This window comes from Nonomuraea sp. NPDC049504 (assembly GCF_040676845.1).
GTDB classification, from domain to species: domain Bacteria; phylum Actinomycetota; class Actinomycetes; order Streptosporangiales; family Streptosporangiaceae; genus Nonomuraea; species Nonomuraea salmonea.
In genome coordinates this window covers 278,517-335,309 of the sequence record NZ_JBFAPT010000007.1, presented here as the reverse complement: position 1 = coordinate 335,309, position 56,793 = coordinate 278,517, and the positions used below count along the sequence as shown (strand labels likewise).

Below are 56,793 nucleotides of genomic sequence, written 5' to 3'. Positions count from 1 at the left end.
CCAGGGCATGCGCCGCACCAGAGCGCCTCCCCCACATGCCCAGGCAACCCGGGCGAAACCCTGTGAACGACCGTGCGGAAGGCGAAGCCACGCAGCAGCGGTCCAGGACCCGCCACATGTCCGGGGCCCGATCCAGCGCTTTGACGCAAGCTTGACCCGAGATTCTCGACCGCATCTCGTTATCGCACGTCAAAGCGGCTTTCCGGGGCCCCGCGTCGCGAAGCACGCTCTCCTGCTTCCAACCGGCACACTCCCCCGCTCTCCGGTGTTTCCGCAGGTCATCCATGGTTCCGGAGCGTGATCCGAAAATAGTGCGATCTTTGCCGTGCCCGATGTCTGATCATTTCCTGCCCGGTTCCTGTCCGGGCTCTTTGGCGACATGGCCACATCCCAACCAATCACGCCTCTTCGGGAGCGTCGCCATGTCCCACCGTTCGGTCCAGCTCTCCACGGACATCTCCACCAACCCGACCATGAACGGCCCAGCCGCCCACCACGCCGTCCTCGGACGGGCACGCACGACCCGCCCCGCCCCGGCCGCGCTGCCCGGCATCGGCCTCGACGAGTGCCCGAGACCGAGCGGGTCGCTGCCGCTGGATATGGCCGAGCACGCCTTCGGCCTGCTCATGCACGGCCCAACCCCGCTATCGGTCGATGGCGAGCGGCTCGGACACGGGCTTCCGGCCCGGACGATCCCGCTCAACGAACTGAAAGAGGTGCTGCTGCACCCCTCTTGCTCCCGTACCACCCGGGACCACGTGTGGCGGCACCTCATCAACCAGGCACGCACACTCCGCAAGGCGTGGATGGTCGCCGCCGTTGCCCTGGCGATCCCAATGCTGCGCCGCCTCGTCACAGCCCTCGCCGACAAGACCCCGGCTGAGCAGCTCGACCGTGAAGACCTGGAAGCCGAGGTACTGATGGCCTATCTGGAAGCCCTCTACGAAGTGAACCTGGCCTGGTCACACCCGCTGCTGCGGCTCTCGCGGCTGACCCACCTCGCCGTTCTGCGCGCCCACGCCGCCGGCCAGCCCAGCCTGCTGGCCGACCCTGACCTCACCGACCGGGCCGACAGCGGTATGCAGACGCTGGCCTACCCGGCCGGTCACCCTGATCAGCTTCTCGATCAGGCCGTCGCTCAAGGGATCATCACCGAGGCGGAGGCGGAGCTGATCGTCTACACCCGGCTGGAGGGCATCCCGCTCAGCGCCTACTGCCGCCGCCGCGGCCTGCTCTACTGCACGGCCATCAAGCGCCGACAGCGCGCCGAAACCGCCCTCCACCAGGCACTCCAACGCGGCGACCTGTAGCGATCGCAACCGGCGCCAGCCGGGAGCGGCCAGCAAAGGGTTCACAAAATCCGCTGGCCCTCATGTCCTAACTCGGCCTTTCACCCAGGTCTTTTACCCGGTGAAGGCAGCGCGGAGGGCGCCCGGGCCCGGCAGCGAGACCTGTACCTGGTCACCGGTCCCTGTCACCCGGCCCAGCCCACCAGCTCCGCTCGCTGAAGGAGGACGCCCACCTGGTCCCGCGACCGGGCCCGGCGCCTCCGCGCCGCCCTCACCACCCGCCGTCATCCGACCCGCACCCGCCGCTCTCTCTGGGAGGCAGCACATGACATCCCGCCAGCGCCGCACCACCGCATCGGCCCAAGCCCACAGCGTCAAGATCGCGCTCATCGCCGTGACCATCCTCGGCGGCATCGTCCTGGGCACCCTGCTCGAATACGCCCTCGCCCACGCCGTCACCGCCGCAGGCTCCGTGCCCGCCCCCATCACTGCTCCCGTCACGGGTGAGGTTCTGGCCGCCCCGGCCTCGCTGAATGCGGTGATCGACAACCTGCGCAACGTCATCGTCGGCCTGCTGGTCGCCCTGGCCACCCTGTTCCTGACCGTCGGCGGGGTCCGCTACATCCTGGCGGGCGGCGACCCCGGCGAGGTCGAGGCGGCCAAGAAGACCTTGCGCTACGCCGCGCTCGGCTACGGCATCGCGGTCCTGGCGCCGCTGCTGGTCAGCGTCCTCAAGGGCATCGTGGGTTCCTGACCGTGACCCGCCACCCGCCACGTCGCCGACCCACGGCGAACACACTCCCGGCCCTCCAGCGCCGGCTGGCGCAGCTCCTCGCCATCATCGCCGTCACGCTCACCGTCACCGCCACCCACGCCGCCGCCGAACCGGACCCGCCGTCAACACCCTCGCCAACGTCGAACCCGCAGCCCACGCCGCCCGCCATACCCGCACCGGCATTGACTCCGTCCACGCCGACGGGGCCGATGCTCACACCACCACCGCACCCGCACCCGAGCACCGGACCCATCACTCCGGCACCGGAGCAGCTACCCGCCACCGAGCCGACACCGCGGCTAGACGGCGGGGTTGAGGAGTGTGGGTGGCTGGACTTCGGCTGCAAGATCAATCGGGCGTTGAACGGTTGGTTCGGCTCGATCGTCACCGAGGCGATCCAGCCCGCCTTCCAGACCATGGGCACGCTGCTGTTGTCCGCGCCGCCGCCGGACATGGTCCAGCGGGTGCAGGAGCTGTCCGCGCACGTGCGGGTGGTGGCCAACGCACTGCTGGCGCTGTTTGTCCTGGTCGGCGGAGTCATCGTGATGGCGTACGGGAGCGTGCAGACCTCCACCACCGCCGCCGAGGTCGCAGCCCGCGTGCTGGTCGCCGCCATCACGCTCAACTTCTCGCTCACTCTCTGCCAGCACGCCATCGAGCTGGCCAACGGCCTGGTCGCCGCGCTGCTCGGCGAGGGCGTCGACGTGGGCCGGGCGGGCGACCTGATCGCCAACAAGCTGGCCAACCCGGTCGGACAGCTGGCGGCGCCGCAGATGTTCTTCATCTGGATGGTCGCGATCGCGGTGGTGATGGGCCTCATCCTGGCCTTCATCGCGGTCGTGCGGATCGCGCTGCTGCTGTTCCTGATGATCGCGGCGCCGCTGGCGCTGCTGTGCCATGCCCTGCCGCAGACCGAGCACATCGCCCGGTTGTGGTGGCGCGCCTTCACCGGTGTCCTGGTCATGCAGGTGCTGCAGGCGCTGGTGCTGATTCTGGCGTTCAAGGTGTACTTCACCGACGCCACCGACGCCTTCACCACCGGCCCTGACCAGCCGGTCCTTGCGGCGGTGAAGCCGATCGTCATGCGGGCAATCGACACCCTGGTGCTGATCGGTCTGCTGTTCATCCTGATCAAGATCCCCGGTTGGGTGGCCCGCTCCGTCTGGCAGCCCGCCCAGCCCCAGCTGCTGACCCGCCTGGTCAAGGCGCTGGTCGTCTACAAGACCCTCAGCGTCGCCAGAACCGCGCTGTCCAGGAACGGCCGGGCCGCCCGCACCACTGCCAAGGCCAAGACCTCGCACCGACCCGGCCGCCCACCCGGCACCACCACAGCCAGTGGACGGCGCGGCCCTCGAGGGCCCCGGCCGCGTGGCGGACCACCGGGCGCACAGCCGACGGGCTCACCCACCACTGCAGGAGGAACATCGCTGGTGAACACATCCAACCAGACCGGACTACGCAGCCACCAGCAGCTTCAATTGCCGCTCAACCTCCCGCCCACGACGACGGGCTCAGGCGCGCGGCGGACAGGCTCGTCCCCCGCGCGGGGACGCCAGCTCGCCTTGCCGTTTCCGGTCACCCGCGTGCCCCGCCCGCCCACGCTGCCCGCTGCATCCGCGCCGAGCGGCCCGTGGATCCGGCCGAAACCGCCCTGGACTCAGCCGATGCTGCCCGGCATGCCCACCCGGCCGCCTCGGCCCCGGCAACTGCTGCTCCACCTTGATCCGCCGCCCCGCCGCACGCGCCGAAGGGACGGCCAGTGAACGAACCCGAACCGTTGATCACGAACATTCCCGCCGACCTCAACCGCCCCGACAAGATCGCCTACGGGCTGACCTTCCGCCAGATCCTCATCGTCGCCCTGACCGGCGGCATCGCCGCCGCCATCTACTACCTGTTCCACCAGGTGCTGCCCATCGTCATCCTCGCCGCCATCGTCCTTCCCTTGATGGCGCTCGGCCTGGCCATCGCGCTCGGCCGCCGTGACGGGCTCACCCTGGACCGCTTCGCCCTGGCCGCCCTGCTCCACACCCGCGCCCGCAAACGACTGGTGGCCGCACCCGAAGGGGTTCTCGGACCGCCTCGGTGGTGCCGGTTGCGCGGCAAGCTGCCCGCGCCGCTACGCCTGCCGGTGCGGGCGATCCGCACCGACGGCGCGCTCGAGCTCGCCGACGGCGGCGTGGCCGTCCTCGTCGAGACCAGCACCCTGTCCTTCCACCTTCGCACCACCGGCGAGCAGACAGCCCTGGTAGGGGCGTTCGGCCGGTGGCTGAACTCCCTCGAAGCGCCCGTGCAGATCCTCGCCCGCGCCCGCCCCGCCGACCTGTCCAACCTGGTCGAAACCGTCGAGCAGCAAGCGCAGGATCTGCCGCACCCCGCGCTGGCCAACGCCGCCCGCGAGCACGCCGGCTTTCTGGCCGAGCTGAACAGCTCCAGCGAGCTGCTGTCCCGGCAGGTGCTCGTCGTGCTGCGTGACCACCCGGTCGGCAACCAGGGACGCCGCTCGGTACGCCGGGACGCCTGCGCCGCCGTCGTCCTGCGGCACGCCGCCGAAGCCGAGCGCAACCTGGCCGCGCTCGGTGTCGCCGCCCGGGTGCTCGACGCCGATGCGGCCAGCCAAGCGCTGGCCGAATGCCTCGACCCCGGTGGCCGGCACCCCGCCGGTCAGGCCCTGCCCGACGAGCTGATCACCTCAACCACGGGGAGCACGCCGTGAAGCTACACCGCCGCCGCGACCACCAGCCCAGCGCCCTCGCCCATCCGGGGTCGGCGTACGTCGGCGTCAGAACCCTGACCTTGCCCAGCGCCGCCTGCGCGTCGTTCGCCATCACCGGCTACCCGCGCGAGGTCGGCGCGGGATGGCTGGAACCCTTGCTGACCTACCCCGGCCACCTGGATGTGTCCCTGCACATCGAACCGATCCCGCAGCAGGTCGCCGCGATGCGGCTGCGCCGCCAGCTTGCCCGCCTGGAATCGACCAGCCGCTCCAACGCCGCCCACGGCCGCCTGCAAGATTTCACCGCCGAAGCCGCCGCCGACGACGCCACCCACCTGGCCGACAGTCTCGCCCGAGGCCACGGCCGACTGTTCAAGGTCGGCCTCTACCTCACCGTCACCGCTCCTTCGGAGCCGGAACTGGCCGCCGAGGTGGAGCGGGTCCGGGCGCTGGCCTCGTCGCTGCTGCTGGATGCGCAACCGGCAACGTTTCGCGCCTTGCAGGGCTGGACGACGACACTGCCCTTGGGCGTCGACTCCCTCAACGCCACGCGAACGTTCGACACCACCGCGCTGGCCGCGGCCTTCCCCTTCACCTCACCCGACCTCCCCACGGACACCGGTGGCAGCGGAGTGTTGTACGGGCTGAGCGCCACCAGCACCGGCGTTGTCGTGTGGGACCGGTTCGCCCAGGACAACCACAACTCCGTCGTCCTCGCACGATCCGGCGCGGGCAAGAGCTTCTTCACCAAACTCGAAGTCCTGCGCCTGCTCTACCAAGGCGTCGAGGTCGCCGTCGTCGACCCCGAAGACGAATACGCCCGCCTCGCCCACGCGGTCGGCGGCACCCACTTGCGGCTCGGCGCCGCCGGAGTGCGGTGGAACCCCTTCGACCTGCCCGCTGGCCACGGCCCCCGCGATGACGTTCTGTCCCGGCGGTCGATGTTCCTGCAGACCCTTATCGCCACCATGCTCGGCGGCACCCAGCTCACCGCTCAGACGCGGGCAATGCTGGACTCGGCCATCCTCGCCACGTACGCGGCGGCCGGGATCACCCGCGATCCCACCACATGGAGCAGGCCCGCACCGCTTCTCGCCGATCTGGTCACCGCGCTTACCAGAAAGGATGCCGGAGGGCAGGCGGGCGCAGAGCTGGCCGCGCAGCTCGCCCCGTACGTCACCGGCTCCTACCGCGAGCTGTTCGATGGCCCCACCACCACCCACCCGGCCGGGCATCTGACCGTTTTCTGCCTTCGGGACCTGCCCGAGGAGATGAAAGCCGTCGGCACTCTGCTGGCACTGGATGCGATCTGGCGGCGGGTGGCCAACCCCCGCGACCGCAAGAAGCGCCTCGTGGTCGTGGACGAAGCCTGGCTGCTGATGAAGGAACCCGAAGGCGCCCGCTTCCTGTTCCGGATGGCCAAGGCGGCCAGGAAACACTGGGCCGGTCTCGCCGTCGTCACCCAGGACGCCGCCGACCTGCTCGGCTCCGAGCTCGGCCAGGCGATCGTGGCCAACGCCGCCAGCCAGATCCTGCTCCGCCAAGCCCCACAAGCCATCAACGCCATCGGGGACGCCTTCGACCTGACCGACGGCGAACGCCAGTTCCTGCTCACCGCCGAACGCGGCGAAGCACTCCTGGTCGCCGGCCCCGCGAGCCGAGCCGCCCTGACCATTGTCGCTTCACCCGCTGAGACTGCGCTGGTCACGACCGATCCGAAGGTCCTCGCCGAACTCGGCCCGCACGGTCAGCACGATCAACCCGGACCGCTCCAGGCGCACGACGGGCAGCCATTCGGCCCGGCCGATGACAGCACGATCGCCTCCCCCAGCCAGATCGACGATGAGGAGGGCGACCCGCTATGACCACCAGCCCGACGCCGAGCCCGAACGGGCCGTGCCTGCTGTGCGGCATCGACGACCGCGACGTGCAGACCGCCCTCGACTTCCTGGCCGAATTGCCTGCCCGCCTGCCCGAACTCGCCCTCGCCTATGGCCCGCGTCTCGCCGTGGCCCTCGCCATCATCTGGTCCGTAGCCGCCGCCGTACGCTACCTGCTCGGCTGGCTCCAGCACGCCGACATGACCCCTGAAGCCCGCCTGATCGAAATCTCCAGCCCCCCACGCAGTGACCCCGAAGGCGCCGTGGTGTTGTGGCGGCAGCTCATCGGCCTGCTCCGCCCGGCATGGATGCGCACCTTGGCCGGCCAGCCGCATCTGGTGTGGGAGTACTGCGGCAGCGACGCAGGCGTCCGGATTCGCCTGTGGGTGCCCGGCACCATCCCGCCAGGCATCGTGGAGAAGGCCATCCACGCCGCCTGGCCGGGAGCCACCACCACGACCAGCCCCGCCACCTCGCCCCTCCCTGCGGAGGCGGAGGTCGCGGGCGGTCGGCTGGTGCTGGCCGCGCCCGAGCATCTCCCGCTCAAGACCGACCACGATCACGACCCCGTCCGATCGCTGCTGGAGGCCATGGGCGGACTGCGCGAGGGCGAGCACGCCGTGGTCCAGGTGCTGGCCCGTCCGACGACGGGCAGGCGGCTGCGGCACGCCTACCGAGCAGCCGCTCACCTGCGCGGAGGAGGAAGCCGCCGCCTGCTCGGCCGCTTCTTCGACGAGGTTCTCCCGCTGCCCGATGCCCGCGACCACCACCGTCCCAGCGACCTGGCCCGCGACTTTCCCGAACGCGCCGAACAAGTTCGCGCCATCCTGGCCAAGGCGGGCCAGCCGCGCTACACCGTGGCTGTCCGCTACGCCGTCACCACCAGCCGCGAACCCGTCTCCGGCACGTCCGCAGCAGTCCGCCCGGAGCCTGCTGCTCTGGTACGTGGCTGGCTGCGCGGCCATGCGCACACCCTGGCCGGCGTCTTCGCCCTGTACACCGGAAGCCACCAGTACCTGCGCCGAGCCCGCCTCTGGCACGCCCGCCGGGTGGTCAGCTCGCGGCGCCTGGACTCCGGCTATCTGCTGTCGGTGGCCGAGCTGGCCGCGCTCGCCCACCTGCCGTGGGACATCGACGCGCCCGGCATCACCCGCGCCGGAGCCCGCCCGGTAGCGCCGTCACCGGCCGTACCCCGCACCACGGCGGGCGGAACCGCCCGCATCCTGGGCGACGCCGACAGCGGCCCACCGCGCCCCGTAGCGCTATCCGTGGCCGACGGACGCCACCACACGCACGTCCTGGGCGGCACCGGTGTCGGCAAATCCACCCTGCTCGCCAACATGGTCCTGGCTGATGCGGCAGCAGGCCGAGGTGCCCTGGTCATCGATCCGAAGGGTGATCTGGTCACCGACATCCTCAACCGGCTCCCGCAGCGAGCGGTCGGCAAGACTGTGGTGTTCGACCCGCAAGACCCCGCGCCGCCGCCGTCGATCAACATCCTCGCCGGGCATGATCCGGCCTTCGCGGTCGACTCCGTCGTCACCATCTTTCACCGCTGTTTCTCCTCCGCCTGGGGGCCGCGGGTGGATGATCTGCTCCGCTCCACGTGCCTGACCTTGACCAGCGTCCTGGGCCGCAAGGCAACCCTGGCCGACGTGCCCCGGCTGCTGACCGATGCGGCGTTCCGTGCCCGGACCACGGCCGAGCTGCGCGATGAGCTGCTGGCCGGGTTCTGGGACTCCTACGAAGCCCTCACCCCAGCCGGACAAGCCACCGTCATCGGGCCGGTGATGAACAAGCTCCGCTCCGTCCTGCTCCGCCCGTTCGTCCGGCAGGCACTGGCCAGCCCGGACACCACCGTGCCCATCGGGCCGCTCCTCGACCGAGGCGGCCTGGTTCTCGCCCGGCTCCCGAAAGGCATCCTGGGCGACGACGCCGCCCGGCTGTTCGGCTCCATCCTGCTCGCCCACACCTGGCAAGCCGCCACCCGCCGCTCCATCCTGGCCGAGCCGGACAGGCCGGATGCCTCGCTCGTGATCGATGAGTGCCACAACTTCCTGAACCTGCCCGGCCACATCAATGACGTGCTCGCCGAGGCACGCGGCTACCGCCTCTCCCTCGTACTGGCCCACCAGCACCTCGACCAGCTCCCCGCCGACCTGCGCGAAGCACTCTCAGCCGACGCCCGCAACAAGATCTACTTCAACGCCTCCCCCAAAGACGCCAACGACCTCAAGCACCACACCGCCCCGCTGATCAGCCCGCACGACCTCACCCACCTCGGCGCCTACCAAGCCGCCGCCCGCCTCATCATCAACGGCCAGCAGACCTCCGCCTTCACCCTGCGCACCCGGCCCCTGCCTGCCCTGGTCGAGGGCCGCGCAGAAGCGGTCCGCCAGGCATCTCGCCAGCGGTTCACGGGAACGGTGGTTGCCCGGCGAGCAGGCCAGGCACCCGAATCAACCGCAGGCAGAGCGTCCGGCCATGCCCCTCGCGAGGGTGACCCCGGCGCGCCCTCAGCCTCCAACCGCTCCTGACCCGCCCCATGTCCTGCCGTATCCACGTCACGGAGGTTCGCCATGTCCGATAAGCCCTGCGGTTGCTCGTGCACCTGCCAGCCGGCCCAGCAGCCCACCACCCGCCGAGCGGCAGCTCGCAAGCTGCCCCGGTTCACGATCCAGCCCATCCCGGCAGCCCAGCCCAGGCTCGATCACACCGCGTTGATGACACTCGCCGCCAGGTTGACTGAGCGCGACTACCAGATCCTCGATCACCTGCACCGCCACCGCGTCCTGACCACCCACCAGCTGCAGCGCATGTTCTTCACCATCGCCCAAGCCACCCGCGCCCGCATGACCATCCTGTTCCAGCTCAACGCCGTCACCCGCTTTCGCCCCTGGGCCGGATACGGCGCAGGCTCGGCCCCCATCCACTGGGCCCTCGGCAAGGCCGGAGCCGCCGCCCTGGCCGCCCGCTACGGCATCACTCTCAAAGAACTCGGCTACAACCCCGACATCCCCGTCGCCGTCTCCTCACGCCTGACCCACCAGGTCGGTGTCAACGACTACTTCTCCCACCTGCACAGCCTCACCCGCCGCACCCCGCACGCCGCCCTGCGAGCCTGGTTGTCAGAAAGGCAGTGCGCCGAAAAATGGGGCGAACTGGCCCGCCCTGACGCCTACGGCTGCTGGTCGGAGAACGGCCACCAGATCGACTTCTTCCTCGAACACGACACCGGCACCGAAACCCTCAAACGGGTCGCCGACAAGCTCCACGACTACCGCGACCTCGTCCACGCCACCGGCATCACCACCCCGGTCCTGTTCTGGCTGCCCAGCCCCACCCGCGAGACCAACCTGCGCAAACTCCTCACCAGCAGCGACCTCCCGATCGCCACCGCCGTGCACACCACCCACGGCGACGGACCCGCCGGACCCGTCTGGCTGCCCATCCCCGCCGAACCGGGGCAGGCACGCCTGCGGCTGGCCGACCTCGACAACGGCTGGCCTCATCTCACCCTTGGGCGAAGCACCGAGCAACCGGCCAGCGCCGATGACGACGATGGCGAGTTCCTCGACCGTATCTTCCAGGACGAGACCGAGAGCAGGTGAAGGCCGCCGCCGCCGGCGCCGCCCTCCTGCTGCTCCTCATCGGCGCGTTCATCACGGCCGCCACCAGCATCCTCACCGGCTCCGGGACACCCGGAGGCCTGGCCTGCGCGATCACACCCGCGACGACCAGCAGCCCAACGAGCAGCACGGCGGGCGGGCCGGTCGCGGCCGGTGCATCGACCGGCGTGGCCTCCACGCTGGCCTTGGACGTCGAGCAGCAGGCCCACGCCGCCCTCATCGTCCAGGTCGCCATGGAGCGCGGCCTACCCGCGCGGGCGGTCGTCATCGCGGTCGCCACCGCTCTGCAGGAGTCGCAGCTGCGTAACCTGCGCTACGGCCACCTCGACAGCCTGGGCCTGTTCCAGCAGCGCCCCTCGCAGGGCTGGGGACCCACGGAGCATGTTCTCGATCCCCGGTATGCCACCAGTACCTTCTACGATCGCCTGGTCAAGGTGCCCCGCTGGGAGCAACTCCCGCTCACCCGAGCGGCCCAAGCTGTCCAGCGCTCCGGCCATCCCGACGCATATGCCCGGTGGGAGCCGCTCGCCCAGCACACCGTCGATACCTTGACCGGGGCCTGCGTCCCGCTCGTCCCGGGCGAGCAGGTCGCCGCCATCCTCACGTATGCGCACGCCCAACTCGGAAAACGGTACATATGGGGAGCCGAAGGCCCTAACGCGTTCGACTGCTCCGGGCTGACCATGCGCGCTTACCAAGCCGCCGGCATCACTATCCCTCGCGTCGCCGCCGATCAATGGAGACACGGACCACCCATCCCAGCCGGGCAAGAGCAACCCGGTGACCTCGCCTTCTTCAACATGCACGCGGACGGCCCCGGGCACGTCGGCATCGTCATCGGAGGCGGCCAGATGATCCACGCCCCCAACCGCCGAACCGTGGTAAAGATCGACAGCTATCAACGACGGGGCTTGATCGGGTTCAGCCGCCCCACCGCCCACGCCGTCACCGGCCAACCCGATCCCCGCTAACCCGCTGCAACGCCACTACGGCACCGCTCAGCACCGACCCTGAGGAACATCCTGCGGCCGCCGTACGGCCCCCACGGGCCTGGGGGACAACCCCACCACATCCCCGGCCGCAGCCACGACTGATCACGCGAATGACAGCCTAACCACGACCGTCACAGCGCCCGCCAGAACGCCACCAGCATGGCACCTATCCGGCGGGTGAGCTGCTCGTTTCTTCCTGAAACCCGCAGTCACGCAGAGGCATGTATCCGATACTGTCCGGGAAGATCTCCGTAGGTTCGCAGGTCAAGGAGGCACCTCGTGTGCGCGATGCGGTTTGCCCCGTCCCAGCTTGTGGTCAGCCTCTCCTGCGACCTCAACAACCCGATCAAGATCCGCGCCAAGCACAAGGTCGCCGGCATGCTCCTGCTCGACCGCGACCACGCCAACCGCCTCGAGCGCGGCTGGAACGTCCCCGGCGCCTACATCTTGCTCGACCGCCCAGATGCGCAGGGTCGGTGGGGAGCTTACGTCGGCAAGGCCACCAACCCGGGCCTGCGCCATCGCGTGCTGCAGCAGCTCAAGGACCGCGCGCACTGGTATCGGGCGCTGCTCATCCGCTACGAGTCCAACGAGGACGAGACGCTCAACAGCAGCGAGGCCGGGTGGCTGGAAGGACGGCTCTACGACCATCTCGCCAAGGCCGGACAAGTCGACCTGCACAACCGCAACCGGCCCCAAGACCCCACCCTGTCAGACGACGATGAGACCAGCCTCATCGACTACCTGCTGCCCATCGAATCCGTACTCCGGCTTATCGGGCACACCCTCCACTCCCGCCCAGCGGGCGCACCCGACGGCGGGGCGCCTCTCGTCAGAGAGATCAGGCCCAGGCCCTCGGTGAGTAAGCCCCCCTCCCGCCTCAGCCCGGTTGGATCGGCCCCCGACGCCAGCCCGCCGTTGGGCCCGCCAAAGGATGTCAAGAAGATCATCGCGCAGATCAAGGCGGGCACCTTCGTCTATCAGGGACCGCTCAGCCGCTAACGTCATGAGACTCGGTGGTGGAGGAGGTGTGCCCCGGCCAGCGCACTTGACTTGCGCTGGACGGGGCGCACCCCCTACGCCACCGGATCAGGCGCTACCGAACATATCCTCGTCCGCCGTGTCCCCCTCCCTTTCTCCCTCCGCCTCGTCCTCGTCGTCCTGCTCTTTGTCATCGAAGATCCGGCAGGCGAGTTCCTCCTCTTCCGTAAGGACCACGGCGAACAGCTCCTCAACCTCAAGGGCCAGAGCTTTGCACAGGCGGTGCCAGCCGTCGATGATCAGCATGCCGCCGTTCGGGACCGTGGCTATGATCAACGGCTCGGACAGGTCCACCTGGGTCGCGTGCTCGGCGTCGATGGCGATCAGCTGAATCATGGCCGCCCACCGCTCAGGGACGATCCATCCATCCGGGGCCCGGCCTTGAGTGAGCTTCTTGGCCTTGGTGATGTCCCAGCGCCAGCCGAGCATCTGGAAGACCTCCACACCCGTGCTATCCGACCGGTCCGATCTGGACGTGGCGTCGCCGGTGCGGTGGGGGTTGGGGTAGGGATGGGTCATGCCGTGGCCCCCTGCCCGGAAGAAGCATCGGAGGTCTGCTGGCGGGAGCAGGCCGGCGCGAGTGCCTCGGCTTGGATGAGGAAGGCGCGAGCGGCGTTCCGCCGGATGAGCGCCAGGCTGCGCTCGAGGTGATCGAGGGCGGCGGCGCGCTCACTGTCCGCCCCGGGGGCCGGTGCGTCCGTCGCGGGTTCGGGTGGGGTGGGGTCGGTGGCGTAGGGGGCGATCCAGGAGATGAACCGGGCGATGGCCTGGGCCGGGCGCAAGCCGCCGCTGTCGGCGTACTCGATGTGCCGGACCACCAGCAGCCACCACGTGCACACGGTGTGCGCGTGCAGGGTGTCGTAGATCTGCTCGGCGCTCAGCCGCTCGCCCCGACCCAGCCGCCGCAAGGTGTCCTCGGTGTGATGCTGGCGGGCGCTACGGGCCTGCTCGATGATCGCCTCCAGCGCAGCCGGAGCCGCTGGGGGCGGTGTGCCGGTGGCGGGGGGCTGCTGAGCGTCGTTCATGACGGTGCTGTCCTTTCCTGCGGGGTTCGCGTCAGCGCCGGGATGCGCTCGCGCGGTCGGTTGCTCGGTCACGGCGCCACCACCGTCGGCGCGGGCGGGGTGGGGCTGACCGGTCGAGGGTGATCGTGTTCTGCGGGCGTGGCGGAGGGGGCCGCCGGATGGGCTGCCTGGTGGATGAGGTGCTGGGTGAGCAGGTGGCCGCTGTCGCTAAGGAAGTCGCGGGCGGCCATGCGGGCGGCGTGGGCGAGGGCGTGATCGAACAACGTGCCCGGCCGGGCGGCCGGAGGTTCGGCGGTGAGGTAGTGGCGCGCCCAGGACCGCACTCGTCGCAGCGCGTGATCGGCGGCCAGTCGCTTGCTGGTGATCTCCTCCTCCACCAGGTCCCACCAGGCGCGTGCTGCCTGGGCGTGGACGGTGACGAACAGCTGCTCGCCGGTCAGCCGTTGGCCGTTCTGCAAGGCGAAGATCGCCTTGGCTGCCGTTGTGTAGCAGGCGTGGCGGGTGGCGGTGATCTTCTCGGTGGTCAGCTGATCGCACGAGGGCCACGCTTGTTCGTGATGGCCGGTGGTGGTGTCCCGCGCGGCGGTGATGCTGTCCGGGGGACGGGGTGGCGGCAGGGTGCCGGGCTGGCAGGGGTCATTCATCGGGTGTCGTCCTTTCGCTGAGTTGCAGGGATGGGTGAGGGGTGGGGTCATGGGGTGGCCGCCCGGCTTGCGGCTCGACGCCGCGCCCGCCGGGAGCGGCGTCACGGACGGCGGCCCTCGGCCGGGGCCTGTCCGGTCGCGGGCGTGATCCCTTCGGCCGGGCGGGTGTCGTGATCGGAGAGGAGAGCCAGCGCGTCGGCGAGTTTCTCGGTCGCATCCAGAAAGGCGCGCGCGCCGCCCCTGCGGGCCTCGGCCATCGCCAGGACGAACAGGCCGCCGTTGGACACCGGGCGGGCGTTGATCAGCAGGTCCTGGGCGCGTTGCCGCACGGTGAGCAGGGCGGTCGCGCCGTCGATCGGTTCCTCGCGGCCGTGGGTGAGGTCGGTGACCTGCTGCCACCACGACATCCGCTGGTAGGCGTAGGCGATCCGGGCCAGGTCCTTGTCGTGCAAGGTGCCCTCGTCGTCGAGGGTGGCGATTCGGTTGAGCGCCTGGCTCAGTTCCCAGCGGGCGGCGTTGGCGTAGTGAACGGCCAGGTCTTCGAGTCGTCCCATGACGGTCTCCTTCAGAGTCGGTTGATGATGTACGCGGGTGCGGGGTATCGGCCGGTCGGGCGCCCCGGCCCCGTCCGCGGGTGCCTCCGGAAGGCGGCGCGATGGCCCAGGTGGTCGTCGGTCCGGTTTCCGGTAGCGGGGTCGAGCACGTCGCATCGCGGCGTGGTGTCCGGTACGGCCCTGTGCCGGGCCGTACCGGATGCCGAGGGCTGTCGGTCGGGCTGCGGGTCAGGCGGTGGCCAGGAGGCGGAACGCGCGGGTCTTGATCTTGGCGTGGTCGTGGTCGTCGAGCAGGGCCCGCTCCGCCCGCACGGCCGCCACGTCACGGCTGCCGAACACCGGGCTGCGGTGGTCCAGCCGCTCGGTCACCGCGTTGTACGCGGCCCAGCGGGTGTTGCGGATCGGCTCTTGCGTGGGCGCGTGGGCGAACAGGTGCTCCAGCTGGCGCAGGGTCAGCTCGCGGTTCTTGCGGGCAAGATCCTTGGCGCCCGGCGGGATCGGGTACAGGACATTGGTGAACTGGCGGAACTCTGAGAAGTCCATCGGGGTCGCGAGGAGCTTTTCGGCTTCGGCGGCGAACGCCTGGCCGTGCCGCCAGGTCAGCTTCAGCGCGTCCCGGGCCTCGGCGATGCGCCCGGCCATCCGGCCGGTGTGCCGGACGGTGAACTTCGAAGCGTGATTGGCCAGCGCCGCCCGTTCGGTGTTCGCACAGACGACCCGGACCGGGGTCGCCACGGTGACGAACGACCCCCACCCGTCATGCCGGGAGAACGCCGCCAGGTACAGGTCGATCTGATCGAACCCGCCGACCATGAGCGGCTCGGGCAGCCGCATGGTGACGAAGATGCGCCGCCCGTTGTTCAGCGACCCGCCGGTGTCGAACACCGCCCCGGACTCGTCCACCAGGGTCTGCAGGAACGCGGTCACCTCCTCGTTCTGCAGCACCTCGTACTCCTTGCCGACGCGGCCGAGCCGTTCCGGCGATCCGGTGACCGGGTTGGTGCGCACCACCAGGAAGTCCTCGTCGGTGGTGACCGGCTGTCCGGTGACGGGGTCGGTCACCTGGCCGACCGGTACTTTGCGCACGTTCCATCCGGCGAGCTGGGCGTTGGCCAGTAGTTCGTCGGCGGTCATCGGGCCGGGCGCGGTGTAGCCGAGCCCGTGCCAGCCGGGCTTACCGGCGGCGGCGAACCCGGCCGAACCGTTGGCGAAGATCTCGATTTCGTGAGCCATGACAGGGCCTTTCTGATGTGTGGGCAGGCGAAACAGACGCGATGACGAACAGGTGTGGGGCTGGCCCCTCAGCGTCGGGGCCGGTGGAGCGGGGATCGATGGAGGTGGCCGGGGCGGGTCGGACGGTGCTGCCGCCCGGCGTGAGTCAGGGGTGCGCCGTGGGTTGCGGGGGTCGATAGGACAACCGGCCGGGCTACGGGGTCCGGGGCGGGCCGGTATGGGAGGACCCGCCCTGGCCCCTGTTCAGCCGGTGTAGGTGTCCTCCGCGCTGGGCTCGGACGGGGCGCCGGTGGGGGCGTCGGTGGGGGTGAGGGCGAACCGGCGGGGCCGCTCACAGGTCAACACCGCCAGGCCGAGGTTGACCAGCCGGTCCAACGCGTTGGCCACCGCACCGGACGAGGCGTCCAGCACCTTGCCGATCTCGTACGGGGTGAAGTCCTTGCCCGAGAACTCGAGCAGGTGGGCGTGCACCCGATCCCGCAACGCCCCCGGCCGCACCCCACCGGGGGCGCTGCCACTGGTGCCCCGACGGACGGCGGTCCCACCTCGGGCCGGGGCGGCGTCGGTGCCGGTCAGCACCGCGCGCGCGTTACGGTGCGCCGTAGCGACCTTCGCCATCGCCATCTCCAGGTACCCCAACGCCATCACGGCGTTCCCGTCGCCCTGTGCCGAGATCACCCCGCCGAACAATTCGATCAGTTCCGTCAGGTCCGCCCGCGCCCGCACCCATGCCGGATCATCGGCCACCGGCTCCGACACCACCTCGGACATGTCGGCGTCGGGAACCGAGCCGTCTCCGCCGCCCAGCTGGTCCGAACCGTGACCAGCCGGGTCGTCGACGCTCAGACCGTCCGGCTGGCCACCCGGCGCCTCGGCCAGGCCCGCCTCGCCGGTCGGCTCGTCCGCCATGGCGGGATCGGCCGACACGATGGCGGAGGGGACCGCCTCCTCATCCGAGGCGAGTACCACGTCGGCGTTCGGGGTTTCGGCCTCCGGCGCGGTGATCGCGGCGGGCGCGCCATCCGACGGCTCCAGGGCCGGGGCCAACGCGTCGGCGGCGCCGGTCGGCACGGAGGTGTCAGCGGTGATCGGGAACCACCGGTCAGCGGCGCGGCCCCGCGTCTGACCGTCGCTCACGCCCGGCTCACGGCGGGCGCGTCCCTCGGTCTCGAGCTGGTTGAGGATCTTGCCCGCGACCATCCGGCTCAGCCCGGCCGCCGCCCCGATCACCGTGGCCGACGAACCCGGCTCGGCGTTCAGCGCCGCCCACACCGCCGCCACGCGCCCGTCCGCGTCCAGGGCGTTGCCGGTGTCCGGGGCGGCGGCGTCGGGGCCGTCAGGGGCCGCCAGGGGCGCGGCGTCGGCGGGAATGACGGCGGCGATTTCCGCGTCAGCGGGGGCGGTGTCGGTAGCGGTCATTTCCGCGATGTGAATAGCCATTTGTGACGCCCTTTCCGGTCGCTACACCGGCCCTATCCGGCCGGTGTTTTTTCGTTTGCGTCACGACCATCCCTCGCACATAACGCGGACAGCAAGTCGACCGGCCAACAAATTTAGTCACCCCAACGGCTGGAGAGGCTAACCTAACAAACCAACCGGCGACCTGGCGAAACACCTCACAGGAAACTCACGGGATTGGCTTGACATCCGGCGCGCGTCCAGCTCTTCACCTATTTCACCGGACGACGGCGAACGGTACCCGATTACCCGAATACCGCGCGAATCAATCTGCGAGGTTAATACGCATCCCGGTTGACAAACATATGCGGGTCGAGCGTCCATTGAATTAGGCGGTAAACACCGCCGACACGGCACCGGAATAAACGCCGGGGACATCGAAAGGCACACCACATGACACACCGCATGACACTCGCCACCACGGCCGCCCGCCGCCGCATGGTCAGCCCCGCGCACGCCCGCGCGCTAGCCAACTACGGCCCCGGATGGGCGATCATGTGGGACGAGAGCCACGCGCAACCCGTCATCGTCCGCGCCGAACGCGGCGACGACGGCCGCCTCCTCGAGATCTGCGCCTACGAGGACATGTTCACCCTCGGAGGCGATTGCGACCCCGGCGAAGACGCCTCCACCTGCCCGGCATGCACGCCCGGCGCACCGCCCGACTTCTACATGATCGCCGCCCACATGACCGACATCCTCGGCGACTACTACCACGACCGCGCCGACATCGCCGCGTACATGCCCCTCGCGCTGCCCTACACCCGCGCCCTCGTTGAATACGGCTACCAACGCCGCTTTCAGGGCAACCGCCATTACGGCAACGGTCAGCATGACACCTTCCACCAGCTCTACCGCTCACCGGACCACCACCTCGTCCAGCTGATCATCACGCTGTCCCCCGCCGACGCCCCCACCGAGGCCGCCACCACCGCGCCACCGCTTACCATCGAATGGACCTACCTCGGCCACACCGGCCCCGACGGCACCTACCCCGTCACCGACGTCCCCGCTGACACCCCGCCCGCCGACGTGGCCGAACTGATCGCCGCCCACATCGCCCTCCATCCCCCCACCGCCACCGCGCCGGACAGCGCGAACACGCCTGAGATAACCGGCACGCCCGCCACCACGTAACCCCACCCCCACGGCCCCGGCACCGCCCCCATGGCGGCACCGGGGCCGCACGCGTCCCCCCGGCCGCTCAGCCAACCGTCAGCGACCGCGTGTCCGGCCGCTCCATCCCTACGCCGCCAACCCGACACCCGCCCCGACGGGTCCCCGGCCACGCATCGCACCCGTCACCCGCTCCACACCAAGCCGGCTCACGGCCAGCCGCGAGCCGGGCGACGGGCCGGCAAGTCCAGAAAGACCCAAGGGATACAAAGCGGGCGAGCAGGACCCCAGCACGGCCAGCCCCTCAACGCACGCGCACACATATTCAAAGGACTCGTCCTTAGACGAGTCGGGCCGTCCAGCGCACTGTCCGAAACCGGGAAGACCTGCGAAAACAACCCCCGCACGGGGTAGCGGCCTTAATCGCGAGAGGGAACGCCACCCCCATTTCCGGCGTGGAAATCTGCCCCCATCTGCCACACCGCCGCTGCCGCCCATGTCCTCAAAGCACACCCGGGGAACCGAGGTTGACACGGCCGTCTCCCCCGGCCCCGGGGGCGGGTTCGCCTCGCCCCCGACGCGAGGCGACCCACCCAGGTCGCGCGTCCAGCACCGCTCCCCACCGGACGGGCGGACCGGTATCAACACCCACCTGCACCCCAGGTGTCAAGCCGGTACACCCGGCCCATCACACGCGGGCACCTCACCGTTCAGGCGGCAACAGCAGCGGCCAGCACCGCTGCAACCGGCTTCGACCGGACCCGACGGTGGCCACGCCCACGCCCTGACTCGTCCCGGCCAGCCGGGCGAGCCTGTTTCCGGACATACGCCGCTGAACACCAACGGTCCCGGCGCTTGCCCCACGGCCACCACGACCACCCGCGTGGCCGCCACCCCCTTCGCGCCCCGTCAGCAGCAGCAACCGCCCACGTGCCCGTCCCCGACCGCTCAGCGGCCAACACCCCCGGCAGCGGCGCAACCACCGCCACGGTGCCGCTCAACCCCATACCGGCACCCCCACCCAACCCGCCACCACCGCCACCCGTCGTACACGCCGAACCGGATCGCGGTGGCCCGCTCACCCCCGCCCCATCCACACCAAACCCCGCCACCATCGGTAGCACCAGGCCAGGCCCTGACACCCCGCCCTCGGTCAGGCCCGGCACAGCCGATCCGGACCCCAGCAACAGCCCGGTCACGTTCAGCCCCGTCGCGTTCGGCCCTGCTGGGAGAGATAGCAGGGCCTGACGGAGTTCCTGCGGCCCAGCCGCACCAATCACCACCTGCTTGCCGCGCATCGCGATCCACCGGCACCGCACCACCAGGAAAGCCCAGCCCGGCCAATCCTCACGCAGCCCGGCCAACGCCTGCCGTGCCCACGGCTCCTGACCAAACGCCGACACCTGGCCCGCCACCCGCCCCGATACGTCTCCCGCAAGCGCCCGGAAGAGCCCGGGCCAACCGCCCTCCTCCCGATCCGAGCCCGGTGCGTTGCCCGGCCCACCGGCCGATACCAGCGGACCACCCACCCGGCCACCCAGTTCCTCGCCGGAGGCTCCTTCACAGCCCAGCGGCGACAAGCCGCTGCGAGCCACGACGCGTCCCGCTTCTTCGGTGACCGTCCTGCAGGCCACCGGCCTTGCCTCGAACCCACCGTCCCGCTCCGACTCTCCCGCACCAGCACCGACCACAGCACCCACTTCTATCGCCGTGGTCACCGCATTCACCTCCTCGGGAAGGGCTAGCTCAACCCACACCGCATGCCCGGTACTCGCATCACCCGCCACCCCGAATCGGACCGCCAGCTCAGCCACCCCGGTCAGCCCCCGCCCATGCTCGGCCAGCCCCAGCACCGAACCCGGCGTCCGAGAAAAGTCCGGAACCGAACCCCCGCCCAAGTCATAGACCACGATCCGGGCCACGCCCACGCCGCGCAGGACCTCCACCACAAAGAACCCCCGTGCCTGCCCCGAACAGGAGTGACCCGAAAGCGAGTGCTGCAGCGCGTTTGCGACCAGCTCGGCCGTCACCCACTCCGCGTCCTGCCTCCGGCCGGTGTCCTCCAGCAGCCGGCCCACCATGCGGCGCGCGGGCGCCGACTGATCGTCCCGTCCCGGGAACGCCTGCCGCCAGGCCATCCCGCCCCACACCGGCCGGGAGCGGAAGGTCGACATCACCAGCCCCGGCGCCAGATCCGGGAACTCCTCCCCACCCGGCTGCCCGTGCGTCCGCGGCGCGAGGAGCTGGCTCGGCTCGTCCGAGAGGTGCTGCGTACGGTTGTCCATGCTGGCGGGTCCCTTCGGGTCACGTCCCCGGCACGTCCGGGAGCGACCTGCACGATCACTCACCTCGCCGCCCGAATCACACCCCCAACCCGCAACCCCACATTCCCCCGCCCCGACCTGCGGTCATGCCCCGAACCACCCACCGACGGCCCTCATGTCCGTCCGATCGACCACCCCACACGGAGACTGGAGCCCCTCCCGAGAGTCCGTCTACCGTCCCTGAACCATGCGCCGCCTGCGCGCCGCAGGAAAGGGGACTCAACGCATGTCCGGAAGCGGATACCAGACGCTGCTCGACTGCCGCCGTCGCAGCCGCTACCTGCGCCAGCACGGCTTCACCATCGATCAGATCGCCACCATCCTGGCCCTTGACCACCCCGCCAGCCCACTCCGGCTCTACCGCCACGCCGCCGGCCTTACCGCTGGGCAAGTAGTCAACGCCTTCCACCGGCTCGCCGACAGCGCTAGAGCGGGACTGCGCGAATCCCGCCTCTACGAGTACGAGAACTGGCCGAAGCAGGGCCGACGCCCCTCCCCTTACACCCTGCACCTCTTGGCCCGCATCTACGGCACCCAACCTGCCTGCCTGCTCACCTCCGCCATGCTGGCCACCTACACCCCGCGTGACCAGCACATCCTCGGCCAGAAAGACAGGTAGGGCCCGTCAACACCAGCAGAACCCGCCCCACCTCGCCTCCCGATATGGCCGACTAACGAAGAAACCGGTCACACACCTGGCGCACCTCACTGCTCGGAGCCGCATCGATCTCCGCCAGTCGCTCCTTCAACAGGCCGAACGAGCGCCGAACGGCTGACGTCCGGCCCAACTCTCCCTGGATCGTCATCAACTGGCACCACAACATCTCGCTGTAGGGGTCGATGCGCTCCACCGCCAGCATGAGCGCATCGAGCGCATGATCCGGGTCCTCCTTGCGGCGCGCCTCGGCAAGCCGAGCCGCGGCATCGACAGCGTGGATCTGTGCAGCCTGGCGAAGGGGAAGTACCCACAGGGCATCACGCCCGTCCAGCAACGGCCCCTGATACAGGGTCAGCATTTCCTGCAACGCGGCAAGCCGAGCCGACTTGTCCTCCGCAGTGCCCGCCCGGACGAACGCTTCCTCAAACCGCCAGTAGTCCACGTCGAAGTAGGCCGCTGCCAGGTGGCGCCGCTGCCGCGTCTTCATCACGAACCTCACCCCTACGGCAAGGCCCAACGCCTGCCGCATCACCTGGTTGAGCTGCCTGACCGCCGATTCCAGCAGGCGACCGGCCCGATCGACATCGCCAGGCCACAGGGTGTCGATGATGGTCTGCGTCGACAGTCCTTCCTGCGCGGTCGACAGCAACGCGAACAGGTCGGACGCCTCCGCTCGGCCGAAAGACAGCTCCACCCCGTCGTACGACAGTCGCGGCACTCCCAGGACCTCGGCCTTCGCCTTCCCTGGCGCTGCCATGAAGCCGGGCACCATCAGCGTCGCGGTAGGTGCGGCTACTGCCGTGCCCTCCGCGGTGCTCCTCTCACCAGTGCCTGTCTCGGACTTGCCGTCCAGCTGTGGCACATCGGCTTCAGCCATCTCCTCTGCTTGCAGGGCACGGCTGGCGCCGGCAATGAACCCTGGCGCGACGGTGTCGAGCTCCGACGTCGTAGAGGAGGCAGCAGCCACGTTGCCTATGTGTGCTTTTCGGTCGCAGCGCCTTCCCGAAGGGCCCGCAACCGTCAAGCCTGGCCGGAAGCGCCGGCGGAGGATCAGCATGGCAGCCAGCAGCATGACCGCCAGCCCGAACAGCAGCGCAGCGCCGAGTGGCTGCTTCACGTCGGATGAGCCCCTCACGCGGTGCTCCATCGCGACGCCTCCACTGGTAGTCACCGTTGGCGATGGAGACGACCGAGACGGCACAGGTGACGGGGAGGGCAACGGCGGAGCGGTCGGGCTCACTGGGGCATCGCGCCGCGGCGAGCGTGACCCGCCCTGACCGTGCCGGCGATCGACACGCCGGATGTTGTCTTCCCGGTCCGAGACGGACCTCGACGGCCGATCCGTCCGCGAAACCGCCTGCCGGCGCCCGCGGGGCTGGTCTCCCCCACGATCCCTGCGCACCACAGGCGCCGGCACAGGTGTGAATGGCTGCTGCCTGGAGACCGAACCCTTCGGCGTCGAACGTACCCGCGGCCGTGGAGAAGGCGCCGTCCCTGCTCGCACACGGCGAGACTCCGCAATCTGCTGATTGAGATCAACTGCCCGGCCCTGTGCCAGATCCCCGCGAACGAGCTCGCACAGCTTCTCGATGTCGAACATCTGGCGCCCCTGCTCCGGGACATATTCCGTCGGGCAGTACGGCTCCGCACGCGCCAAGGCCGCACTTGGACCACCCAGCAACACGAGCAACAACGCATCGGCGACGATAACTCGGCCCAAAAACCCGGAACCTTCGCACTTCCTGCTGCTGGGAAGGCATCCCCGAATCACCAGGCTCCTCCAGAGGGTGGACTACGCCAAACGATCTACCACCACCCCCTTCGCACCACGCCACGGAAACAGAATGCACATCACAAAGACTTGAACGCGTGCCACCGCCCCATGCCGTTCCCGCGGATCAATGCCAGCACGCCGCCCTCAGGGCCGACGCTTCCGACGGCAGCGGTGCGGGGGCTTTACGAGCGTCGCCGCGAGCAGGGCGATCACCTCCGGTGCCGGCACCCAGGCGCCATCCCAGGCCTGGAGGCCAAGGTCGAAAGTATTCGGCGAGCGCGTCACAGAAGCGGGACGACAGCCGTGCTCCTATGTCGCGCACCGCACGGCGCCGGAGGCGGACGGCTCGTCGGGCGTGCCGTGACACCGCACGCTAGTTTCACATCGTCGCTGAAGACGCCGACCGTGTCGTGCGGGCCGAGATTCCTCGACAGCGCGAGAGCCGGGCGCGCTTCAGACGTGACCCATCAGAAACGGAAGACCGGGCCCGTCTCTGCGACCAGCACACAGGCGTTGGCGAAGGTCTTCTGCCAGCCGATGGATCGATCCCGCCACACACCGTCCATCGTCGCCGTGACCGGGGCGCGGTTCTTACTGCACCGGCGGCCGGAGTCGCCAGGAAGACGGTCGAAGTCGCCGTCAACCGCATCGATCAGGGCGCATGCCACCTCACCGTACGGGTGTCCCTTCGTCAGAGCTGGACACTGCATGAACACCGCCCTCATGGCGGTGCCGCCGTGAGCCGTCACGGACAGGAAGACCGCGTTCGGCCGACCGGCAGCGTGGGCCGGGAGAGCGGCGAGGACGAGTCCGGCACAAAGACCGGCGCTGGCGGTCAGCAGAGGCAGGCGCATCAACGCTCCAAGCATTCGGTGACCCAAAGTGCCGATAATACTACTGTAAGTTATTCCTCTGTGTCTGGCATCCCCGAAGTAAACCTCAGGGGGCAAATCCACAGCTCTGCTCACGGCACTACCGCCATACAGCGGAAACGCGCAGCTGCATCCACGCAGAGATCGCGACGCGAGCGACCGTTCCCGCACCCCTGGAAGCCCTGCCTCGACATGCACAGAATGCGGCCCGCCAGGGAACGCGGTCATCGGGCGAACCATGGGGAATGCCAGAGCCATAAATCGTCAAGGCAAGATCAAAGTCCATGGGGCGCCCGATGAACCAGAGCTACGCTACGCACCGTATGTCGACACCGTAACGATCAAGAGCAACGGGGAGCCGGGGATGCCCGAAAAGGGTGAACAACCACGTGGCCGAGTACGCACCAGGACTCTGCTGGCAGCGGGTGGAGCCGCCACTGTCATAGCCGCCGCGATAACCCTGGGCAGCGCTGGGACAAGCATGTCCGGCGGCCAGCAGAACTCCTTGCCCCACGCCGTGGACGCTCTCCCAGACGTGCCCGACAATCATGTCCCCGCGCTCGGTCTCCCGCACCGCGGATCGAACGTCTCCTCCGGCTCCCCTGCCAGCACCACTGGCTCCTCACACCGAAGGACCGGAGCAGCAGACGACAGCTCTCGCAGTGAACGCGCGGACCCAACTCGGCGCCGAACGCACGTTGATCAGCCGCATGCTCGCCACGAGCTCCAACGGCCGCAAGCACTGAACGCCCCCGCCGCCGGACACCGCCCTTCCCGTCCGGAGCCCCGATCGAAGCGCGCCCCAAGTCGCCCACACCGCGATTGGCCCGCGCCGCCGCCCGGGCGCGGTGAGATGCCGTCACTCCTGGAGATGCAGTGCGACGAGATGTTCCCCGCGCACAAGCCGGAGTTTCGGCTGCGCAACCTCGCGTGCCATCGCCTCATGGGCGCCTGAACCCCGCCAGCATCGCGTTTGGTGACTCCGGCCATTCCAGCCCGAGTGGCGCGTCCGGTCGGGTCGCGAAGGTCAGCGCCACGACTCATGCACGCATTCCAGGCTGGCGAGGCTGCCGTCTGCCACCCGGCGCGAGACCTCTTCCCATTCACGGAGCACCCGCCACCTCCCGTCCGGGATGGACGGCCAGTCAGTCCGGCTCACGGGCTTGCCCACGTAGATGGGCTCCCAGCCGATGGCGTAGAAGGCGCCGATGTCGCGAAGCGGGGTCTTGAGGATGTGCACGGTACGGCGGTGGTACCACTTCGACACCGTCGTAATCGTCAGCTCGGCACGAAGCGCTTCATGGAGGTACGCAAGCGAGAACTCGACATTCTGCCAGGTGTTGGCGGACCGGTCCTCGCAGCGGATCACATCCGCGGGGACACCGCGGTCCATGAGCTGACGCTGGAAAGTCCGGCCTTCGACGATCCCGTTGTGCCGGTTTACACCGCCGGTGCAGATGATTAGAGATGCCAGGCCCGCGTGGTAGCACTCGGCGGCGATCTCCGCGGGCGGTGCCTGGTTGGTGCCGAACAGGAAAAGAGCGGTCGCCTGATCAGCCGGCGGTGGCGCGTGGATGTCCACGAACGCGGTGACGTCGGCTACCTGCCTCGGGCTGATGTCGTCGGTCATGCACGGTCCTCAACAGCGTGCGAGTGCTGCAACTGGGTGTGCCGCGGAAGTAGTGCTTCCAGGTAGCAGGCATGCTACTCGGCTGCCTGAGATGCCCTGCGCGAGGAACGTGCGGGCCCCTGGCAACGATGCCATCGTTCTGCAGAGACGCACCGGGTGGATGAGAGCGTAACCCGCTTGGCAGTCCAGGTGGTTGGGGGGTGAGGAAGTACATCCGACGAGGTTCGTGCCCGTAGCTGGCGTCTCGACCAGTTCGCGAGCCCTGTCCCGAGTACGCATGAAGTCCGCCGCGCGGCCGGCTGCCGCGTAGGCGAAGCCAAGGGGGGAGAGAACCGAAGCGCGGACGGCGGGCGAGGCTGAGCCGCTGGCGCGGCGGGCAGCTTCGCCGAGGGTGATGGCGTCGGCGGGATGGTCGCGGCTGGCGGCCTGAATGGACAGATCGGCAAGGATGTGTGCGTAGAGGGGTAGGCCGTTGACCTGGTGGGCGGCGCGGAGCGCGGTGATGAAGTACCGTTGAGCAAGGCCATGGCGGGTGGCGTCGAAGGCCATCCAACCGGCGAGTTGGCCGATCTCATCCATGGCTTGGACAAGCCTCCCAGCCACCGGGCCCGAGTGGCCGCCCCTCGTGAAGCAGAAGCCCGATATTGCGGAACTGCTCTCCGACGTAGCCGAGGTGCCGTGCGCCGAGCCGTGATCACCGGCCCCGGCGCGCGTGCCTGCTCTCGCCATCAGAAGCCCGAACCGGGCACGGGTGTCGCACAGTTGTACGCGTCCGAGGCTGTGACGGCGGGACAGGCGTCGTGGTGGGTGGGTCCAGTTAAGTTGACGCTCCCGGCTCAGGCGGCGCTGGTACGTGTGGCGAGAGCGTGCAGGGCGGATGGGACGGGGCCAGGCTCGTACCGCATGGTGGAGATCAGCGCCACAACTGAAGGCCGGCGTACTTCTTCCGGGGCGGCCTGTTCGGCTGCCAAGAGCGTGTCCACCGCCCGATCGCGATTGCCGTAAGCGTGCCAGGCACGGGCGGTGTCGATGCAGTAGCGGGCGTACCGTTCGGCAGTCGGCAGCAGTGTCGGGTCCACCTTGCTGGCGTGATGGAGCGCGGTGCCGGGCTCGCCCAGGGCGTTGTGCACGCCGATCTGGTAGACCTCGACGGTTGCCGTGGTAGGGCCGTTGAAGGGCGCGGGCGGGTCTGCGAGACGTCTGACGGCGAGTGCGGCTTCGCTGATGTACTCCTCGGCTTGACGGTTCTTTCCTCCCTGGGCACTCGCGTACGCGGCGGTGCACAACATGCTGGTGTAGCCGGCCAGCACGGCAGGGCCGGCGTGGCCTGCCTCGGCGTCCAACCGCACGGCAGTGTCAACGAGAAGGTCGGTTGCGCTGGTGTGGCGCCCTTGACGGCGCATGGCGATGGCCACCTGGCGGGCGGCAGCGGCCTCGGCCAGGACATCGCCGGAGGTGCGGGCCGCGCGGAGCGCCCGATCGGCGGCGACCCAGGCCACGGCGTCGGTGTGGGCCTTGGTCGCGAGCTGGGCAGCCAGCACGTAGGCATGGGCGAGCAGCGCGTGGGCTTGATCGCGGCGGCGGCCGGTGGCATCCGCTGCGACCGCCTCGGCGGCCTGGACGAGCGGCGGCAGCATCGCCGACAGGCTGGTGTAGCTGGCGGCGGCCAGAGCGGAGCGTGCCGTGCCGAGCTGGGTGGTGAGACCGGCCAGGCTGGCGGGTGGGGCCGGAGCGGCGGTGGTGCCGGTCAGCATCCGTTCCAGACGGTTGGCGATCGTCTCGTTGAGCGGCCCGGTCGCGGTGCTCAAGAGCGCGGGTCCTGCCACGCTGACGAGGAATTGGCGGCGCTTCACGATCGGTTCCTCCCCTGCCGCTGAAAGCATCACCCTAGTCGCTTGCGGGGAAGTCGGGCAGGTGAACGCGCTGTCGAGCGCGTGCTGTGTCACCCGGTCTCGCACCTTGTCGGCCAGTCCCAGCCACGTGGGAGGGATGTCGAGCGCGGTGGACAGGGAGCGGAGCGTGGCGATGTCGTGGAGCGGCTGGCGGCCCGTTTCCAAGCGGGAGATCGTCGCTGCCGAGTATCCGGTCAGCTCGCCAAGCTGTTCCTGTGTGAGCCCCCGACGCTGGCGGGCCAGGCGAATCACGTGGGGGTAGTTCGCGGCCTCCACCGCGTCCAGGAGCGCGCGGTTGAGGCGGGCGGGGAGGTGCGCATCCAGCATGAGGTCACCGACCTGGACCGGGGATTTGAGCGTAACCCTATCCACGCCGACAACCCCAGGTGAGAGTTTCCTTACGATCAGTGACTTGCATGGTTTGCAAACGATCTTGCAGGTGGCCCCGAAACCGTAGCCCCAGGTCACGACCGCGCAGTGTCCTGAGAGCAGACAGGCCGCACCGGCGGCCCGACACGAAGGGAAACCTCCCCATGATCGGCTCGACTACTCGCCAGTCCACTACCGCGACGCTGCCCTACAGCCCGCCCGCCCTCGTGGCCCTCGGTACCGTGCGCGCCGTCACCCTGGGCAGCCTCAGCAGCGACACCGCTGACAAGAAGAGGTACTACAACTAAGCCCGCCCGGGTGCCGGCCGCCCTGCGGCGGCCGGCACCCGCCCCTTCCCGCCCGCTCCAAGGAGGTGACGGATCATGCGCTGGTACGCCGGATGGCATCCCGGCCCGAACCCCTCGACACCGCCGCCCACGCCACCGGCCGGTAGCCGCGCCGTGGCGGCCGGACGACCGCTGTGGACGTCCGGAGACTGGGGTTGGCAGTTGCGCACTCTGACCGTCGAACGCTGGCAGGTCGCCGTGTTCGGCTCTTGCCTGGCCGGCGATGAGGAACTGCACACGGCGCTGCGCCAGGCGGCCCGCACCGGCGTGTGGGAGCGCCTGGCCAGACTGCCAGGCAGCTTCGTCACGATCGGGATCGGCCCGGACGGTGTCCTGGCAGTGCCAGACCTGGCGGGAGCGTGGCCCGTCTTCTTCTCCTCATGGGCAGGAGGCATCGCCTACAGCTCCTCACCCCTGCCCCTTGCCGACCTGATCGGCGCCGCCCCCGACCCGCGATGGCTGGCCTCCCGCCTGTTCACCCCCGACATCCCACAGGCCACCGCAGACAGGTCCGCCTTCGCCGCCATCGGCCGATCGCGGCCCGGCCACATGCTGCTGCTCGACGGTACCGAACCCCGCCAGCAGCCGATCAGCCTGCCCGTCGGCAGCCTGCCCTTCGAGGCGGGAGCCGAGCAACTCAGGCACGCGCTACTGACCGCGACCGGCGTGCGTGCCGCACGCGCCGAGCGCCTGTCCAGCGACCTGTCCGGCGGCCTGGACTCCTCCAGCCTCGCGCTGCTGGCAGCCCGCCACCGCAGCACGCCCCTTCCAGCCATCACCTATGTCGATCCCATCAGCGGCGGCCAGGACGATCTCGCCTACGCCCACCTGTGTGCGGCCGCGGAACCCGGCCTGGACCACATCGTGCTCTCGCCTGGCCCGGACGCGTTGCCGCTGGCCGACCTGGAGCACGCCCCGCTGCTGGACGAGCCCTCGCAAGACGCCCTGTTCTGGGCCCGGGACCAGAGCCTGCTGGCGCCCGCCGCCAGCGGCCTGCACATGACCGGCGACGGCGGCGACTGCGTGCTGACCGGTCCGCTCGCCTACCTCGCCGATCTGGCCCGGCCCGCCGCCATGAAGCGGTTCGTGCGCGAGAGCGCGGCATGGGCACGCCTCCGGCACCGCCCCGCCCACGCCGTGATTCGCGCCGCGCTGCACATGGCCCGCACCACCTACCCGCAGGCCCTGGCCGCCGTCGTCTGCCACCTGCGCAGCGGCGACGTGCCTGCCCGGCGCGGAGTGGAGGACGCGCTGCGCTGGTGCGCGCCCGGCCCGGCCGCCGCCTGGGCCAGCCGGCACGCCCGCCTGGATCTGGCCGATCAGCTTGCCTGCCTCGCCGGTACGGGACACGACCGACCATACGGCGCCGACGGCGAAGCGCTTCGGCTCGTTCACGAGGCGGGCGCCAGTAGCAGACTGTTTGCCCAGATGGCCGCTGGTTTCGGCGTGGACGTGGACACCCCGTACCTCGACAACCAGGTGATCATGGCCTGCTCTGCGGTCCCTGTGATCGAGCGGACCACCACCCGCGCCCTCAAGCCGCTGCTCAGCGCCGCGCTGACCGGACTGGTCCCCCCGGCGCTGCTGGCCCGCACCACCAAAGGCTCCTTCACCGCCTGCCTGTACGCGGGCCTCCGCCATGCCGCCCCCTACCTGCGGGAACTGCTGGACTCTTCCCGGCTGGCCGACCTCGGCCTGTTGCAAGCCGCTCCCACCCGAAAGGCCCTCGACCTCCTGCTGCACGGGGCGGACGGCCCGGTGGCGGCCATGTGCGACGTGCTGGCCGCTGAGGTTTGGCTTCGCTCGCTGGAGCGTCCCCGCGCTCCACTGTGGTCCCCTGTCCGATCCATTCCCACCCCCCGAAAGCTCGATCATGCCTGTCCTACACGCCCGTGAGGGCATCCGTTGCACCCACATCACCGATGAGGGAGCCGTCCTGCTGGACACCCGCGCGGGGCTCTTCTACGGCCTCAACCCGGCAGCCGCCGTTATCTGGGCCGCCGTCACCAGCGCCGGCGACGGCGACGGCGAACCACTCGATCGCGCGACATCCGCCGTGGTCGCCCGGTTCGCCGTCGATGACGCGACGGCACGCGAGGACGCCCACGCCCACCTCGCCCTGCTGATCGAACAGGGCCTGTTGGAGGACTCCCGATGACCAGCCACATGGTGTTGCCGCAGATCCAGCAGCGCCTCACCGCCGTCGACCGCGTGTCCGCGCTGACGGCGCACGTGCTCGCCGCCGTCCTCGTGCGCCTGTCCCTTCCGTACCTGACCAAAGTGATCACCGTGGTGGGCCGGTGCTGCCGCCGCGCCGCCACCCCGCAGGAGGCGGAAATTGCCGCCGACGCGGCCCGCTGGGCGGGAGGATGGATGCCAGGCAGGGCCGCCTGCCTGGAGAACGCGCTGGCCGCCATGCTCACCGCCGCCATCCGTGGCCGACGCGTGCACGTGTGCTTGGGGGCTCGCATGCAGCCTTACGCCGCACACGCCTGGATCGAGACCGCCGGGAAAGCCATCGGCGAGCCGCGCCAGCCTGACCGGCCCTACCACCTGCTACTCCGCATCTGACCGACCGCCACCAAGGAGGACCGCCTCGTGACCTTCGCGAACCCGATGACCGTCAGCTCAGCCGTCCAGCACGCTCTGAACCACGTCACCGAGGAGCACTACACACTCCAGGCCGACAGGTCCAAGCTGCCGCAGACCTCCGCGCCCGAGATCATCGCTACCATGCTGGACCTGCTCCAGGTGAGGCCGGGCCAACGGATCCTGGAAATCGGCACCGGCTCGGGCTACTCCACAGCCCTGCTGTCCCATCTGGTTGGCGAGCAGGGCCACATCACGTCCCTCGACATCGACCCCAGCCTCACCCGCCGAGCCGAACAGCGGCTCCGCGCCGACGGGCGCACGAACGTCACGCTGCTCACGGACAACGGAGTCGCCAGCGCGCCCGTCACCGCGCCAGTCGACGGCATCATCGCCTGGGCCACCGTAGAACGCATCCCGGCAGCGTGGACGCGCCAGACGTTGCCCGGCGCGGTCATCGTCACCCCGGCCTCGGTCACCGATCTGGCCAAGACGTTCCTCGTTATCCGCGCCCGCCGCGGCGAGCACGACCGAGCGCTCACCGCCGATCGTCTCCTGCGGGCCGGGTTCGTCGAGGCGACCCCGCACACCGTTGAGCAGTGGATCATTCCACCCCATCGTGTGGACGCCCTGACCCATGACGATGACGGTCGTCCGTGGTGGATGTCGGCCACCTGGCTGCGGAGCAGTGACACCACGAGCGGGCAGGACCTCCTGCACCGCCTGATCAGCGACAGCCGCCAGGAGCCAGGTCCGCTGACCGCCCAGCACAATGCGGAGGATTTCTACACCTACCTTCTGGCCCTCGGCCCGAAGGAGCTGACCACCGCGGCCCTCGGCGAACCACTGTGGCGCATCGGCGCGGCCACCCCCACCGGTATCGCCCTGATCACCCAGCACGAGGCGCACCACCAGGTGGCCGCCGGAGACAACAGCGCCGCCGACCTGCTCGCAGGATGGGCACGCCAGTGGCGCGACCTGGGCGAGCCTGGCCTCAACCAGCTTCGGCCACAACTGCACGCCGTGAAGGGCGAGTGGGAAGTCAGGATCGTCCCGCCCGCCCCCGATACGGGATCCGCGACCTAGCCTCCCACGAACGGCACGAAGCACACCTTCGATGCATCTCCGCAAGGGCCAGCGCCAGCAAGCGGAGTACCGAAGGGCCGCCTCTCCCCCGTCGCCCGAGGGCACGACTTGCATCCGGCGCTCTACGGGGCCGTGGCGTGACCAGCCAGACCTTGACCCTGCCAGTCCATCGCGTGACCCTTGGGGCTCACGGCGTCCACCAGGAGGGCGAAATCTCGTGCAATCCTACGGTGACGGAGATGATCTCTCTCTAGCCTTCTACTGCAAGGACCCCGATTCCAACCAGGACAACGAGTGCGAGACGTTCTACCGGACGGATCGAGGGTCGTGGCTCGTCCAGGTCAAGAAGCGAGGCCCCCGGGTAGGGGCACAGCTCGTCGGCCTCGGGGAAGACGAGACGTTCGGGGAACTCTCCGAGCGCACCGTGAACGCGTTCGTCCGGAAGTACGTGAGGGAGCACTATGGAGTTGATCTCCCCGAGAGAACGGGCTGACCTGGTCAACGGCATCAGCCGGGAAGCTCTCCACGTCGAGATGCGAGACAACTACGGCATCGACGCCGACCTGTTCGCCAACTGGCAGGCAGGTGACCGGGAAGAAGTCCCCCGCGTCCTCAAGCCATGGTGCGACCGGGTCAGGGCCGGAGTTGCCGAGGGCAAGACGTACCGTCGCGTGTGCGTGGTGTCGGAACCGCTCTCGGCCTACCAACAGTGGTGCTTCGAGGCGACGAACGGCCTCAAGGTCGACGCCGGCGAAGACCTGCGATGGGTGCCTCGACGGCTGACCTCAACGTTGAGCCTGCCGGGCAACGACTTCTGGCTGCTCGACGGTGAAGCGGTCGTGTTCAACGTCTTCGACGGAGCGGACAAGCGCGCCGAGATCCAGCTCTACCGAGACCCCGCCATCGTCAAGCAGTGCGCTGACTCGTTCTCGGCTCTGTGGGATCTGGCCATCCCGCACCGCGACTACCGGCCCGCCTGACAGCGGTGTGCCCTTGTCCGAACAAGACCAAGTACAAGCCGCCCGCAAGGCGTTTGGGCAGCGACTTCGTGGCCTGCGGCTGGACGCCAACCTCAACGGCCGTCAGCTCTCAGCTCGATCCGGGATGCGCGACTCCAAGATCTCCCGGATCGAGCTGGGGCGGCAGAATCCCACCGAAGACGACATACGCATCTGGTGCCGTGCCTGCGATGCAGAGGACCAGACCCCCGAGTTGATAGCCGCGCACCGGCAGATCGACGAGATGTGGGAGGAACACCGGCAAGCACTGCGTGCCGGGCTCAAGCAGCAGAGCGAGCGCATCAAACCGCTCTACGAACACACCAAGCTGATCCGCGCCTACGAGCCTCAGACCATCCCCGGCTTCCTGCAGAGGCCGGGATACACGCGGGCCGTCATCGAAGATGTCTCCCGTTTCCACGGGCTGAGCGACGACATCGACCAAGCCGTCGAAGGACGGCTCAACCGCCTGCGCGTCCTTGAGTCCGGCACGTGCATGTTCTCCCTGGTTATCGAGGCCGGGGCGCTCTACGCCCAACGCGGCGGCCTCGCGGTGATGTTGGATCAACTCGACTACATCGAACGTGCAGCCGGCTTCGCCAACGTGGCGCTGGGCATCATCCCTCTGGGCCGACTGCGAACCATCTGGCCAGGGGAAGGGTTCTACGTCTATGACGAATCGCTGGTTCGCAGCGAGCACTGGACCGGCGGCTACCGGACCAAGCGTCCCAGCGAGATAGAGACGTACCTGCGGATCTTCAAGCTGCTGCAGTCCCAAGCCGTCTACGGCGAGGCCGCACGAGCGGAGATAGACGCCGCACGGCGACTGCTGCAATCTCGGGAAATCCCCTAGCCCCCGCTCTGGCGAGGCTCCTACGGTCGTTGCCATGCCGCCGGGACAGCCAGCACCAGCAAGAGTCCGCACGATCGAGGACCTTCGACTCCCCGCCGAGGAAGACGCTCGATCGGACCTGCTGGGGCTGGCTGCCGTGGTGCTACGCGAGCGGAAGATCCCCTTCCTCGCCCTCCAGCTCATCCGCCTTCAACTGGGCTTCGGTCATCCGGGGCTGCCCCAGAGCCTGGGCTTGCTGGAGATTGGCGGCACTGGGGGCGTGGTGGCCATGGTCACCGTGAGCAAGGACGGCGGGTTCTACTACGTGTTCGTCCCCTCTTCGCAGGCCGAGCCTTACCAGGTACCCGCCGACCAGCCCGAGAGCATACCCGCCCTCATACCCGGTTACGGAGGTCAACCATGACAGAGCCCAGCACACCACCCAGCCTCGATTCCGCCCTGGCCGTTCGCCGAGTCGGCAAGACCACGATGGTCCATCTCTGCGACCTGACGGCCCCCGACCGCGTGATTCTGATGAGCGCCAGATGCTGGGTGGACTGGAAGGCCGAGGTCATGGAAGACCTCTTCCGTCCGCATCGTGATGGCGACCAGATCACCATCGAGATCGTGGACCGGGCGGTGGGCAAGGCCGCTCAGCGCCTCTTCACGACCGAGGTGGCGTACAGGGCGTTCCAGAGCGCGGCGAAGACCGGAAGGTTCGACGGGCTCGCCCCCGTGCCCTACGGCCAGAAGCACGGTCCGTGGATCTGGGCCGGCGGCGTCTTGCAGGAAGCCGAGGCCAAGGCTCTGCACGGAGCCGCTTGAGCTGCCCGCCATTCTGCTCGGAGAGGCCGATCCAGGGACGAGACACGCCCACGCCTGGCCCTCCCGCGCACCGACAGACCCCGGCCGATTCGCGTTCTGTTCCCGTCTCGGCCGACCCGCATCGCAGCATAGGGCCGTAGAACACCCAGTAACCTTCCCGCCGAGGCTGGAGCCCTGGCCGTTTGGCTCACACCACGTCCATCCCGGCCACCGAGTACGCAGCATCTCTGGCATGGCCGCCAGCACCTCGACACCTAGCGCGACCCTGCGTGATACGGAGCAGACAAGCCTGAGATCACATGGGTGTGACCTAGGAGGAGGAGCCGGCGCAGAGGGCTCTGGTCGCCTGGCTCACCCCAGTTCATCCCGGCCAGAGCCCGCGGACTCCCGATTAACATCTCTGGCGTGGCCCCGTTTGGGTTCCTCATTCGCCCCCAGGCGGGGTCCACCCGTTCCCGGCTGGGAGCGTGGACGTCAGCGCATAGAGCGTCACACGTCCGTCCTCACCGCTCGCGGAAGGTTTGCTCAACCCGGTCAGCAGCCACAGCCAGCGGCGCCCGGCGAAGGCCGCCCGCCCCTCCACCAGATCGGCCAGAACCGCCGCCGCTCCTGCCGGGCCACCGGCGGTAGACGCAGCGTGGCGAACACCGCGGGCTGAGACCAGGAACGTGAGCGCGTCCCAGGCGAGGATGACACCGGGGCTGCTCGCGGCGGTCACCAGACCGGCCAGCCCCGGCCCGGCGATCGCGACCACGTTGAAGCAGATCTGCAGCAGCGCGTTGGCCTGCACCAGCATCGGCCCCGCCGGGACGAGCTGGACTACCAGACCCTTGGCGGCCGGTTGGAAGAACGCACCCGCCGCACCTGCAACCACCGCCAGCCCGGCCAGCGCCCACACCGTCGCCCTCCCGGATAGCACCAGCACGACCGCGCCGAGCTGCGCCGCGCCGCAAACGAGCTGGCAGGCCACGATGATGGCCAGCCAGCACGCCGACGACCGGAGTGACCGCGAGGAAGATGAGCAGCCCGCTCATCAGCACGAACCCGAGCGCCGTGGCTCCGCCGCCGAGATCGACGACGGCAACTTGCACTGGAACCGCTCTAAACCACGGTCAGGCGACGATCCGGCTCAGCCAGCTCAGCCGGATCGACTACGAGAGGGCGCCCAAATACATAATTAGTTCCCCCGTCCCTGCTCGGGACGCCGCCCAGGCGGGAAAATGGGTGCGGGTCGCCCGCCGACGTCGGTTCGTCTATGGCGCGGGTGAGGCCGTTAATTAGTTTGATCGCTGGGAGCTGCTTCAGGGGCCGCGCAGTGTTGCCAAGAGCACGAGGGTCCGCCTCTTTCCATCCCCGCTGGCTCCCGCGGGTGACCCGCCGACGTCACTCACGTCGATGGGAGGGGAGGGTGCCGTGCAAGAGGTTGATGAGCAGGACCTGTACGTGGAACGGGTCGCAGCCCTGGACCTGGGCAAGGCCGGGCTGGAGGCGTGCGTGCGGGTGCCGCACGAGGAGCGGCCCGGCCGGCGGTTGCAGGAGGTCCGCGCGTACGCCACCACCACGGCTGCGCTGCTGGAACTGGCCGACTGGCTGCGCTGCCAGAGCGTATCCCGGGTGGTGATGGAGAGCACCTCCGACTACTGGAAAGGGGTGTTCTGGCTGCTGGAGGCCGAGGGCTTCGACCCCTGGCTGGTCAATGCCCGGCAGGTGAAGAACGTGCCAGGCCGGGCCAAGACCGACCGGGCCGATGCGGTGTGGCTGGCCAAGGTGGCCGAGCGAGGCATGTGCCGGCCCTCGCTGGTGCAGCCCGCGCCGATCCGTAAACTACGGGATCTGACCCGTTACCGGCGTTCGCTGGTCGAAGACCGCACCCGGGAGATGCAGCGGGTCGAAAAGCTGCTGGAGGACGCCCAAGTCAAGCTGTCGTCGGTGATCAGCGACATCTTCGGAGTGTCCGGCCGGCAGATGCTGCAGGCGTTGATCGACGGCCAGCGCGATCCCAAGGTGCTGGCCGGCATGGCCCAGGGCAGCATGCGCGGCAAGATTCCCCTCCTGGAGGAGGCATTGCGCGGGTTCTTCACCGATCACCACGCGGTGCTGCTGCGCATCATGCTGGCCAACATCGACCGGCTGACCGAACAGGCCAGCCTGCTGGACGCCGAGATCGAGCAGGTCATAAGCCCTTTCTCAGGTCAGGCGGCCCAGCTCGATGAGATCACCGGAGTGGGCCCGGTGGCCGCCCAGGAGCTCATCGCCGAGATCGGTGTCGAGATGAGCCGCTTCCCTACCGCCGCACACCTGGTGTCCTGGGCCAAGTTCTGCCCCCAGACGCACGAGTCGGCGGGCCGCAAGAAGGGCAAGGGCCGCGGCAAGGGCAACCGCTGGTTAGCCGGCACACTCGGCCGGATCGTCTTCTCCGTCAGCAAGACCGACACCTTCCTCGGTGAGCGTTATCGCCGCATCGCCCGCCGCCGCGGCAAATCCAAGGCCCTGGTCGCTGCCGGAAACTCCGTGCTCACCGTCGTCTACCAGCTGCTGTCCGACCCCCAGGCCCACTTCTGCGATCTGGGCGCCGACTACTACGACACCCGCATCAATAAAGACCGCCGCGCTCGCAGCCTGGCCAGCCAGCTCCAGGCCCTGACCGGCCAGAAGATCGTCATCCGCAACGGCAAAGCCGTCCTCATGGAACCCGAGACAGCCTGACCACAACCCACCGCGAGCCGCTCTCGCTTATCACCGCTCGGGGTTCGCTGCCGCCTGCCCACGTGAAGGTCGAATTTTCGGGTCAGCGCAGAAGATCGCCGACCGCAGCGCGGTGGATCACGGGCAGAACGTTATCGCGAAGCATGCTGACAAGGGTCGGCTCGTGGGCCACGACATGCTGCAGGGCCGCGCTCAGAGCCCGTGCTCCCTGGTCATCCGCGAGGGCGGCCACAATGGCTATCAACTCGTGCTGGTCAACCACCATCTCATCATCTTCCTGTTCATTCCACCCCCGCTCTCTGATCTGGCGAATCGCCTGTACAGCCTTCGTCACTTTGTCGAACACGTCTACAGATATGGGGTGGGTCGCGATCTCGTCAGCAAAGTCGGCCCAGCCGTCTGGTGGTGATGGTGGCAAGTGGTCGCCGGGCCGCTTGAGCACCTTCGCCAGCCCGCGAATCTGCGAACGAGCACGAATCTCCTCGGCCACGTCGGGTATCCAGCTTTGAAGCGTCTGCGCGGTTGCTCGTGCGGTTAGTGGTCCGCCGAGGGCATCGCGCAATCCTTCCGCGACGGCCTTACGCTGTTGCTCTCCGGTGTCGGCAAAACGCAAGAGAACACGAGTGATCAGGAAGAGATCTGGAGGCGTCGGCTCGTACAACACTCGCAGACCGCAAGCGATGAGCCGGTCACGCCACTTGGGCAACGCGCGCGCCATCCCGTCATCGATGAGATCGAGCGCCAGTCTCGGCCCGATAGGCATAAGGTCGCCGAGCCGGTTACAGGCACCCTCATCGATGGACTCTACGAGGTCGACCAGCGTCTCGTGCTGATGACTTTGGGGAGTGGAAAACAACCGGCCAGCGGCGAATATCCACGTATTACGCCAGTGAGGGCTTGGGGCCGCCATCCGCAGGCGTTTCGTCACAGCGGCTGGGGTGCCGGTGGTCAGGTGCATTGCCGCCATGAGTTCTTGCAGTGAGCGTACGTCGAAGCCGTAGCCCTCGTCACCGCGCGGGGCGATGAGCACAAGGCGCCGAGTGGCAGCAGCAACGATGTTCGCCCGCAGCTCGGCGTCGGCTCCCGACGGTTTGAAGCCGGCATCTTCCAATACCGCCCAGGTGAAATCCATAAGCTCCCGGTGGGTGAGGGTGGCGTTGGATCGATCACCAGCCTCACTGCGAGCCTGGAGCTCGAATCCGATTCGCTCGTGGAGTTGCAGGATCTGATGGCCATGATCTTGCAGGATCCTGTTGAAGCTGGTCTGTTTGTCACGTTCGCGCCGGAAGACGGTTTCGTAGTAGCCCCAGAACAGGCTGAACCTGTCGGGCGCGAGGCGGCCGGACGAACCAACGATGATCGACATGATGAGGACCTGCAGTGGGGTGCGCAGCAGGTTTCGCAGCGACTCGTCCTCGGCAGCCTTTTTTAGCTGCCGAACGACTCTGTCGATTCGGTCCAAGTCGTTGCGAAGCCACACCTTGGTCACCAATGTGCCGTAGTGGATGGCTTGGCCGGGCTCAAGGTAGTCCAGATCAATACGCTCGAACTGTGTGGGCGCGATGTTCTCTGTGTAGCCGATAGGCCGAGTAGTGAGCACGACCAGCAGGTCGCAATCATCGGCCTCGGCGTTGGTGACCAGCTCGGTGACGCGCTCAATCAGTCGCTTGCGCACGGTTGGATCGGTGACCTCGTCGAGCCCGTCGAGTACCAGGAACCAGGGCCAGCGTCTCATCCACAACATTAGCGCGGTGGGCGTGATGGTACCAAGATTGGAGCGCTTGGAAACGCGTTCGGCAATATAGCGGATCAGTGTGGAATCTTCCTCGAACCCATGTTCATGGGCGTATTCAGCAAGATCGATGCGCATGGCCCAGCGGCGATGTCGCGGCAACGCTCTGCGAAAGCGCTGGAGTGCTTCTCCTACGCCAGCGATCACGTCTCGATGTTCCGTACTGAGGTCACTGGCGCCAGCAAGCATCGTAGCTCGGTATGCCTGCACCAAGAACTTGGAAATGGTCGTCTTCCCATTCCCCGGGGCGCCTGCGACGATGAGATGGCGTGGGCCGCCGTGAGCGGTCAGGCTGGGGCGCAGCATGTGCTCCCCGCGGTCGAGCACATGCTGGATGACGCTGCCGTGTTTGGCACCATTATCGAGCGTGACCGGCAGGTCGATAACAACTCGGTGCACGGGCAGGCCACTTCCGTCGCCGCTGCCAGCCTCGTCGAAGTAGATGGTGCCTTCGCCCATCAATGTGGTTCTCGCGTGCGCTCGCAGCCCTGGTTCTAATTTCCCAACGGGCAGAGACCCGGTGAACTCGTTGAGGTTGGCGAAGACGTCAGCAGCGGTCAGGAATCCGGGGAACGCTTGGCGTATGCTGGGATACAACGCCAGAAGGCTCTGGATTTGGTTGCCGTCCCACAGGCGCCACTTGCGTACGCGAGAGATCCGGGCGAACTTAGCCCTTCGCTCCTCCCCGGACCCCACATCACGACTATCATCTTCGAGGCTGGAGATGTAGCGCTGGATTTGGGTGTTCAGCCAATCATGACCACCGGCTGCAGGCACCGGCGTCAACGCGATGTTCGTAATGATCACTAAGAAGTCAGGGACCGGGTTTCTGCGCTTCGCGGAGTTGGCCCAAGCGTCCAACTCCTTGCGAACCTGCGTCCATAGCCAGGTCGCATCGTCCTCGGGACGCCCGGACAGACGCTCCTTGTGCTTGACCTGAAAAACTGTGTATCCGTCCCAGGCCTCACCAGCTTGGCCTTCGGTCTCCTGCCAGATGAGGAGACCCTTGTGGTACAGATCGCGCCCACCATCACGGCCTGTGCCCATCACCTGAACACCTGGTCCGAAGATCTGCAGGGTTAGCGCAGCCGCAAGATCCTGAAACCCCGTAGGGCCCAGTTGCTCCAAGTTGTAGGCCACCGCGTCCCCTTCTTCTCATACGTGAGGACCCGGCTCCGCGGGAGGGATCCTGAGCGCCCAACCTAGTGGCCGTGCGACGCTGTCGGCACGTCATTGACGTAGAGCCGCGCCAATCACTCACTTCGCCGGCTGAGGAGGAACCTCCTCGCAGGCGCGAATGCGCGCATGTGCATGGTTGGCAGAGCGCTGATGGCGCGACAGCAGTCGCAGCCAATGGCCTTTGAACGGCATGCCGGTGCTGTCACCCGCGCCCTGAAATCCCCCGTCGGCGAGGGTCTTCACCCCTGCGGCGGTCAGCACCTCGATCAGGCCGACGGCGCGTGCCGCGGTCAGGTCATGCGTGGCACCGGCAGTGCAGGCGAGGCCATACGAGCCGCCTGGCCGGGCCGGGCAGGACCTGCACGTCGACTCCGTGGCCTCAGTGTTTGATGCATTTCCAGATACGACAATGGTGGCTGTAGTGGTACATTCAGATATAAATTGGCAAGCATGGGATAATAAAGCTACCGACTTCAATCCGCAGGCGCGCTAACTTCCCAATGACCGTCGCACGCATCCTGCTGGCCGCCATGGCCGTTCACCCACCTGCTCAAAGCAGGCAACCGCCAGCCGAAGACGGGGAGTGCGCACCGGATACGGATGCTTTGTCCGATAATCCTGGTCAAACCTTTACTTCGCCCACGGTCTGGATCCGGGCCTGATCGCAGGTATTTATAAAGGTGACAGGGATCAGGTGGTCCAGGTGATCGGGCCACACCGACATGATCTCACCGCACGACACCGCAACACCACCGAACCACATCATCCGCTGCACTACGCGAACCGCGGACCATAACGTTCAGCACGACCGACGGCACTCATCTGCCGATCGAAGCGCATCATCGGGCCGACAGCGACTGCACGGTCATTCCAGGCCGGCGCCCTCGAACGGCTTCTCATCTCGCTCGCTCGCGTGGGAGCGGTCCTACGGCGAGAGCCGTCCTTGCTCTGTGGCGTCTCGAAGCGACGAGGGCAGAGCCGGCGGCGTGCGGAGACCGCCGGCACCCCGGTCCGGCGTTGCCCGTCGGATTCGGCCTTGACCAACGCTATCCAGGTGGGCGTCGATACGCCCTGTCCGGCACGGCCATCGATGCGGCGGGGTGACGACCACGGGCGTGCTCGCCCGATCACGCCCGTGGCATCGGCCGTGCCGGGCGGGAACGCGGCGGCCTTCGGCGCTCCACGCCGTACAGACGGTGACACGGGCGACAGGACCGCCGTGGCCCGTAGCCAGCCACCACCGGGGCCATGGCTGAACAGGAAAGCGCGGCATGCGTGTCCGGAACAGGACTGCCGAAGGCACGTCCGTCGAACAGGGCGATCAGTCCCTTCGCCGGCCGCTTCCGGGGCTCAGCGCCACTCCGCCCTGCTCACCACCACACCGGCCCCGACCAACAGCACAATGAGAACGAGGACAGGCACCACCATGGCTGAAGGACGCACCTTCAAACGCTGCTCCTGCCGCGACGCCAACGGCAAGGCAATCGGACAGCAATGCCCCAAACTGCGCCGCGCCGACGGCGGATGGAGCCACCGCCACGGCATCTGGAACTACCAGATCGAACTCCCACCCGGACCCGACGGCAAGCGGCGCGGGCCGCTGCGCCGCGGCGGCTTCGCCACCCAGGACGCCGCCAAAGACGAACTCAGCCGCGTGCGTGACCTGCTCGCGCTGGCCGACCCACGCGAGCCCGCCACCTGTACCCAAATCGCCGACCTGATCAAACGCACCCTGGCCGAGACCGACACCCTCCCGAACGCGGACACGATCCGCCGCAAGATCAAGACAGGGCAGCATCTGACCCAGGAGATCACCGTCGAGCAGTGGCTGGCCGAGTTCCTCAACCGCAAGCGGAAGATCGAGGAAACCACCCGCCGCTCCTACGAAGGCCACATCCGCCTCTATCTCACCCCCTACCTGGGGCGGCTCAGATTGGAGCAGCTCAAGGTCAGCGACATCGCGTTGATGTTCGAGCAGATCGAGGAGTTCAACGACACCATCGCCGACCGCCGCGCCGACCCCGACCCGAAGGTCCGCGAGAGCGTCAAGTACCGGCGGCCGATCAGCATCGCCACCATGCACCGCATCCGCGCCACCCTCCGCCACGCACTTAACGTGGCCATGCGGCAAGACCGGCTGATCGACTTCAACCCCGCCGCCGTCTTGGAGATGGCCGCCTACACCCGGCCCAAGCCTCTGGTGTGGACCGAAGATCGGGTCCGTGCCTGGCAACAGGACTTCCGCAGCTACCGGGAGAGGGAGAAGCAGCGACGAGGCGGGCGGCGGGTTGATCCCATCGACGCCTACACCAGCGTGCCGCGACCGTCCTCGGTGATGGTGTGGACGCCCGCCCAGACCCGCCTGTTCCTCGAAGAAGCCAAGCGCCACCGCCTGTTCGCCCTGTACCAGCTGATCGCGCTGCGCGGGCTGCGCCGAGGCGAGGCCTGCGGGCTGCGCTGGAAGGAGATCGACCTCGACGGCCACACCCTGACCGTGAACTGGCAGCTCGTGCAGCTGGCCTGGGACGTTCGTGAGGGCACCCCGAAGACTGACGCCTCGGTGCGGACCATCGCCCTGGACACCGACACCGCCCGGGTGCTGCGTGCTCACCGGCAGCAGCAACTCCAGGAACGCCTGGCGATAGGTGAGGCATGGACGAACACCGAGTTCGTGTTCACGCAACCGGACGGCAGCCGCCTGCACCCGCAGCACGTCTCCGACCAGTTCCTCTGGCTGGCCTACCTCGCCGGCCTGCCACCCATCCGCCTGCACGACCTCCGCCACGGCGCGGCCTCACTGATGCTGGCCGCCGGGGTGGAAATGAAGGTGGTCCAGGAAACCCTGGGACACACCTCCAGCGCCTTCACCGCCGACACCTACACCTCCGTCTACCCGCAGGTCGCCACGGCCGCGGCCGAGAAGACCGCCGCCCTGCTGTTCGGCAAGGAAGACCAGACCGGACCCGGGCAAGTCATCACGCTGAGGAGCTGAACAGTCGGATTAAGCATCCGGCCCCGCGTTCGCCGCCTGCTCGCGGCGAGGCGGGGCCGCTGCTCTTGTACCGAGTGGAGGATGGCGAATGGATCATGTTGTGTGCGGGGTTGGTGCGGGCGAGCACGTATGGAGCACGCAAGCGGTAGACGAAAATTCTAGAACGCGTCCGATCCCGCAAAGCCGCAGGTCAGGACATGATCAAAGCGCGCCCTGCAGGATTCGAACCTGCGACCGTCGGATTAGAAGTCCGGTGCTCTATCCAGCTGAGCTAAGGGCGCTCCCGCCTTATTGTGCATGATCCGGCGACATGTCACGCACACGTTTTCCTCGTGTCAGTCTGTCAGGCCGATCACACCCCACATGAGCAGCGTGCCGAGGACGGTGGCCGTCAGCGTCCAGCCGGTGGCGCGGCGGGGCGTGTGGGCCTCTGGGAGGATATCGGACGTGGCCAGGTAGAGGAGGAAACCGGCGAAAAGGCCGAGGTAGGCGCCGAGGATGCCGTCGGGGATGGTGAGAAGGACGGTGAGGGTGGCGCCTGCCACCGGGGCCAGGGCGTCCAGGGTGAGGAGGGTGAGGGCGCGGCGGCGGGTGTTCCCGTACAGGGAAGTGATCGTGTACGTGTTGAAGCCGTCTGTGAAGTCGTGAGCGATTACTCCTATCGCCACTGCCACGGCCAGGGAGGCGTCGGTCTGGTAGGCGGCGCCGATGGCGGCCCCGTCCAGGAGGCTGTGGATGACCAGGGTTGTGCCGGCGGTCAGGCCTACGCCTTGGCGGTGGCGTGTATGGGTGGTGGTTTCCGTGGGGGCGTGGGCGTGGTGGTGGGTGGCGTAATCGGATTCGTGGGTGGCGTGCATCGCGACCGAGCGTTCCACGATGTGGATGGCGAGGAAGGCCAGGGCGAGGGTCAGCATCGGTACGGGGACGCCGTGCACGTCGTACGAGTCCGCTGACAGTGCCTCCGGGAGCAGGTCGAAGGCCACCACGCCGAGCATGATGCCGCCCGCGAAGCCGAGGACGAGGTGGCGGCGGCCGCCGACGCGGTCCGCGACGAACCCGCCCAGGAGCGTCATGACGAAGGCCGCCAGCGACAGGAGGATCGGCATGAGGCCGCAGGGTAGCGGGATCGGCTTGGGCGGGGCGGGTTCGGAGCGGGTCGGGCGAGGGTGGGGCGAACGGGACTGAGAAGGCATGAAAGGTCTGAGGAAGTGTCCTCTGCCGGAGTGTCCCTACAACTCACCGACCAATCGGCTCACCGGCTCACGCGGGTCGGGGGTGGGTCCGGAAGGAGCGGACGCGGGCGGGTGAGCTGGGTCGGAAAGTAGGTGTGAGTGGGGTTACGGGCTCGGGGCCAGGCGGACGCGGGTGGGTCAGCGAGTCAGAAGCGCGGGCGCGGATGGGGGTGCAGGTCCGGGGCAATGCGGGCGCGGATGCGGTTGCAGGTCTGGGGCAACGCGGGCGCGGATGCGGTTGCAGGTCCGGGGCAACGCGGGTGCGGGGGTGGAGGGGTGGGGCGGTGGGGGTGGAGATGGGGTTTCGGTCTGGGGGTTGGTGGGGAAAAGGGCGGGCGGGGGCGTGCGGGCGGGGCTAAGCTGTCTTGGCATGGTCGCGACGCTCCTGCATGAGATTCCCCTGCAGGGCGGGGATGTGACAGACGGGGTGGTGCGCGTCGGAGACACCGTGCGCAGACCGGCCAGTACGTCGACGCCCGCCGTGCATGCCCTGCTCAGACACCTTGAGGCCGCCGGGTTCGACGGGGCTCCCAGGGTGTTGGGGTTCGATGGGTTCGGGCGCGAGGTGCTTACTTTTCTTCCTGGTACGACCGGGTTGCGGCTGGAGAGCGTGAGCGATGAGGCGCTGGCCGGGTTGGCGGAGTTGGTGCGCCGGTTTCATGATGCGACCGTGGGGTTCCCGCTGACCATGGATGGGTGGGAAGGGGGGTCGAATGACGACAAAGCGCCGGAAGTCATTGGGCATTGTGATTTAACGCCGGAGAACGTGATATTTCGCGCGACCGACCCCACCACCCCCTACGCGCTCATCGACTTCGACCTCGCCCGCCCCACGACGCGCCTCTTCGACATCGTCACCACCCTCCGCCATTGGGCGCCCATCTCCGATCCGGTCGACCGCACCCCGCTGCTCCGCACCGTCGACGTCGGTGCCCGGTTGCGGCTGTTCTGCGACGCGTACGGCCTGCCGCCCCGCGACCGGCGACGCCTGCTGGAGCTGGCCAGGCTGCGTTTTCACCGCTCGTACACGGTCATGCGCACCCGCGCCTCCTCCGGTGGCAACTGGGCCAAGATGTGGGCGAGCGGGGCGGGTGAGCGCATCCGGCGGGCCGCGGCATGGCTGGATGTGCACGAAGATGAGCTTCATGCGCATTTGGTGTGATCCTCTCGGCCTGGCCCTCGGCGTGGCTCTTGACCGGATTTTGGGTGATCCGCGAAGTTCCGCCCATCCCGTCGCCGTGTTCGGGCAGGCGGCGGGGCGGCTCGAAGGTGTGCTGTACAAGGACGACCGGACGCGCGGGGTCGTGCACGTCGCGGTGTGTGTCGGCGGGGCGGCGGCGCTCGGGGTGCTGGCGGTCCGGGTCGCGCCGCATCGTGCCGTACGTACGGGACTGACCGCCCTCGCCACCTGGGCCGTGCTCGGCGGCACCACGCTCGCCCGGGAGGGCGAGTACATGGCGGACGCGCTGGAGGGCGGCGACCTCGAACGCGCCCGCGAACGCCTCCCCCACCTGTGCGGGCGCGACCCGCGGCACCTGGAGGCGCCCGAGCTGGCGCGGGCCACGGTGGAGTCGCTGGCCGAGAACACCTCCGACGCCGTCGTGGCGCCGCTGCTCTGGGGGGCGGTGGCGGGAGTGCCCGGGTTGCTGGCGTACCGGGCGATCAACACGCTGGATGCCATGATCGGGCATCGTTCGCCCCGGTACGAGCGGTTCGGGTGGGCGGCGGCCAAGCTCGACGACCTGGCCAACTACGTCCCGGCACGGCTGACCGGCGTGCTCACCGTGCTGACCGCGCCCGATGCGGGCGGTGCGCGGGCCGTGCTGCGCAGGGACGGGCACCGTCATCCGAGCCCGAACGCGGGCCGGTGCGAGGCCGCGTTCGCCGGCGGGCTGGGGGTGACGCTGGGCGGCACCAACGTCTACGAGGGCAGGACCGAGGAGCGGCCCACCATGGGTGACGGGCCGCGGCCGCAGGTCGAGGACGTCAGGCGGGCGGTCAGGCTGACCCGGTCGGTGGGGCTCGCCGCCGCAGGGGTCGCCGTCGTCACGGCCTGGGCCCTACGCCGCCTCACCCGCCCCTGACCCACGCCACCGTCACGACTCGGACGGTACGCCGTTGGTTCGCGAACCGAGGAAGGCGCCCCCCGCGGCCCGGGCAGGGGGCGCCGAAAGGTCACATGACGCGGTTGAGGTTGAGGACGAGCCAGACCACGAAGATCGAGATGAGCGTGATGCCGACCAGCGACTTCGCGGCGTTGTTGGCGACGACTTTCCTGGCCGTGACCTGCTTGGCGCTCTGCTTCCACACCTGACGCATGAGGATCATCGTCTGGAAGCGGCGACCGAGGGCGAACACGGCGATGGCGATGAGGATGAACAGGATGACACGGCCGTCTGCAGGTTCCACGGGCTTTCCCCCCTGTGGTCCTTCGAGAACTCCTTGATCCCCCGAAACTTTTGAAGGCACAGAATACTCGCACGACCGCGTTTTGTGACGGTGATTATTCGTCGAGATCGACCACGATCGGCGCGTGATCGGACGGGCCCTTCCCCTTGCGGGCCTCGCGATCGACGTACGCCGAGCGCACCCGCCCCGCGACGTCCGCACTGGCGTAGACGAGGTCGATGCGCATGCCCTTGTTCTGGTGGAACATCCCGGCCCGATAGTCCCAGTACGTGAACGGGTGCGGCCCCTTCATGGGCGTCGGCACCACGTCGTGCAGCCCCAGCTCCAGCAGGGAGGCAAGGGCCTGGCGTTCGGGCGGCGTCACGTGGGTGGCGCCGGCGAAGAGGGCGGGGTCCCAGACGTCGGCGTCGGTCGGGGCGACGTTGTAGTCGCCGCAGGCCACCAGCGGGCCGCCGGGCAGCTCGGCGGCCAGCGCGTCTCTGAGCGCGGCGAACCAGGCCAGCTTGTACGCGTAGTGGGGCGAGTCGACGGTACGGCCGTTGGGCGCGTACAGGGACCAGACCCGCAGACCGCCGCAGGTCGCGCCGATCGCACGGGCCTCGGGACGGGCGGCGCCGACCCCGTCGAGCTCGCCGAAGCCGGGCTCACCGGGGAAGCTCGGCGTCACCTCGTCCAAGCCGATCCTGGACAGCACGGCGACCCCGTTCCAGCGGCCGTCGCCGTGCGCGGCGGCGGCGTAGCCGAGCGCGCCGACCTCCGCCACGGGGAACGCCTCCGCGGCGCACTTGGTCTCCTGGAGGCAGACGACGTCGGGCTCGACGGCGGCCAGCCAGTCGAGCAGGCGGGGCAGCCGTGCCTTGACCGAGTTCACGTTCCACGTAGCCAGGCGCATCCTCCCAGCCTGCCACGCCACCCCGGATCAGGTGTCGAGGGCCTGCCGGATCCTGGCCGCCAGGGCGGCGGCCTCCTCCGGGGTGTGCTCGACGACGCCGTTCTCCGCCATCAGCGCGTGGTACTGCTGCCGCTCGTACGGCACGCCTGGCGGCAGGGCGGCGATGTGCCAGTGCAGGTGGGCGTTGCCCTGCTGGCTCCCCAGGGACAGCAGGTACGTGCGCTCGCACGGCACGCTCGCCTCCAGCGCGAGCGCAACCCGGCGCACGACCCGCATCACCGCGAGGAACCGGTCCTCGGTGAGGTCGCGGACGACGTGCTCGACGTGGGCCTTGGGCGCCACGAGGACGTATCCGGGCAGCGAGGCGAAGCGGGCGAGGAACGCGATGTGCTCGCCGTCGTCGTGGACGACCTCCTCGGGCTGGTCCGGGGATCCGTTGACGATCCCGCAGATGAAGCACGGTCCCGTGCGGGAACGGCGGCTGTAGCTCTCCAGGTCGAACGGCATCCGCCTGATCGGATCGGTCATCATCGCCCTTCACGGGAACACGTGGTCCGAATGTGCGTGATCGTCCCGGCCGAGCATAACGGCCGCCCCGGATCAGGATCTCCTGGTGCGCTCGACGCCCACGGTGATCTCGTTGTTCAGCCGGCGGCCCAGCAGCAGCTCCAGGTCGTCGCCGCTCCAGAACCTGCCGGGGTCGTACCAGTTGGGCCGCCGCCCGGCGGGCAGCAGCCCCATCTCCTCGTACGTGATCGCCACGACCTCGGCGCAGTAGGCGCTCTCCAGGTTCCGCTGCTTCGTCAGCCGGCCGGGGATGCGCCCCCTGAACCAGCGGGCGGCCAGCCGGGCGGTGGACGGGAACGGCGTGCCGTCGAGCCTGGCGACCGTGCGCAGGGCGGCGTCCTCCATCTCGGGGGTGGCCTCGGGGTCGAGCTGGCGCAGCCAGGCGCGCTGGCCGTAGCGGTCGGCCCAGACGGTCACCGCGTCGCGCAGGTCGTGCAGCTGCACGCCGCGCTGGTGGGTGCCCGACCACAGGTCGGGCAGCGACCTGCCCAGCTCGGCGTGCCACATCATGGGGGGCAGGTCCTCGATGACGATCGCCATGCCCACGTGGTTGACCGGGCTGTTGGTCATCGTCTGGATGGCGCGGTCGGGGGCGGAACGCCCGCGGAAGATCCACAGGTCGCCGGTCCGCGTCACCCCGACGGCCTCGTCGAGTGTCAGCACAGGGCTTAGCCTAGGCACCATGCGCTGGTGGAAGTGGCTGGGTTTGGCGGGAATCATGGGCGTCGCCGCCACGGGGGTGGTGGTCGCGCGGGCCGAGCGGCGCCGCCGCGCGTACACCCCTGAGGAGATCAGGGCGCGGCTGCGCGAGCGCGCCGAGGAGGCGCAGGCCGCTCAGCCCGACGGTTTGAGGTCGTAGACGAAGACGACGTCGGGGTAGGCGGGGTTGTCGTCGTAGCCCTGGATGCCGCCCAGGAAGGCGCGGCGCGACTTGACCACCCAGGGCATCGCGGCGGCGGCCCGCTGGTCGAGCACCCGTGCCGTGGCGCGCTCGTAGACGCGCTGCGCGGCCGGCTTGTCGGTCACGGTCAGCTCGGGCACGGTGTCGAGCATCGCGTCGAGCTGCTGGTCGTTGAGGTACGACAGGTTCATGACGGGCGGGTTGGCGCTGTGGAAGACCTGCCCGAAGTAGGAGTAGCCGTCGGCGTAGTCGGGCCACCAGTACATGACGAAGATGTCCTGGCCGCGTTTCTTGCCCAGCTCCCATTGGGCGTTCCAGCGCATGCCGCGCACTTCGAGGGTGACGTTGAGCGCGGCCAGCGCCTTGCGCAGCCGCCTGGCCAGCACCTCCTCGTCGGCCTCGCCCTCGCCGTAGGTGAGCACCAGCCGCAGCGGCTTGCCGCCTGGCCCGTAGCCGGCCTGTCGCAGCAGCCGGGTGGCGGTCGCGAGGTCCTGCTCGGGCACCCGGTTCGGCATGTGGCCGAGCAGCCCTTCCGGGACGACGCCGCTGGCCGGCATGACCGAGCCGCCGAGCGCCTTGACGATGCCCCGGTAGGGGACGGCCTTCTGGACGGCCTTGCGTACCCTGATGTCCTTGAGCGGCCCCGAGGCGGTGTTGAACAGCATCACGGCGGTGCTGAACGAGGGCCGGTCGGAGGTGCGCAGGCCGGGCGCGGCCTGGGCGCGCGCGAACAACTCGGGGTCGAGCCTGTCGACGAAGCTGGCCTCGCCGCGCCGCAGCATCGAGTACGCCCGCTCGGGGTCGGGCACGACGCGGTACTTGATCGTGTTGTAGTGCGGCCTGTTCCACCCGCCCCAATAGCCGTCGTACGCGCTGAGCGTGAGCTCGTCCTCCTTGCCCTTGTTCCACCGCGTCACCGTGTACGGCCCTGACCCGGCGTCCCTGCCCTGCTGGAACCACTTGGTGAGGTCGGGGGCGGCCTTGGTGTCGTAGATGTAGGCGGCGTACCCGGCGGAGGCGACCAGGTCGAGCGGCACCGGATATTTCAGCGCGAACGTGACGGTCAGCGGCCCCTCGACCCGGATGGAGGAGACGGCGTCCCAGATGTAGCCGGCGCCGGCCTTGCCCTTGATCGTGCGCTCGATCGACGCCTTGACCGCCTCGGCGTCCAGCGGCCTGCCGGTGTGGAAGGTGACGCCGGAGCGCAGCGTGAACGTCCAGGTGCGGCCGTCGGCCGAGGAGCGCCACGAGGTGGCCAGGCGCGGCGCGGACTTCTTGGTGACGGGGTTCCAGTAGGTCAGGGTCTCGTAGACGTTCTGGAAGGCGATGATCTCGTTGGAGTAGGAGCGGCTCGGGTCCCACTCGGTGACGACGTCGGTGTTCTTGACGTAGACGAAAGGCGACTGGCCGGCCGGGGCCCGCTGCTCCTCCTGAGGCGGGGAGCAGGCCGCGAGCATCATCAGTGCGACGGCCGCTGCGAGTGGACGGCGCAACGCATCTCCCTCTGGTGGCCTGACGTACCCGGGGAAACCTACTCCAAGATCAACCCGGAAGGCGCCACGGTGTCCAAAAGTGCCGAAAAATTGGGCATTCCGGTGATCGTATTGCTATCCTCGGGGCTTGTCCCGTCCGGGGTTGCCAGCAAGGGACCGACCGGAGTGAGGTGCCATGGGTCGTAGCCGAACGATCCGCATGAAGATCATCGGTCTCCTTCTGGTGCCGCTGGCCTCCATGGTGGTGTTGTGGGGGGTCATCACCGCCGTCACCGCTACCGAGAGCTTGGAGCTGCGTCAGTACAAGACAGTCTGGACGAACCTGCGCCTTCCCGCGTACAAACTGATCAACGAGATTCAGCGTGAACGTCTCGTCTCGGCCCAGCTTCTCAAGAACGCCGCGACCAAGACCGCCCTGGCCACGCAGCGCACGCGCACGGACGCCGCCCGGGAGTCGTTCAGGCAGCTCTCCAGCAACTCCAAGGACAGATCGGAAGAGATCCGCAAACAGGTGGACGCGGTGAACACGGCAATCGACAGGCTCGATGCGATCCGGGGAGAGATCGACACGGGCCTGTCCGACCGTCTGCACACCGTGGAGTCGTTCAACGCGATGATCGACACCCTGTTCGGGCTGCACCGGCGGGTCGCGCTGATCGACGACATCCCGATCTACGAGCAGTCGCGCGTGGTCATCGACATGGGCTACGCCAAGGAGCTGCTGACCAGGGAGCAGGCCATCGGGCTCGGCACGCTGGAGCCGGCCGAGCGGCGGCTGTTCACGCAGATCGTCGGCAACCGGCGCTTCCTGCTCGACCAGGGCCTGGCCGAGCTGGACCCGGAGCTGCGCGACCCCCAGGTGGCCCTCATCACCTCGCCCGCCTACCAGCGGATGCGGATGATGGAGGACCAGATCATCGCGGGCGGGTCGGCCAGGAGCTGGCTGGGCACGACGGAGGTGCTGGCCAGGGCCTTCCACGAGGCGCAGATGCGGGCCAGCACGACGCTCAACCAGCGCGCCGATCCGATCGCGGACCAGGTGCTGGTGCGGGCGCTCGCGCTCGCGGGCACCGCGCTGGTCATGGTGATCGTGTCGATCGCGTTCTCGCTGCGGCTGGGCGACCGGCTGTCGAAGGAGCTCGCCTCGCTGCGGCTGGCCGCGCTCGAAGTGTCGCAGGAGCGGCTGCCGCACGTGGTGGCCAAGCTGCGCAAGGGCGAGAAGGTCGAGATGCCGGAGCTGTCGGTGGCGAGCACCACGGTCGAGATCGACGACGTGGGGCAGGCGTTCTCCACCGTGCAGCAGACCGCGGTCGAGGCCGCGGTCGGGCAGGCGCAGCTCAGCGAGGGCGTGGGGCACGTCTTCCGCAACCTCGCCAGGCGCAGCCAGACGCTGCTGCACCGCCAGCGCATCCAGCTGGCGGACATGCAGCACCGCGCCACCGACCCCGAGCAGCTCGACGACCTGTTCAAGCTCGACCACCTCACCACCCGCATGCGCCGGCACGCCGAGGGCCTGATCATCCTGTCGGGCGCCACGCCGGGGCGCGGGTGGAGCCGCCCGGTGCCGCTGCTCGACGTGGCGCGCGGCGCGGCGGCCGAGGTGGAGGACTACCAGCGCGTCGTCGTCGAGCCGATGCCCGGCCAGCGGCTGGCGGGGCCGGTGGTCGGGGACATGATCCATCTCATCGCCGAACTGATCGAGAACGCCACCGTCTACTCCCCCGCGCACACGTCGGTCATCGTGCGCGGCGAGGCGGCGGCCAGGGGCTTCGCCATCGAGGTGGAGGACCGCGGGTTCGGGATGGAGCCAGAGGAGCTGGCCGAGTACAACGAGCGGCTGGCCAGCCCACCGGAGTTCGACCTGGCCGACAGTGACCGGCTCGGCCTTTTCGTCGTCTCGCGCCTGGCCGCCAGGCATGACATCCGCGTGACGTTGCGCGGTTCACCATATGGAGGGACCACCGCGATCGTGTTGATCCCGGAAGAGCACGTGGCCGAACCCGAACCCGAGGCCGAGGCTCCGAAGAAGGAGCCGGTCCGCCCGATGCGGGTGGTGCGAAGTGACTGAAGAGCGCTGGCTGGACGAGGACGCGGGTCCGATCGTCCCTGCCTATCTGCTGACCAGGGGCCGTACGGTGCCCGCGAGCGAGGCCATCGACCTCATCGCGGTGATCATCACGGCGGGCGGCCTGGCGCCGCCGCGCGGCCTCGACCCCGAACATCTGATCATTCTGCAGAAGTGCACCCAGCCCACCCGGCTCGTGGACGTCGCCGCCGAGCTGAACCTGCCGATCGGCGTGGTCCGGGTCCTGGTCGGCGACCTGCACGCGCAGCAGCTCGTGCAGGTCGAGCTGCCGCCGCCCGCGCCGGACGCGAAGGTGCTGCTCGAAGTCATCAGCGGGCTCAAAGCGCTGTGACGGCCGCCTGAACCCCTTGCGGGGTCTCAGGCGGCTTCATGCTGCCAGGACGTCCTCGGCCCGGTGACAGGCCACCTGGCGGCCGCCCAGGTCTCGCGGCTCCGGCGCCTGCTCACACTTCTCGACCGCCATCGGGCAGCGCAGCCGGAACGGGCAGCCCGTCGCCGCCGGCACCGCCTCCGTCCTCCCCCTCGCCTGCGGCGGCTCCCCTCCCAGCTTCGGTACGGCGTCGCGCAGTGCCCTGGTGTACGGGTGCGCCGGGCTCTTCAGCAGCTCGGCGGTCGGCCCCGACTCGACCACCCGGCCCGCGAACAGCACGTGCGAGGTCCTGCAGAGCCGCTCGACGACGGCCAGGTTGTGGGTGATGAGCAGGCGCTCGGTGTCCAGGGACGCCAGCAGGTCGAGGACCCTGGCCTGGACGGTGACGTCGAGCGCGCTGGTGGGCTCGTCGAGGATGAGCAGGCGGGGGCCGACGGCCAGGGCACGGGCGATCACCACGCGCTGGCGCTGGCCGCCGGAGAGCTGGTGGGGGCGGCGGTCGGCCAGCTCGGGGGCGAGGCCGACCTGTTCGAGCAGTTCGCCGACGCGGGCGCGCTCGGCGCGCGGGAGCGCCTCGGCGATCGAGCGGCCGACGCGCATCCTGGGGTCGAGGGCCTCGGCCTGGAAGACGGGCTGGACGTCCTTCCTGAACGCCCTCAGGTCCACTTTTTTCAGCGTTTGGTCGCCGTACCAGATATTTCCTGACATGGGGGTGAGGAGGCCGAGGAACGCGCGCGCCAGCGTGGTCTTGCCCGACCCGCTCTCCCCGATCAGCCCCACGCCGCCCTCGGTGATCTCCAGGCTGACGTCGTGGACGACCGGGCGGCGGGCGTACCCGAGAGTCACCCGCTCCGCCCTGAGCACGGGTCCTGTCACGGCAGCGCCTCCAGCAGCTCGCGGGTGTAGGGATGGGACGGCTCGGCCAGCACCCGTGCGGCCGGCCCCGACTCGACCACCGCGCCGTCCTTCATGACGAGCACCCGGTCGGCGATCGTCGAGACCAGGGCGAGGTCGTGGGAGACCAGCAGCAGCGCGAGGCCGCGTTCCGCGCGCAGCCGGCGCAGCACGCCGACCACCTCGGCCTGCACGGTCACGTCGAGCGCGCTGGTGGGCTCGTCGGCGAGGATCACCTCGGCGCCCAGGGCGATGGCGAGCGCGATGGCGAAGCGCTGCGCCTGGCCGCCGGAGACCTCGTGCGGGTAGCGGCGCAGGATCGCGGGGTCGAGCAGCACCGCCTCGACGGCCTCCGCCATGGCCCGCTCGGAGTCGTCGCGGCCGTGCAGCCGCAGCGCGCGGCGCATCAGCGTGCCGAGCCTGGTGGCGGGGCTGAGCGCGGCCTGGGGCGACTGCATGACCAGGGCCGCCCTGGCGCCGCGCAGCTCGCGCAGGGCCTTCTGCGAGGCCGTCATGACGTCCACGCCGCACACCTTGACCTGCCCTGAGACCTCGGCGTGCTCGGTGAGCCCGAGCAGCGAGAGCAGCGTCGTGGACTTGCCTGAGCCGCTCTCCCCCACGATCGCCACGGACTCACCGGCGGCGACGTCCAGCTCGGGCACCTCGGCGACCGGCCGGCCGCCGTAGCTGACCCGCAGGTCGCGTACCTCAATCACCTGACCGCCCTCCGCGGGTCGAGCGCGTTGCGCAACCCCTCGCCCAGCACGTTGAACGCGAACGCCGTCACCAGGATCGCGAGACCTGGGAAGGTGACCACCCACCAGTTCGTGGTGAACAGCGTCTGCCCCTGCTGCACCATCAGCCCCCACTCCGCCGTGGGCTCCTGCGCGCCCAGCCCCAGGTACGACAGCGCCGCCGAGGTCAGGATCACCCCGCCCGCGTCCAGCGAGATCTGCACCAGGACCGGGGTGAGCGAGTTGGGCAGCACGTGCCGCAGCACGATCAGCGGGGCCGGCACGCCGAGGCAGCGGGCGGCGTCCACGTAGGGGCGGGTGGCGATCGAGGCGGCCACGGACGCCGACAGCCGGGTGTACCAGGGCCACCAGGTCGCCGCGATGGCCAGGATGACGGTGTTGACGCTGGGCTGCAGCACGACCGCGAGCGCCAGCGACAGCAGCAGCGCGGGAAAGGCCAGGAAGACGTCCGTGACCCGCATGATCACGTCCCTGATCCAGCCGCCCGCGTAGCCGGCGATCACGCCGAGCGTGACGCCGACCACCGCCGAGACCGCCAGCACCGCCACGGCGATGAACAGCGAGGTGCGGCCGCCGTACAGGATCTTGGTGAGCACGTCGCGGCCGACCTGGTCGGTGCCGAACCAGTGCGCGGCGCTCGGCTCCATCAGCCGCTCCAGCGGACGCGGATCGTCCGCCGGGTACGGCGCCAGCCACGGCGCGAGCACCGCGGCCAAGACGATGAGCACGATGAGCACGGCGCCGAACGCGGCGAAGCGGTCGGGGACGCGCGGCAGCGTGCGCCGCAGCGGCTGCGCGTCCTGAGTCTGCTCCTTGGTGCTCATCGGGTCCTCGTTCTGGGGTCGACGAAGCCCTGGAGGATGTCCACGACCAGGTTGGCGAGGACGTAGACCAGGGCGACGAGGAGGGTGACGCCCGCGATGGCCGGGGTGTCCAGCGAGCGGATCGACTCGGCGGCGTAGCGGCCCAGGCCGGGCCAGTTGAAGACGGCCTCGACGAGGAAGCCGTTGACGATCGCGTACGCGAAGACGAGGGCGATGAGCGACAGCACCGGGTTGAGCGCGGGCCGCAGGGCGAACTTGGTCAGGATGGACGTCTCGCCGAACCCGAGCGCCCGCTCCAGCCTGGCGTGGTCCTGCCCCGACTCCTCGATGAGCGCGGCCCTGGTCATCTGGGCGATGACGCCGGCCGGGTAGGCGGCCACGACCAGGGCGGGCAGCACGAGGTGCTCCAGCGTGCTGGTGAGGATGGGCCAGTTGCCGGTGATGAGGGCGTCGACGGCGGTGATGTTCGTCCAGAGGGTGAGGGGGCTGGTGGTGTCGAGCGAGGAGTCGTACTCGCCGGCGACGGGGAACCAGCCGAGGTTGCTGGCGAAGACGGTCTGGAGTGCCAGGGCGAGCCAGAAGACGGGGACGGAGACGGCCAGCATGCTGCCCAGCCGTACCCCGAAGTCCGGAAATTTCGTCTTGTAGCGGGCGGCGAGCACGCCGAGCGGGATGCCCGCCGCGATCGCCAGCAGCAGCGCCGCCCCCACCAGCTCCAGCGAGGCGGGGAACGCGAGGTAGAGGTCGTCCAGCACCGGCTGCCTGGTGCGCAGGCTGATCCCCCAGTCGCCGCTCAGCAGGTCGCGTACGTAGGCCAGCAGCTGCATGGGCAGCGGGTCGTCCAGCCCGAACCGCGCCCGCGCCTCCGCGAGCTGCTCGGGCGTCGCCTTCGGCCCGGCGAAGGCGACCGCCGGATCGCCCGGCACCAGCCGCATGACCACGAACGTGAGCACGACCACGCCGGCCACGACCAGGAGGGCCTGGCCGAGCCGGCGGGTCAGGTAACGGAGCATGGCCTAGCGCTTGAGGTCGTAGAAGAAGACCACGTTGGGATAGGCGGGATTGTCCGTGTACCCCTGGACGTCGGACGACAGCGCGCGCTGGTACGTCTGCACGTACGGCACCGCGACCGCCGCCTCCTCCTGGATGATCT

At 69.0% G+C, this 56,793-nt stretch carries 53 protein-coding genes, 1 tRNA gene and 1 pseudogene (1 of these 55 cut by a window edge); 28 read left to right on the top strand and 27 right to left on the bottom strand.

What is annotated here, in order from left to right; all coding sequences use genetic code 11:
- Positions 1-422: 422 nt before the first annotated feature.
- The 9 genes from AB0K28_RS16840 (at position 423) to AB0K28_RS16800 (ending at position 12,283) form a co-directional block, all read left to right on the top strand.
- Positions 423-1,310, top strand: coding sequence for a hypothetical protein (locus AB0K28_RS16840; protein WP_364370405.1), 888 nt, complete (start codon positions 423-425; stop codon positions 1,308-1,310).
- 304 nt (positions 1,311-1,614) lie between these two features.
- Positions 1,615-2,043, top strand: coding sequence for a pilin (locus AB0K28_RS16835; RefSeq protein WP_364370402.1), 429 nt, complete (start codon positions 1,615-1,617; stop codon positions 2,041-2,043).
- Between the two features lie 380 nt (positions 2,044-2,423).
- Positions 2,424-3,827, top strand: a complete 1,404-nt coding sequence (locus AB0K28_RS16830; protein ID WP_364370399.1) for a hypothetical protein — start codon at positions 2,424-2,426, stop codon at positions 3,825-3,827.
- Complete coding sequence (locus AB0K28_RS16825; protein ID WP_364370396.1) at positions 3,824-4,780, top strand: PrgI family protein; 957 nt, start codon at positions 3,824-3,826, stop codon at positions 4,778-4,780. The genes AB0K28_RS16830 and AB0K28_RS16825 overlap by 4 nt, the downstream gene beginning before the upstream one ends.
- Before the next feature lie 80 nt (positions 4,781-4,860).
- Positions 4,861-6,645, top strand: a complete 1,785-nt coding sequence (locus AB0K28_RS16820) for an ATP-binding protein (protein WP_364370393.1) — start codon at positions 4,861-4,863, stop codon at positions 6,643-6,645.
- Entirely contained in the window at positions 6,642-9,197 is a 2,556-nt protein-coding gene (locus tag AB0K28_RS16815) for a type IV secretion system DNA-binding domain-containing protein (protein ID WP_364370390.1), read from the top strand. Before AB0K28_RS16820 ends, AB0K28_RS16815 begins: the two co-directional genes overlap by 4 nt.
- A 42-nt stretch (positions 9,198-9,239) precedes the next feature.
- A complete protein-coding gene (locus AB0K28_RS16810) occupies positions 9,240-10,271 on the top strand; it encodes a replication-relaxation family protein (protein WP_364370387.1) in 1,032 nt (343 codons plus the stop codon).
- A complete protein-coding gene (locus AB0K28_RS16805; RefSeq protein ID WP_364370384.1) occupies positions 10,268-11,260 on the top strand; it encodes an NlpC/P60 family protein in 993 nt (330 codons plus the stop codon). The genes AB0K28_RS16810 and AB0K28_RS16805 overlap by 4 nt, the downstream gene beginning before the upstream one ends.
- A gap of 309 nt (positions 11,261-11,569) precedes the next feature.
- Entirely contained in the window at positions 11,570-12,283 is a 714-nt protein-coding gene (locus AB0K28_RS16800; protein WP_364370381.1) for a hypothetical protein, read from the top strand.
- Between the two features lie 87 nt (positions 12,284-12,370).
- Here AB0K28_RS16800 and AB0K28_RS16795 read toward each other — a convergent pair whose 3' ends face one another.
- The 6 genes from AB0K28_RS16795 to AB0K28_RS16770 form a co-directional block, all read right to left on the bottom strand.
- A complete protein-coding gene (locus AB0K28_RS16795; RefSeq protein ID WP_364370378.1) occupies positions 12,371-12,841 on the bottom strand; it encodes a hypothetical protein in 471 nt (156 codons plus the stop codon).
- Positions 12,838-13,347, bottom strand: coding sequence for a hypothetical protein (locus AB0K28_RS16790; RefSeq protein ID WP_364370375.1), 510 nt, complete (start codon positions 13,345-13,347; stop codon positions 12,838-12,840). Before AB0K28_RS16790 ends, AB0K28_RS16795 begins: the two co-directional genes overlap by 4 nt.
- A gap of 68 nt (positions 13,348-13,415) precedes the next feature.
- Complete coding sequence (locus AB0K28_RS16785) at positions 13,416-13,991, bottom strand: hypothetical protein (RefSeq protein WP_364370372.1); 576 nt, start codon at positions 13,989-13,991, stop codon at positions 13,416-13,418.
- Positions 13,992-14,092: 101 nt separating this feature from the next.
- Positions 14,093-14,545: a hypothetical protein gene (locus AB0K28_RS16780; RefSeq protein WP_364370369.1), complete on the bottom strand. Its 453-nt coding sequence runs from the start codon at positions 14,543-14,545 to the stop codon at positions 14,093-14,095.
- 228 nt (positions 14,546-14,773) lie between these two features.
- Entirely contained in the window at positions 14,774-15,778 is a 1,005-nt protein-coding gene (locus AB0K28_RS16775; protein WP_364370366.1) for a DUF932 domain-containing protein, read from the bottom strand.
- Between the two features lie 243 nt (positions 15,779-16,021).
- Complete coding sequence (locus tag AB0K28_RS16770) at positions 16,022-17,197, bottom strand: hypothetical protein (protein ID WP_364370363.1); 1,176 nt, start codon at positions 17,195-17,197, stop codon at positions 16,022-16,024.
- 444 nt (positions 17,198-17,641) lie between these two features.
- Here AB0K28_RS16770 and AB0K28_RS16765 point away from each other — a divergent pair, with 444 nt between their 5' ends.
- The gene (locus AB0K28_RS16765) at positions 17,642-18,373 is read left to right on the top strand and encodes a hypothetical protein (RefSeq protein ID WP_364370360.1); all 732 of its coding nucleotides are present in this window, start codon (positions 17,642-17,644) and stop codon (positions 18,371-18,373) included.
- 689 nt (positions 18,374-19,062) lie between these two features.
- Here the strand turns inward: AB0K28_RS16765 and AB0K28_RS16760 are convergent.
- A complete protein-coding gene (locus AB0K28_RS16760) occupies positions 19,063-20,637 on the bottom strand; it encodes an ATP-binding protein (protein ID WP_364370357.1) in 1,575 nt (524 codons plus the stop codon).
- 265 nt (positions 20,638-20,902) lie between these two features.
- Between AB0K28_RS16760 and AB0K28_RS16755 the strand changes: the two genes are divergently transcribed.
- The gene (locus tag AB0K28_RS16755; protein WP_364370355.1) at positions 20,903-21,295 is read left to right on the top strand and encodes a helix-turn-helix transcriptional regulator; all 393 of its coding nucleotides are present in this window, start codon (positions 20,903-20,905) and stop codon (positions 21,293-21,295) included.
- Positions 21,296-21,347: 52 nt separating this feature from the next.
- Here the strand turns inward: AB0K28_RS16755 and AB0K28_RS16750 are convergent, their stop codons facing one another.
- The 5 genes from AB0K28_RS16750 to AB0K28_RS16730 all read right to left on the bottom strand — a co-directional run bounded on the left by AB0K28_RS16750 (position 21,348) and on the right by AB0K28_RS16730 (position 27,829).
- Positions 21,348-22,481, bottom strand: a complete 1,134-nt coding sequence (locus AB0K28_RS16750) for a BTAD domain-containing putative transcriptional regulator (RefSeq protein ID WP_364370352.1) — start codon at positions 22,479-22,481, stop codon at positions 21,348-21,350.
- A 1,094-nt stretch (positions 22,482-23,575) separates the two neighbouring features.
- Positions 23,576-23,962: an SSI family serine proteinase inhibitor gene (locus tag AB0K28_RS16745; RefSeq protein ID WP_364370349.1), complete on the bottom strand. Its 387-nt coding sequence runs from the start codon at positions 23,960-23,962 to the stop codon at positions 23,576-23,578.
- Between the two features lie 1,045 nt (positions 23,963-25,007).
- The gene (locus AB0K28_RS16740) at positions 25,008-25,610 is read right to left on the bottom strand and encodes a YdcF family protein (protein ID WP_364370346.1); all 603 of its coding nucleotides are present in this window, start codon (positions 25,608-25,610) and stop codon (positions 25,008-25,010) included.
- 9 nt (positions 25,611-25,619) lie between these two features.
- Positions 25,620-26,189 carry a hypothetical protein gene (locus tag AB0K28_RS16735; protein WP_364370343.1) on the bottom strand — a complete coding sequence of 190 codons (570 nt, stop codon included), beginning with the start codon at positions 26,187-26,189 and terminating at the stop codon, positions 25,620-25,622.
- A gap of 257 nt (positions 26,190-26,446) precedes the next feature.
- Positions 26,447-27,829, bottom strand: coding sequence for a helix-turn-helix transcriptional regulator (locus tag AB0K28_RS16730; protein ID WP_364370341.1), 1,383 nt, complete (start codon positions 27,827-27,829; stop codon positions 26,447-26,449).
- 89 nt (positions 27,830-27,918) lie between these two features.
- Here AB0K28_RS16730 and AB0K28_RS16725 point away from each other — a divergent pair, with 89 nt between their 5' ends.
- The 10 genes from AB0K28_RS16725 (at position 27,919) to AB0K28_RS16680 (ending at position 34,548) form a co-directional block, all read left to right on the top strand.
- Positions 27,919-28,179, top strand: a complete 261-nt coding sequence (locus AB0K28_RS16725) for a lasso RiPP family leader peptide-containing protein (RefSeq protein ID WP_364370338.1) — start codon at positions 27,919-27,921, stop codon at positions 28,177-28,179.
- A gap of 75 nt (positions 28,180-28,254) precedes the next feature.
- Positions 28,255-30,114 carry an albusnodin/ikarugamycin family macrolactam cyclase gene (locus tag AB0K28_RS16720; RefSeq protein ID WP_364370335.1) on the top strand — a complete coding sequence of 620 codons (1,860 nt, stop codon included), beginning with the start codon at positions 28,255-28,257 and terminating at the stop codon, positions 30,112-30,114.
- Complete coding sequence (locus AB0K28_RS16715; RefSeq protein WP_364370332.1) at positions 30,092-30,376, top strand: PqqD family peptide modification chaperone; 285 nt, start codon at positions 30,092-30,094, stop codon at positions 30,374-30,376. Before AB0K28_RS16720 ends, AB0K28_RS16715 begins: the two co-directional genes overlap by 23 nt.
- Positions 30,373-30,789 (top strand): lasso peptide biosynthesis B2 protein, encoded by a 417-nt coding sequence (locus tag AB0K28_RS16710; protein WP_364370329.1) that lies wholly within the window; start codon positions 30,373-30,375, stop codon positions 30,787-30,789. The genes AB0K28_RS16715 and AB0K28_RS16710 overlap by 4 nt, the downstream gene beginning before the upstream one ends.
- Positions 30,790-30,834: 45 nt before the next feature.
- A complete protein-coding gene (locus AB0K28_RS16705) occupies positions 30,835-31,893 on the top strand; it encodes a methyltransferase domain-containing protein (protein WP_364370428.1) in 1,059 nt (352 codons plus the stop codon).
- 217 nt (positions 31,894-32,110) lie between these two features.
- Positions 32,111-32,386 carry a hypothetical protein gene (locus AB0K28_RS16700; RefSeq protein ID WP_364370326.1) on the top strand — a complete coding sequence of 92 codons (276 nt, stop codon included), beginning with the start codon at positions 32,111-32,113 and terminating at the stop codon, positions 32,384-32,386.
- The gene (locus tag AB0K28_RS16695; protein ID WP_364370324.1) at positions 32,355-32,873 is read left to right on the top strand and encodes a DUF6879 family protein; all 519 of its coding nucleotides are present in this window, start codon (positions 32,355-32,357) and stop codon (positions 32,871-32,873) included. Before AB0K28_RS16700 ends, AB0K28_RS16695 begins: the two co-directional genes overlap by 32 nt.
- A gap of 13 nt (positions 32,874-32,886) precedes the next feature.
- Positions 32,887-33,744 carry a helix-turn-helix transcriptional regulator gene (locus tag AB0K28_RS16690; protein ID WP_364370321.1) on the top strand — a complete coding sequence of 286 codons (858 nt, stop codon included), beginning with the start codon at positions 32,887-32,889 and terminating at the stop codon, positions 33,742-33,744.
- Positions 33,745-33,778: 34 nt separating this feature from the next.
- Positions 33,779-34,147, top strand: coding sequence for a hypothetical protein (locus AB0K28_RS16685; protein ID WP_364370318.1), 369 nt, complete (start codon positions 33,779-33,781; stop codon positions 34,145-34,147).
- The gene (locus AB0K28_RS16680) at positions 34,144-34,548 is read left to right on the top strand and encodes a hypothetical protein (protein ID WP_364370315.1); all 405 of its coding nucleotides are present in this window, start codon (positions 34,144-34,146) and stop codon (positions 34,546-34,548) included. The genes AB0K28_RS16685 and AB0K28_RS16680 overlap by 4 nt, the downstream gene beginning before the upstream one ends.
- 424 nt (positions 34,549-34,972) lie before the next feature.
- Here AB0K28_RS16680 and AB0K28_RS16675 read toward each other — a convergent pair whose 3' ends face one another.
- Positions 34,973-35,518, bottom strand: a complete 546-nt coding sequence (locus AB0K28_RS16675; protein ID WP_364370312.1) for a hypothetical protein — start codon at positions 35,516-35,518, stop codon at positions 34,973-34,975.
- Positions 35,519-35,961: 443 nt separating this feature from the next.
- Here AB0K28_RS16675 and AB0K28_RS16670 point away from each other — a divergent pair, with 443 nt between their 5' ends.
- Positions 35,962-37,254 (top strand): IS110 family transposase, encoded by a 1,293-nt coding sequence (locus AB0K28_RS16670; RefSeq protein ID WP_364370309.1) that lies wholly within the window; start codon positions 35,962-35,964, stop codon positions 37,252-37,254.
- 82 nt (positions 37,255-37,336) lie between these two features.
- Here AB0K28_RS16670 and AB0K28_RS16665 read toward each other — a convergent pair whose 3' ends face one another.
- Both AB0K28_RS16665 and AB0K28_RS16660 read right to left on the bottom strand, forming a co-directional pair.
- Entirely contained in the window at positions 37,337-40,186 is a 2,850-nt protein-coding gene (locus AB0K28_RS16665; RefSeq protein ID WP_364370306.1) for a hypothetical protein, read from the bottom strand.
- A gap of 150 nt (positions 40,187-40,336) precedes the next feature.
- Positions 40,337-40,613 (bottom strand): annotated as a pseudogene (locus AB0K28_RS16660) (IS5/IS1182 family transposase); the annotation flags it as partial.
- A 1,038-nt stretch (positions 40,614-41,651) separates the two neighbouring features.
- Between AB0K28_RS16660 and AB0K28_RS16655 the strand changes: the two are divergent.
- Positions 41,652-43,217, top strand: coding sequence for a tyrosine-type recombinase/integrase (locus AB0K28_RS16655; RefSeq protein WP_364370303.1), 1,566 nt, complete (start codon positions 41,652-41,654; stop codon positions 43,215-43,217).
- A gap of 207 nt (positions 43,218-43,424) precedes the next feature.
- Here AB0K28_RS16655 and AB0K28_RS16650 read toward each other — a convergent pair.
- Together AB0K28_RS16650 and AB0K28_RS16645 are read right to left on the bottom strand one after the other, a co-directional pair.
- Positions 43,425-43,498, bottom strand: a tRNA-Arg gene (locus AB0K28_RS16650).
- Between the two features lie 54 nt (positions 43,499-43,552).
- The gene (locus tag AB0K28_RS16645; protein WP_364370300.1) at positions 43,553-44,323 is read right to left on the bottom strand and encodes a ZIP family metal transporter; all 771 of its coding nucleotides are present in this window, start codon (positions 44,321-44,323) and stop codon (positions 43,553-43,555) included.
- Positions 44,324-44,819: 496 nt separating this feature from the next.
- On the opposite strand from AB0K28_RS16645, the gene AB0K28_RS16640 reads away from it, so the two are divergent.
- Positions 44,820-45,611 (top strand): phosphotransferase, encoded by a 792-nt coding sequence (locus AB0K28_RS16640; RefSeq protein WP_364370297.1) that lies wholly within the window; start codon positions 44,820-44,822, stop codon positions 45,609-45,611.
- Positions 45,595-46,533: a cobalamin biosynthesis protein gene (locus AB0K28_RS16635; RefSeq protein WP_364370294.1), complete on the top strand. Its 939-nt coding sequence runs from the start codon at positions 45,595-45,597 to the stop codon at positions 46,531-46,533. The genes AB0K28_RS16640 and AB0K28_RS16635 overlap by 17 nt, the downstream gene beginning before the upstream one ends.
- Before the next feature lie 91 nt (positions 46,534-46,624).
- Here AB0K28_RS16635 and AB0K28_RS16630 read toward each other — a convergent pair whose 3' ends face one another.
- From AB0K28_RS16630 to AB0K28_RS16615, 4 genes are all read right to left on the bottom strand, one after another.
- On the bottom strand, positions 46,625-46,858 hold the full coding sequence (locus tag AB0K28_RS16630) for a hypothetical protein (protein WP_364370292.1): 234 nt from the start codon (positions 46,856-46,858) through the stop codon (positions 46,625-46,627).
- A 94-nt stretch (positions 46,859-46,952) separates the two neighbouring features.
- Positions 46,953-47,750 (bottom strand): exodeoxyribonuclease III, encoded by a 798-nt coding sequence (locus tag AB0K28_RS16625; RefSeq protein ID WP_345388669.1) that lies wholly within the window; start codon positions 47,748-47,750, stop codon positions 46,953-46,955.
- A 27-nt stretch (positions 47,751-47,777) separates the two neighbouring features.
- Positions 47,778-48,281, bottom strand: coding sequence for an HIT family protein (locus tag AB0K28_RS16620; protein ID WP_364370288.1), 504 nt, complete (start codon positions 48,279-48,281; stop codon positions 47,778-47,780).
- Positions 48,282-48,350: 69 nt separating this feature from the next.
- Entirely contained in the window at positions 48,351-49,001 is a 651-nt protein-coding gene (locus AB0K28_RS16615) for a hypothetical protein (protein WP_364370285.1), read from the bottom strand.
- Here AB0K28_RS16615 and AB0K28_RS16610 point away from each other — a divergent pair.
- Positions 49,000-49,176, top strand: coding sequence for a hypothetical protein (locus tag AB0K28_RS16610; protein WP_364370282.1), 177 nt, complete (start codon positions 49,000-49,002; stop codon positions 49,174-49,176). The two genes, AB0K28_RS16615 and AB0K28_RS16610, sit on opposite strands and share 2 nt — an antisense overlap.
- Here AB0K28_RS16610 and AB0K28_RS16605 read toward each other — a convergent pair.
- Entirely contained in the window at positions 49,152-50,711 is a 1,560-nt protein-coding gene (locus tag AB0K28_RS16605) for an ABC transporter substrate-binding protein (RefSeq protein ID WP_364370279.1), read from the bottom strand. The two genes, AB0K28_RS16610 and AB0K28_RS16605, sit on opposite strands and share 25 nt — an antisense overlap.
- A gap of 199 nt (positions 50,712-50,910) precedes the next feature.
- On the opposite strand from AB0K28_RS16605, the gene AB0K28_RS16600 reads away from it, so the two are divergent.
- Both AB0K28_RS16600 and AB0K28_RS16595 read left to right on the top strand, forming a co-directional pair.
- Complete coding sequence (locus tag AB0K28_RS16600) at positions 50,911-52,779, top strand: nitrate- and nitrite sensing domain-containing protein (protein ID WP_364370276.1); 1,869 nt, start codon at positions 50,911-50,913, stop codon at positions 52,777-52,779.
- Complete coding sequence (locus AB0K28_RS16595) at positions 52,772-53,128, top strand: DUF742 domain-containing protein (protein WP_106249159.1); 357 nt, start codon at positions 52,772-52,774, stop codon at positions 53,126-53,128. Before AB0K28_RS16600 ends, AB0K28_RS16595 begins: the two co-directional genes overlap by 8 nt.
- 36 nt (positions 53,129-53,164) lie before the next feature.
- Here AB0K28_RS16595 and AB0K28_RS16590 read toward each other — a convergent pair whose 3' ends face one another.
- The 5 genes in view from AB0K28_RS16590 to AB0K28_RS16570 are tightly spaced (at most 3 nt apart) and all read right to left on the bottom strand, a layout consistent with a single transcriptional unit that may run on beyond the window.
- Entirely contained in the window at positions 53,165-54,043 is an 879-nt protein-coding gene (locus AB0K28_RS16590; protein WP_364370273.1) for an ABC transporter ATP-binding protein, read from the bottom strand.
- A complete protein-coding gene (locus AB0K28_RS16585; RefSeq protein WP_364370270.1) occupies positions 54,040-54,777 on the bottom strand; it encodes an ATP-binding cassette domain-containing protein in 738 nt (245 codons plus the stop codon). The genes AB0K28_RS16590 and AB0K28_RS16585 overlap by 4 nt, the downstream gene beginning before the upstream one ends.
- Positions 54,774-55,640, bottom strand: a complete 867-nt coding sequence (locus AB0K28_RS16580; RefSeq protein WP_364370266.1) for an ABC transporter permease — start codon at positions 55,638-55,640, stop codon at positions 54,774-54,776. The genes AB0K28_RS16585 and AB0K28_RS16580 overlap by 4 nt, the downstream gene beginning before the upstream one ends.
- The gene (locus AB0K28_RS16575; protein WP_364370263.1) at positions 55,637-56,653 is read right to left on the bottom strand and encodes an ABC transporter permease; all 1,017 of its coding nucleotides are present in this window, start codon (positions 56,651-56,653) and stop codon (positions 55,637-55,639) included. The genes AB0K28_RS16580 and AB0K28_RS16575 overlap by 4 nt, the downstream gene beginning before the upstream one ends.
- A 3-nt stretch (positions 56,654-56,656) precedes the next feature.
- Positions 56,657-56,793: the final stretch of an ABC transporter substrate-binding protein gene (locus AB0K28_RS16570; protein ID WP_364370260.1), read on the bottom strand. Its footprint extends 1,465 nt past the window's final position; 137 of the gene's 1,602 nt are visible here — the last part of the coding sequence; the start codon falls outside the window, past its right edge; the stop codon is at positions 56,657-56,659.

Excerpts from the sequence above, each read along its gene's own strand:
- AB0K28_RS16620 (WP_364370288.1), bottom strand. The coding sequence starts at position 48,281 with ATGATGACCGATCCGATCAGGCGGATGCCGTTCGACCTGGAGAGCTAC.
- AB0K28_RS16790 (WP_364370375.1), bottom strand. The coding sequence starts at position 13,347 with ATGAACGACGCTCAGCAGCCCCCCGCCACCGGCACACCGCCCCCAGCG.
- AB0K28_RS16655 (WP_364370303.1), top strand. The coding sequence starts at position 41,652 with ATGGCTGAAGGACGCACCTTCAAACGCTGCTCCTGCCGCGACGCCAAC.
- AB0K28_RS16685 (WP_364370318.1), top strand. The coding sequence starts at position 33,779 with ATGCCGCCGGGACAGCCAGCACCAGCAAGAGTCCGCACGATCGAGGAC.
- AB0K28_RS16680 (WP_364370315.1), top strand. The coding sequence starts at position 34,144 with ATGACAGAGCCCAGCACACCACCCAGCCTCGATTCCGCCCTGGCCGTT.
- AB0K28_RS16695 (WP_364370324.1), top strand. The coding sequence starts at position 32,355 with ATGGAGTTGATCTCCCCGAGAGAACGGGCTGACCTGGTCAACGGCATC.
- AB0K28_RS16775 (WP_364370366.1), bottom strand. The coding sequence starts at position 15,778 with ATGGCTCACGAAATCGAGATCTTCGCCAACGGTTCGGCCGGGTTCGCC.
- AB0K28_RS16575 (WP_364370263.1), bottom strand. The coding sequence starts at position 56,653 with ATGCTCCGTTACCTGACCCGCCGGCTCGGCCAGGCCCTCCTGGTCGTG.
- AB0K28_RS16615 (WP_364370285.1), bottom strand. The coding sequence starts at position 49,001 with ATGGTGCCTAGGCTAAGCCCTGTGCTGACACTCGACGAGGCCGTCGGG.
- AB0K28_RS16580 (WP_364370266.1), bottom strand. The coding sequence starts at position 55,640 with ATGAGCACCAAGGAGCAGACTCAGGACGCGCAGCCGCTGCGGCGCACG.
- AB0K28_RS16640 (WP_364370297.1), top strand. The coding sequence starts at position 44,820 with ATGGTCGCGACGCTCCTGCATGAGATTCCCCTGCAGGGCGGGGATGTG.
- AB0K28_RS16635 (WP_364370294.1), top strand. The coding sequence starts at position 45,595 with ATGCGCATTTGGTGTGATCCTCTCGGCCTGGCCCTCGGCGTGGCTCTT.
- AB0K28_RS16760 (WP_364370357.1), bottom strand. The coding sequence starts at position 20,637 with ATGGACAACCGTACGCAGCACCTCTCGGACGAGCCGAGCCAGCTCCTC.
- AB0K28_RS16745 (WP_364370349.1), bottom strand. The coding sequence starts at position 23,962 with ATGCGCCTGCCTCTGCTGACCGCCAGCGCCGGTCTTTGTGCCGGACTC.
- AB0K28_RS16625 (WP_345388669.1), bottom strand. The coding sequence starts at position 47,750 with ATGCGCCTGGCTACGTGGAACGTGAACTCGGTCAAGGCACGGCTGCCC.
- AB0K28_RS16735 (WP_364370343.1), bottom strand. The coding sequence starts at position 26,189 with ATGGATGAGATCGGCCAACTCGCCGGTTGGATGGCCTTCGACGCCACC.
- AB0K28_RS16840 (WP_364370405.1), top strand. The coding sequence starts at position 423 with ATGTCCCACCGTTCGGTCCAGCTCTCCACGGACATCTCCACCAACCCG.
- AB0K28_RS16725 (WP_364370338.1), top strand. The coding sequence starts at position 27,919 with ATGGTTTGCAAACGATCTTGCAGGTGGCCCCGAAACCGTAGCCCCAGG.
- AB0K28_RS16715 (WP_364370332.1), top strand. The coding sequence starts at position 30,092 with ATGCCTGTCCTACACGCCCGTGAGGGCATCCGTTGCACCCACATCACC.
- AB0K28_RS16770 (WP_364370363.1), bottom strand. The coding sequence starts at position 17,197 with ATGACCGCTACCGACACCGCCCCCGCTGACGCGGAAATCGCCGCCGTC.
- AB0K28_RS16610 (WP_364370282.1), top strand. The coding sequence starts at position 49,000 with ATGCGCTGGTGGAAGTGGCTGGGTTTGGCGGGAATCATGGGCGTCGCC.
- AB0K28_RS16800 (WP_364370381.1), top strand. The coding sequence starts at position 11,570 with ATGCGGTTTGCCCCGTCCCAGCTTGTGGTCAGCCTCTCCTGCGACCTC.
- AB0K28_RS16780 (WP_364370369.1), bottom strand. The coding sequence starts at position 14,545 with ATGGGACGACTCGAAGACCTGGCCGTTCACTACGCCAACGCCGCCCGC.
- AB0K28_RS16765 (WP_364370360.1), top strand. The coding sequence starts at position 17,642 with ATGACACTCGCCACCACGGCCGCCCGCCGCCGCATGGTCAGCCCCGCG.
- AB0K28_RS16705 (WP_364370428.1), top strand. The coding sequence starts at position 30,835 with ATGACCGTCAGCTCAGCCGTCCAGCACGCTCTGAACCACGTCACCGAG.
- AB0K28_RS16755 (WP_364370355.1), top strand. The coding sequence starts at position 20,903 with ATGTCCGGAAGCGGATACCAGACGCTGCTCGACTGCCGCCGTCGCAGC.
- AB0K28_RS16600 (WP_364370276.1), top strand. The coding sequence starts at position 50,911 with ATGAAGATCATCGGTCTCCTTCTGGTGCCGCTGGCCTCCATGGTGGTG.
- AB0K28_RS16740 (WP_364370346.1), bottom strand. The coding sequence starts at position 25,610 with ATGACCGACGACATCAGCCCGAGGCAGGTAGCCGACGTCACCGCGTTC.
- AB0K28_RS16815 (WP_364370390.1), top strand. The coding sequence starts at position 6,642 with ATGACCACCAGCCCGACGCCGAGCCCGAACGGGCCGTGCCTGCTGTGC.
- AB0K28_RS16795 (WP_364370378.1), bottom strand. The coding sequence starts at position 12,841 with ATGACCCATCCCTACCCCAACCCCCACCGCACCGGCGACGCCACGTCC.
- AB0K28_RS16720 (WP_364370335.1), top strand. The coding sequence starts at position 28,255 with ATGCGCTGGTACGCCGGATGGCATCCCGGCCCGAACCCCTCGACACCG.
- AB0K28_RS16710 (WP_364370329.1), top strand. The coding sequence starts at position 30,373 with ATGACCAGCCACATGGTGTTGCCGCAGATCCAGCAGCGCCTCACCGCC.
- AB0K28_RS16750 (WP_364370352.1), bottom strand. The coding sequence starts at position 22,481 with ATGGAGCACCGCGTGAGGGGCTCATCCGACGTGAAGCAGCCACTCGGC.
- AB0K28_RS16810 (WP_364370387.1), top strand. The coding sequence starts at position 9,240 with ATGTCCGATAAGCCCTGCGGTTGCTCGTGCACCTGCCAGCCGGCCCAG.
- AB0K28_RS16785 (WP_364370372.1), bottom strand. The coding sequence starts at position 13,991 with ATGAATGACCCCTGCCAGCCCGGCACCCTGCCGCCACCCCGTCCCCCG.
- AB0K28_RS16835 (WP_364370402.1), top strand. The coding sequence starts at position 1,615 with ATGACATCCCGCCAGCGCCGCACCACCGCATCGGCCCAAGCCCACAGC.
- AB0K28_RS16645 (WP_364370300.1), bottom strand. The coding sequence starts at position 44,323 with ATGCCGATCCTCCTGTCGCTGGCGGCCTTCGTCATGACGCTCCTGGGC.
- AB0K28_RS16730 (WP_364370341.1), bottom strand. The coding sequence starts at position 27,829 with ATGCTGGATGCGCACCTCCCCGCCCGCCTCAACCGCGCGCTCCTGGAC.